The organism is Methylomonas sp. Uni0011, from assembly GCF_056850255.1.
This window is the reverse complement of the sequence record NZ_JBVVNO010000001.1, coordinates 516420-573832: the sequence shown is the minus strand read 5'-3', so window position 1 is coordinate 573832 and position 57413 is coordinate 516420. Positions and strand designations below refer to the sequence as shown.

Here is a 57413-nt window from a genome sequence, read left to right as displayed (position 1 = left end):
CGCATTTCTCTGATTATCCTAGTCTAATCGGAGAAACGAATTGCTTTCCAATGCTCGCCTATTATGATGCCCACCTATATTAACCGTTTTCTTCACGACCAGGGCCTGAAGACGATTTGCGAGCCGCGGTTTTTGAAACCGCTGCCGGATGCGGAAGAAGAGGCGTTACTGGCACGGCGCACTCAATTCGTAAAATTCCACCGGGAGATGTTTAGGCTAAGTTACGAGGAGATCGAAAAGATTGCACGCGGCTGTTCTCGTACTAGGGATCGAGAACGTTGGCGTGCCTATCAACCAGAACAGTCAATACAATGCGATTTACGGTTGTTAGAATATGCCATCGAGTTCCAATTGGCGATGCGCAACGATTCACCCGTTAATATTGAGCTTCTTCAGGTGTGCGCCTCTTGGTTCCGCAAATATGCGGATTTGGCAGAGGATGAGCCACATATCACCAGCGATTATTTGTTGGAGATGGTAAAGGAATGGCTACTTTGTGCGGAAGAGTAGCCATCGGTTGACATCTAGCATTTTCGATCACGTTAGGCGGCAGTATTGGGCTTATCAGGCTGGTGAAAAACTCCCAAAGCCAAGCAATCCGAGACCGATAACGGCTGGTACCGGTTAAAATAGGCTACCTAAATTTGGAGATGCCCCAATGCGCGGACACGATGCCATCCAACACAGCTGGTTCAGCTATGTCAGCCTGGAAGAGCGTATTCCCAAACAACATCCGCTACGCCGCTTACGGCTATTGGTCGATGGCGTCTTGGCCTCGATGGACTCGGTTTTCGCCGAACGTTACTCGCATACCGGTCGCCCGTCGATTGCCCCTGAGAAACTGTTGCGGGCCTTGCTGTTGCAAGTGCTCTATACCATTCGCAGTGAGCGACAGTTGATGGAACAACTGGACTACAACCTGCTGTTTCGCTGGTTTGTCGGCTTGGGCATCGACGATGCTGTCTGGGAACGCACGGTATTCAGCGCCAACCGCGAGCGCCTATTGTCCGAATCCCTCAGCCGCGAATTTTTCACCCGAGTGCTGGCCATAGCCGAATGGCAAAACCTGGTGTCCGACGAACACTTCAGTGTCGATGGCAGCCTGATCGAAGCCTGGGCCTCGCACAAAAGCTTCGTAAAAAAAGACGGTAGCGGTCCGGATAAGCCCGCCGGCCGCAATCCCGAGGTCGACTTCAGCGGCGAAAAGCGCAGCAACGCCACCCACCAAAGCACGACAGACCCGGAAGCGCGGCTCTACAAGAAAGGTGAATACACCGAAGCCAAACTGCGCTACATCACCCACGCCTTGTCCGAGAATCGCAACGGCCTGATTGTCGATGTCGAAACCACCCAAGCCACCGGCACCGCCGAAATCGAAGCCGCCCAAAAAATGATCAAACGCCGCGTGCCCAAAGGCGGCAGCGTCGGTGCCGACAAAGGCTACGACCAACCGGCGTTCGTCAACCAACTCAATGCGCAAGACATCAAAGCCCATGTGGCCCGTAAAAAGACCGGCAGTGCCATCGATGGCCGCACCGCTCGCGGCAAAGGCTATGCCCAAAGCCTCAAGCGTCGCAAAATCGTCGAAGAGGCCTTCGGCTGGATCAAGACGGTCGGCGGCCTGCGCAAAACCCGCCACATTGGTTTAGCCAAAGTGGCGGGCCAAGCCTTATTTTGCTTTGCCGCGTACAACCTGACACGGCTGCTGAACTTACTGGTATTCACGCCGAAACCGGCGTGGGCTACGCCCACCTAGGGCGAAGTGCGCCTGAAGACCGTCCAAAGACGGCTTCAGGTGGATAAAAAGGCCTCGAAACAGAGGCCTAACCGTTGAAACTCGATTTTATGACTGATTTCAACGCGAAAAAATCACGAGAACCGTGGGTAAGGGAAAATAGGCGCAAGTTTTTCACCAGCCTGTTATGAGCCGTTACAGCCAACCGCCGCCCAAGGCTTTGTACAAATCCACCATCGCACTGATTTGCTTTTGCTTGGTTTCGATCAATTCCTTCTTGGCTTCCAAAGCATCGCGCTGGGTCAGCAATACCTCCAGATAATCGGCTCGGGCCGATATGAACAACTGATTGGCGACTTCGATCGATTTCACCAAGGAATCCACTTGCTGGCGTTTTAACTGATAGTTTTTGTCCAGCTTGTCGATATTGGACATTTGATTGGCGACTTCGGCATAGGCGTTGATGATGCTTTGCTCGTATTCGTATGCCGCCTTGACTTGTTTGGCGTTGGCGTTTTTGTATTCCGCGGTAATCGCATTTTTGTTGACCAGCGGCGCCACCAGCTCGCCGGCGACCATAGCCGCCAGCGATTCGGGAGTATTGATCAGGTATTTCAATGCAAACGCTTGAAAACCGACACCGGCCTTGATGCCGAACGAGGGATAGAAATTGGCCCTGGCCACGTCGATGTTCAAATCCGCGGCCTTTAACTCCAATTCGGCCTTGCGGATGTCGGGCCGGTTTTGCAATAGCTCGGAAGGCACGCCGACACTCAAGGCTTTGGGTTTAATATCCATAAAGCCATTTGACGTGCGTTCTATCGGTTGCGGGGTTCTACCCAGCAGGGTATTGATCCGGTTCTCGACGACTGTGATTTGCTGTTCGATCTCGTATTGCCGAGCCTGGTTTTTTGCGACCTCGGCTTCGTAACGCTTAACGGCCAATGCGGTGGTTCTGGCGAAGTTTTGCAATTGTCTGACCACTAACAAGCCGTTTTTCTGAATCGCGATATTCTGCCGCAAGTTATCCAACTGGTTATCCAAGGCCAGCAATTCGTAATACGAATGCGCGACTTCGGCGACCAGGTTGGTCACCAAGAAATTCCGGCCTTCAGCGGATGCCATGTATTCGTACACCGACACCTGGGTGGCGTTTCTGAGTTTTTTCCAGATGTCGATTTCCCAGGTCGAGAATAAGCCGAACTGGTAGTCGCCGAGGAAGGCCGGGAATGACTGGCCTTTGCCGAGGGTCAGATTGTCCTCGACCGCACCGTTGCGGGTGTATTGCGCGGTCTTCTCGCCACCCGCCGAGGCGCCGAATGTCACGAAGGGCAAGTATTCCCCTTTGCGCGCCTGGATTTCGTTTTCGGCGATGCTGATTCGCTGCAGCGCGATGTTGATTTCCTTGTTATTCGCGACGGCGGTGTCAATCAAACTGCGCAAATTCGGATCGTCGAAAAACGCCTGCCATTTCACGCTGGCGGAACTGGTTTGTTCGTTGACACCGGTTTTGAATTGCTCGGGCAATTGGGTATCGGCGGTTTTTTTGGTCATGTCCGGAATACCGCAGGCTTGCAACATAGCCGTTGCCACGGCCGTTACTAGCAAAACATTGATTTTATTCGTCAGCATCTTGGGTACCGTCGTGATAGGTTTCGGTGAAGGGATTGACGTCTTCGTGTTTGATCATGCGTTTGCCTTCGATCAATTTCGCGAAGATGTAATAAAGCCCTGGAATCAGCACCACGCCGAACAGGGTGCCGAATAGCATCCCGCCCAAAGCGGACGTGCCGATGGTGCGGTTGCCGACCGCGCCGGCGCCGGTGGCGAAGGCTAGCGGCACCAGACCGGCGATGAAGGCAAACGAGGTCATCAGAATTGGCCGGAACCGCGCTTTGGCGGCTTCGATGGCCGCTTCCCGCACTGATAAACCGTGTTCCTGACGTTGCACCGCGTATTCGACGATCAACACCGCGTTTTTACCGAGCAAGCCGACCAGCATCACCAAGCCTACTTGGGAGTAAACGTCGTTGGCCAAGCCCATGGTTTTTAGTAATAGGAAGGAGCCGAAAATACCTGCCGGCAAGGAACAAATCACCACCAAAGGCAACACAAAACTTTCGTACTGGGCTGCCAATACCAGATAGACGAACACCAACACCACGACGAAGATCGCTAGCGCCTCGTTGCCGCGCGCCGCTTCGTCGAAGGACAAGCCTTCCCAGGCTACATCGAAGCCTTGCGGCAAAGTCGCTTTGGCAACATCCTTAATCGCATTGATCGCATCGCCGCTGGTGTAACCGGGTGCCGGTTCGGCGCGGATCGCCGCCGAGTTATAGAGGTTGTAGCGGGTCAGCTCATTCGGACCTTGTTGCGGAACGACGGTCATGAAGGCCGAGTACGGCACCATTTCGCCCGCGTCGTTTTTCACGTAGTAATTCAATACGTCGGTGGGAAAGCGGCGAAACTCCGGCAAGGCTTGCACGTAGACCTTGAAAAAGTTGTTGAAGCGAATAAAGCCTTGTTCGTAGGTACTGCCGATCATGATGTCCAGATTTTCCATGGCTTTGTCGATATTCACGCCTTTTTGCATCGCTAATTTGTTGTCGATTTTCAGCTCGTATTGCGGGTAGTTGGCGGCATAAAAGGTGAACAATCCAGTTAACTCGGGGCGTTTACGTAAGGCGGCCATGAACTCCTGGTTGAGTTTGTCGAACTGGAAGTAATCGGTGCCGGTAGTCTTGTCCAATAGGCGGAAGGCCAAGCCCGATGCAGCGCCGTAGCCGGGTACTGCCGGCGGTTGGAAGAATTCGATCACCGCGCCGAAGTCGTGGGTTTTTTCTTCCAATTGCCGAATCACGTCCTGCACCGAAACCTTGCGCTCGCTCCAGTCCTTCAGGTTAATGATGCAGGTACCGGCGTTGGAACCGCGGCCTTCGGTCAATACCTCGTAGCCGGCCAAGGACGATACCGACTGCACGCCGTCGATTTTTTCGGCAACTTCTTCCAGTTGCCGCGCCACTTTGTTGGTGACCTCGATGGTTGAACCGGGCGGTGTTTGGATGATGGCGTAGATCATGCCCTGGTCTTCGCCGGGGATGAAGCCGGCCGGCAAGGTCTTGTCGACGGTAAAAATCCCAAAACTGAATGCCGCCAACACCGCGACCGTGACGATGCGGCGGGTGACCACTACATCCAATAGTTTGACGTAACGTCCGGTGACTTTTTCGAACAGATAGTTGAATCCGTCAATTAACAACGTGATCGGGGTTTTGCGCTTCGGCTGGCCGTGGCTGTTTTTCAAGATCATTGCGCACAATACCGGCGCCAACGACAGCGCGACGACAGCGGAAATGACGATGGAGGAGGCCATCGCAATCGAGAACTGCCGGTAAAACACCCCGACCGGGCCTTTCATGAAGGCAATCGGTACGAATACCGACACCATCACTAAGGTGATCGCGACGATGGCGCCGCCGATTTCGCCCAAGACCTGCCGCGAGGCGGTATAGGGGTTGAGATGTTCGGCTTCCATTTTGGCATGCACCGCTTCGACCACGACGATGGCATCGTCGACCACCACGCCGATCGCCAATACCAACGCGAACAGTGTGATCAAGTTGATCGACAAACCGAAGGCCGACATCACCGCAAACGAGCCGATCAACGACACTGGCACCGCCAGAATCGGAATCAAGGTCGAGCGCCAGTCTCCAAGGAACAGGAATACCACCAAGGTCACCAAGACAAAGGCTTCGCCTAAGGTGTGCAACACTTTATGAATCGAGGCTTCGACGAAGCGCGACACGTCGTAGTTGATCTCGTAGTCCATGCCTTCCGGGAAGGATTTTTTCAATTCCTCCAATTTGGCTTTGACGTCTTCGATGACCTTGGTGGCGTTGGTGCCGTAGTTTTGTTTCAGAACGATGGACGCGGACGGGAAAGAGTCCTTGTCTGAATAAATGTTGTAAAACTCGCTGTCCAGGTCAACCTTGGCGATATCTTTTAAACGCAAGATTTCGCCGTCGGAGTTGGCGCGGATGATGATGTCGGCGTACTGTTCCGGCGTGTTGTACCAGCCCTGATAAATCAACACATATTCCTTGGATTGTGCCGCCATGCCGGTACTTTGGCCGATGCGGCCGGGCCGGCCAATGATGCTTTGCTTGGCGATCGCGTCCATGACTTCTTCGGTCGAAACACTATAGGCCCTCATCCGGTCCGGGTTCAACCAAATCCGCATCGCGTATTGGCGGGCGCCGAGGATTTGCGCTTGGGCGATGCCGTAGATGCGTTGGATTTCCGGGATGACGTTGACGTAGGCGTAGTTGAACAGGAATTTCTGGTCGGCGTTCTTATCCTTGCTGTAGAGATTGACGTACATCAGCATGCTGGGCTGGACGAAGTTGACCACCACGCCTTCCAAGCGCACTAGATTCGGCAAGCGGCTCATCACTTGATCCACGCGGGTCTTAACGTTGACCATGGCGATATTCGGATCGACGCCTAACTCGAACAAGACCTGTATCGTGGCCTCGCCGGCGCTGGTGGCGTCCGAGACGATGTACTTCATGCCGGGTACGCCATTGATGGCGCGCTCGATGGTAATCAGCGAGGATTTGACCAGTACGTCTGCGCTGGAACCGGGGAAGGACAAGGAAATCGTTACCCGCGGCGGAGCGATATCCGGAAATTGCGAAACGGGCAGGGTACGGATTGCCAAAAAGCCCATGAACAGAAAGCTGAGCGACAACACGATCGCCATGACCGGTCTTTTAATGAATATGCTAAACATAGTAATTCCCTGGCTAAGGCATTATTCGGTGTATAACTGCAATTCGGCGAACGCTTTTTCCGGCGGCAATAAGTTGAGTTCGACTTGATCGCCGACATGGACTTTTCTTAATCCTTCCAACAATATTTTTTCGCCGTCTTTCAAGCCGTTTTTGATAATGAATATATGCGGTAATTCGGCTTCGATATTAATTAATCTTTGCTCGAGTTTACCGTCGCCGTTGACGACGTAAACGTAGGTTTTATCCAGAATTTCGAAAGTGGCTTTTTGCGGGATTAATAGGGCGTTTTTATAGGGCTTTTTCATTAATATGGTGCCGGTTTCACCGTGGCGGAGTAGTTTGTCTGGGTTGGCAAAGGTGGCACGGAATTCGATATTGCCGGCGGTATTGTCGAAATCGGCTTCTATGGTTTCGATTACGCCGTCCTGGTTATAAATTTGGCCGTTAGCCATTCTTAATTTGACTTTGGCGATAGTCTCGTCGTTTTTATGGGTTTTGAAATCCAGATACTCGGCTTCCGGCACGTTGAAATAGACCCACAACTTACTAATGTCGGATAAGGTGGTGAGTAAAGCACCATCCTCGACCAAGCTGCCGTTTCGGACATTCAAATGATCCATGATGCCTTCGAATGGAGCGTTGATGTCGGTAAATCCTAAATGGGTCTCTGCCAGTTTCACTTCGGCGTTGGCCTTGTCCAATTTGGCTTTAGCGAGAGCCAATTCGTTGGGCGAAACGATTTTTTGGTCGGCTAACCCTTTAGTATTCAGATATTCGATATTCATGTTATTGGCTTCTGCCTGAGCCTTTAACAATTCGGCTTGGTAAATATTGGGCATAATCTTGAACATCGATTGGCCTTGGCGGACCAATTGGCCTTCGTCGACGAAGATACTTTGGACATAGCCTCTTTCCAGCGCGCGAACTTCGATATGGCGGTAGGCGTGAATCTGGCATACGTATTCCTTGGTAACAGACGTGCTTTCCCGGATTGGAGTAGTTGCCTCCAATTTCGGTTTTTCTGCGTGAGACTCGGTATCCTCCGGCTGGCAGGCGGTTAATAGAATTGCAAGTAGGCTCAGTAAGACATGAGTTTTATTTATCATGACAGTTATCTCACGGATAATTTTGTAAAACTTTTAGTAAAAAATTTGAATCAGCCATACTTTTAACGGCTATACCGATACGGAAATTCGAAATAATCAATTTTGACCATCGAATATTTCTGCAGCGGTGGTAAATCATTGAATACTTGCCTGGGTAAACTTGTTATCTGACGGCGGTAATATCCGTTCCCATTGGCTGTCAGCGCTTTTTGTTAACGTGTTGCAAGCTTGGTGCCATATTTTTATTGTTTTAAATCAGTGCTTTGGATTGGTGTATTTGCCAGATGGGTAAAATTACCCAATTGCAATCGTCAATCCGGGGAATATTGCCCACTTGCTTAGCAAACAAGGAGCAGGGAGGTGGAGATCGTACCGTAGCGACATGTTCGGGTTCTTTGAGAATCCTCCGAACGTTGATTTTTGCCAATCCGGGCTATACCAGCCCCGGCGCGTCGTTCAGGTATTTCAATTGGTGTCAGGAGATAGGAGCAATGGCTCACCGTTGCCGGCTTTTAGTAAGTGTTGGCATGGAAATCGCTGAAATGCGATCAGAGCCGAATTCGAAACTGAAATGAAAAGCTCGATTCCGTAAGCCAGTTAAAGGAGTAAGCAATGAAAAATCCAATCCACAATATTGCGAAATACACGGCCTTGATATTAATTTCGGCATTGCCGTTTTCGTTGGAAGCCGCCGCCGATCCTTTTCAAGGGTATAAGCCGACGATCATGGAAAACAATTTTGACGGCGAGTTAATCGAGCCGCCGACGGTGAAGGATGAAGAAGAATAGGCGGTCTCGATCAATAGAGATTGATCGAGTGTGTCCTTACACATGGACGGAAGAATAAAATGGCAAAGTTGCCGAAGAATGATACTATCGGCTAGTCGAATTTCTAATTCCGGAGATGTTGTTATGATACTGCTGACGATCAACGACATGAGCGAATGTCTGGATTTTATTATGTGGGGCAATATCGAGTTTGCGATGCAACTTGAGTTGTACAACGCCTACCAAGTCCGAAAAGCCATTGCGCCCGCCGCGACCGGCGCTCTCGCCCACTCATTCACCATTCTCGATATGTCAAACCTTAGTCAGTTGCAAAGTATGGCTTCTGGAGAAACGCTTTATATCGTCGGACACGGTATTTCTGACTTTAGCGGCATTGCCATCCAACGAGGAACCAAACCAAACTGGGATGTCTACACTTGGTCCGATCTCGGAAAAAAGATTGGCCGATACTTACCCGCCAAAATCGAAGCCATTCACCTACTCGCTTGCTATGGCGCCCACGGACTCAAAGAATTGGGTCGAGGCTTATCTTCCAGCGGAAAGGCTGGAGTAAAACTTCGCGGTTATTACGGCCCCGCGATCAACTCCAGTGCAACAGGGCCAACGTCTGTAATTATTGACAATAAGCCTGGTTGGAGCGGAGAGCAGGACCTGTTGATTGGCAAGTACATCCCTCAATCCAAGCTAGATTCTTGGCGTAGTTCCCATTCTTCGGCTAAAGCTGTGGATATCGCAATTGAGGCGGCGGACGTGGCGTGGGATTTTTATTACCAATATGGGGTTAAGTTTGAGTCGAAAGGGTTCTTTTACGCTCCGAGCAAACGTGAATCGAAAATATACGAGCAAACATCTTGATCTTGCGCTGAAGCCCCGTCAGGTGGAATAAGCGGAAGCATTCTGACAAGTTTTAAATCCCCAGAAACCCTGCCGCTTATTCTGGCTTACCGATTCGGCCTTGCTCATAACCAACTGAGATTAGCCGCCTTCGTCTTCTTTGCCGTGCCACGACATCGCTAACAGCATCAAACAGAACAGTAGCAAGATCGGCCAGGAATAGGGGGCGAGCAGCAAAATGCCAATTGCGGAAAACCCCAATACGCCGAAAAAAATCATCATACCCATACCGAACAGCGCCATTAGCGCTAACACGCCGATCAGGCCCGTAACCACGAGCAGGATCGGCATCGCCGCCAGTCGGAATAACGGGTCGGCGACCGGTTGGCCATCGACCAATAAACTGACGCGGCCGACTTCGGGATGAAGCAAATACACCAAGCCGGCAAACAAGCAGCCGAGCAGCAAGGTTTTAATCAGTAGGTGGCGGTTTTTCGGTTGCGGCATGGTCTGTTCCTCGGGATTAGGGTTGTTCTTCGATAAAACCGTCTTCGTAGAGTTTGAATTTGACCGGGCGGCCGTTGACGTCGCCGATGACATTGTAGAAATGCACATCCACCGATTCGGTCTCGGTGACTTTGATTCCCGGATAATTCGCTTCTATGGTCTGCATTTGCGGATAGCTAAGCGCGAAATAGGGCACTTCCTTACTTAATCTCATCAATTTGCCGCTGGCGGCAACAACGATATCCCAAGTCATCAATTCCTGATTGTTCTCGGTTTTATCGGCTTCGATCTCGAACCTGAGCAGATTGTTATCGGTGATGCGGCTGATTTTACTGATCTGGGTCCGGTCGAGTATCTCCAACACCGTTTTCTGTACCGGTTCGGGTAACTGATCGAATGGGATAGCGTTGGTATCGGCTGCTAAGCAATTCGCCGCCTGCAAAAGGGTCGCCAACATCGCGGCAACATAGTGTTTGTTCTTCATCTTCATTCTCCTGCTTCTAACCGGTCGTAGTGCGGACGGTTTGCAGTTTTATATGAAATCTCCGTGCCAAGTCCGAACTCGAAGCAGATTGGAGAGCACGGATAGCAGATACATGCCGGTTGCTGGCACGGATATCGCTGGTTGACGACACAACCAATTAGTCAACATCAGGAGCACATCATGAACCTACCATTCAACCTATCTCAAACGGCGGTGATTAAAAGCTTAAAAACGCTACGCCTGGATTTTTATATTTTTGCGGTGCTGATTTTTCTGTCGATACTGGGGGTTGGTATCGCCGATGCGTTCGAGACCCCGGCACACTGGTATTGGATGGGGATGGTTCCGGTGTATTTCGCCGCCTGTATTTTCCTGGAATGGCAAGCCATTCTCCATAGCGGCAAGTCGTTGCGGGATATTCTGCTTTGGCAAACCCAGCATTGGTTGGGCGTGTTGGCCGCGTTTTTTATGGCGTTCAAGTTGCGCGAAATCGGCAGTCTGGACAATCAGGCGACCGGTTTGATCTTGTTGTTGTTACTGGCTTTAGGGACATTTCTGGCCGGTATCACCACCGGTTGGTTGTTTCGGCTGCTGGGTATCTTTCTCGGCTTCAACCTGATCATGGTGGCGTACATGGAACACTACGTAGCGGTAACGATTGCCTCGGCCGCAGCGATGCTGTTGTTGTACCACTATCTGGCGAGAAGCCTGGATCAGGGGATTGCCGCGCGCGTGGCCGACGATGCCGCCGAGTAGCCTTGCCGCATTTCCAGCCAACGGTGCGTTGATCCGTAACCTAGTGGTGAATATCAACCACGCTAGCGGTAATTTTCCCCAATCGGCCAGTTCTATTTTTGATAGACACTGTGGCAATGGGGCTATGCCAGCTGCAATCCGGCAAATTTACAGTTATCGGGAGCGGCATTCATTTTGCGTAACTAAACCTAAATCTCGCCGCTGCCGCCGGTTCAACTTCGAGTCGAGTAATGGCGGCAGCACAAACGTTACTTTGCGGAGGGCAGTGCATGCGGGCAGACCGGCGCGAAGCCAATCTACCGATTTGGATCACCGTTGCGTTACTGAGCGGCTTATTGATGATTTCGCTGATGATTCAATTGGCGATGGCGTGGCAGTCTTACCAGCGAATTTTGCCGCTGCCCAAGCATATCGCCCATTTGGAGCGGTTGCAGAACGCATTGTTCGATACCGAGGAAAGTCTGGCCGGAATCGACAGGCAAAACGGCCCGGTCGGCCCAGCCATCCAACGTCGCTTGCAGCACTATTTGCAGGAGTTGTTGCAGCGCGGTAATCACTTGGTGGCGAACACGCCGGACGGTCTGCGCGCTGCGTGGCAAGCGCTGAACTCTTCAACACCGGAGCCACAGCAACGCTTGTTACAGACGCTGAAAATACTACGCGGCATTTTTCGTGACGAAGCGGCCGCCCACGGCGTGCTGACGGAATCGATCGCGGCGGCAGCCAGATTCGAGGTGGAATTGGGTATCGCAATCACGCTAACCTTGCCGCTGAGCGCAGTCTTGTTGTTTTATCTGATGCGGCGGCGGATATTTCAGCCCTTGCAACAAATGGGCTATATGATGGAATTGCTCGGCGAACGTCACTACCATCAAATTTCGCTGGACCGGATTGATCCGGCATTTGCGCCGATCTTTGCCAACTACAACAGCATGGTGGTGCGTCTCTCGGAATTAGAGGCGGAACATATCCAAAACCGGCAGAATTTGGAGACCTTGGTCGAGCAAGCAGCGGGCACCTTGATTGCCCAGCAACGCAATCTGGCCCAAACCGAGCGATTCGCCGCGTTGGGCGAGATCGGCGCCCGCCTGGTACACGAATTGCGCAACCCGTTGGCCGGAATCAAGATGGCTTGCATCAATCTGCAAAACCAATTACAAACCGGCGAGATGCAACCCGATGCCGCCCAACGCATCGGGCTGGTGATCAATGAAATCGAGCGCATCATCGGCACTCTTAACCACTGTTTGCAAGGCGCCAGCCACGAGCCGGAGCCGCTCAGGGCCATTTTGGTCGACCAAGCCGTCAGTGAGTTATTGATGTTGGCTCGCTACCAGCTACCAAAATCCATAAGTTTGGAATACCAGGGTTGCCCGGGTCTGGTATGCCGCTTACCCGATACCGAGTTCCGCCAAGCCTTACTGAATCTGATACTGAATGCGCAGCAGGCAATGGACGGCAATAGCGGTAAAATTGGCATTTCGGCTGTGACCGACGGCCGCCGCATGACGTTGTCGGTGTGCGACGACGGCCACGGTTTTCCCCAAGAGTTTCTGGACAACGGCATCCGCGATTTCGTCAGCCAGCGGGCGGACGGCACCGGCCTGGGGCTGTCCATGGTCAGGCGTTTCGTCCGTAACCTCGAAGGCGAAATCAAACTTTATAACCGGCAGCCACGCGGCGCCTGCGTCGAAATTATCCTCAACTGCATCACTCCACACCATGAATGACACCATTTTAATCATCGAAGACGAAGTCTTATTGGGTACGGAATTGCAGCGCTATTACGCGCGTCTGGGGTTCGAAGCGCTGTGGGCGGCCGATTGCCGGCAGGCGCGCGAGATCCTTTTCAACCCGGATCTGCGGCCGGCCTTGATCTTGTCCGACCTGAGCTTGCCGGATGGTAGCGGCCTGGACCTGTTAGAGGAGACTCGCGGCAACATTTCCGATTGCGAATGGGTGTTTCTGACCGGTTACGGTGACGTGCCGGACTCGGTGCGGGCATTGCGGCTGGGGGCATTCGATTTTTTGATTAAGCCTTGCGTCCAGGAACAGCTGGATATGGTGGTACGCAGCGCATTGCGGAGCGCCAAGGCGCAGCGGCGCATATCCACCGAATCGGTCAACGCCGGCAAGCGGTATGCGCCGGACACCTTTATCGGCAGCAGCACGGTCGCCCGGCAGACCGGCGACATGCTGCGCCAACTTAGTCAAGCGCCTTACAGCGCCTTGATTCTGACCGGCGAAACCGGCACCGGCAAAGGGCTGGCCGCCAGAATTCTGCACTACAACAGCGAGCGGGCCAAGGAACCGCTGATCGAGTTAAATTGCGCGGCGTTGCCCAAGGATTTGCTGGAGTCGGAATTGTTCGGCCACGAAGCTGGCGCATTCACCGGCGCCAAAGCCCGGCATCGCGGCTTGATCGAACAAGCGCATCGCGGCACGTTGTTTTTGGACGAAATCGGCGAAATGCCGCTGGATTTGCAGGCCAAATTGCTCAAGGTGTTGGAGGACCGTAAACTGCGCCGCTTGGGAGCCGAGAAGGAAATCAGCGTCGATATCCGCATCATTGCCGCCACCAACCGCAATTTGCAGGACGAAGTCAAAAACGGCAGTTTCCGCTCCGATCTGTACTACCGTTTAAGCGTGTTCGAATTGCGTCTGCCCAGCTTGCGCGAACGCATCGACGACCTGGACGACTTGGTGCCGGCGTTAATCGCCGAATTCAATTTGCAGGCCGGTAAAAAAGTCGGCCAGGTCTCGGCCAGGGCCTGGCAGTTGCTGAAGAGTTACAGTTGGCCCGGCAATGTCAGAGAATTGCGCAACGTCCTGGAACGGAGTGTGATTTTGTCGGCGTCCCAGAACTTGCCGGAACAGTGGCTACCCAACGAAGGCCTTTCCGGCGGCGCGGCCGCTGCCGATTTTCAGCCTAACGCTATCCCGGCCAAGCCTGTGGCCGACGGCGATACGCGCCTGGATTTGCAATTCCCCACTGACGGCAGCATGGGACTGGAAGACATGGAAAGCGAGATCGTGCGCAGGATGCTGGAGATATGCAAGGGCAACGTGATGGAGGCTGCCCGTATCCTGAAAACCACGCGGGAAAAAGTCCGCTACCGGATCGAAAAATACCAATTGCGCTAATCTTGCACCCTTTGGCTTTGGCCGGCGCGGCACTTATTTTTATCGGCATTGTCCTTGCAGTGGCGGCTAAAAAGATTAATCTGTAGCCCTGTTGTTTGGCCTAGGCTGGAAGTTGATTTATGTCTGTTGTATTACGCTCGTCCGCTTCGATTCGCCGCTGGTTGCCGGCGTTTTTTCTGGTGTTAGTCGCCAGCGGTTGTGCGCCGGCGCTGGTGGCGCCGGTCCCGCTGGCCGGCTCCGCCCGGTTGGAGGATAACCGTTTCGTCACCGCCGACGGCGAGGCGTTGGCGTTGAGCGTCTGGCCGGCCGAGCAGCCCAAGGCAATCGTCATCGCCTTGCACGGTTTCAACGATTACCGGCGCTTTTTCGCGACCCCCGCCGAATATCTGCAAACGCAGCGGATTGCCAGTTATGCCTACGACCAGCGCGGCTTCGGCGAAAGCCGGACACCGGGACGCTGGGCCGGCGACGATACCTATGCCGACGATCTCGGTCAATTCACCCGGCTGGTGCAGGCCCGGCATCCGGACGTGCCGGTTTATTTGTTGGGGGAGAGCATGGGCGGTGCGGTCGTGGTCAATGCGATGACCCGGCCAGGCAAACCGGCGGTGGCCGGCCTGATCCTGGCGGCGCCGGCCGTTTGGGGCCGCGACACCATGCCCTGGTATCAGACCTCGCTGCTGTGGACGCTGTACCACACCGTGCCGTGGATGACCTTGACCGGCAAGGGCCTGAAGATCATGCCGTCGGACAATATCGAGATGTTGCGGGCCTTGGGGCGCGATCCGTTGGTGATCAAGGAAACCCGGGTCGATGCGATTTACGGTCTGACTAATCTGATGGATAACGCCCTGGGCGCTGCGGAAAAACTCGACGACGAAACGCTGCTGTTGTACGGCCAAAAGGATCAGATCGTCCCGGCGGAGCCGACCAATTTGTTCGTCGAGGGCTTATTGTCCGGCCGGCCGGACAACAAAACCGTCGCTTATTACCAAAACGGTTACCACATGTTGCTGCGCGACCTGCAGGCGCCGGTGATCTGGCGCGACATCAACGCTTGGATCGACCACACCTTGCACCGCGCCGAAGTGCAAGCCGCCAACCGGCTGTGACTCGCCGGCCGCGGCTTATTTTTTGGCGTTCAATAGCTGAGCGAAAAAGATGATCAAGCCGATGACGAAAATGCCGGAATACACCGCCAAACCGGTCTCGTCGCGTGTGCTCGGAGTATGAGCGCGTTTCGCGGCCAGGACCGACGCCGAAGTCCGGCCATCGACCTCGTAGCCGGTTTTGGCCGGATCCGCTACAGCCGGCGCCCCCGAGGCGACGCCGAGCAGCAGCGATAGGCTGAGTAGGGCTTGGGTTAGTCTGGAGAGGCGGCGTTGTTGCGGCATGACGGTTACCTCACGGCGTAGTGTGCATGGACCGGACGATTGTGCCGAAAAACCGCGTAATTTAAAAGGCTTTAGCGGTTGCCGGCGAACTCGTAGGCGCCGGCATCGATCGAGCCTTGAATCGGCCGCGGCACCAATCCCAGCGGATGGCGATATTCGAATCGGGCCGTCAAATCCACGCCGGTTGCGGAAACCCCGGCAGCGCTACCTTGGTCGATCGCGCCGGCGCCGGTTCGCAAGCGATAGTCGAAGCGGTTGCCGTTGCCGAAACGCTCGCCGTCGGCCCACAGGTTATGTGCTTGCCGGTGCGGGCCGAGGATGGTCGAGGTCTGGCCGATCAACAGATTATTGACCAATACCGCTGCGGCGACGTTGTGATTGTGTAGAAAGTAGCTGCCGGGTTTGGCGTTGACCAGCGTGTTGTTCACCAGATACAGCGGGTGCGGCTCGGTCTGGTTATGTTCGGCGGCGAATGCTACCATCGCCGGATTCTCGCTGTCGGCGGCCTGATACAGCTGGTTGCCGATCAAATAACTCTCGCCGCCGTCCGGCAAATCCACCAAATAGCTCGACGCCCGTTTTTCGTCGCCGATACGGTTGTAAAACAGGAAATTCTGCCGGGCGCGGGATTTGACGTTGTGGCCGGTCGCGGCGTCGTGAATGTAACTGTTAAGCAACGTAAAGCGTTTGATATTGCCGATATAAACGTTGTGGCCCAATTTGCCGTACAGCCGGTAGTCGACGGTGTTGTCGCGAAATTCTGAGCCCACTATCGTCACTTCCCGCTCGGGGTTCGCGCCGGTTAACAAGCCCATCTGGTTGTCGTGGAACAGGCAGTTGCGGACGGTCAAGGAACGGCCTTCGTAGCGGATGCCGGCGCCGTTTAATGCCGGCGAGGCGGCACCGGCAAATTCGATTTGCGCCACTTCGATCCCATCGCCTTTCAACACCCAGATGGCCTTGGCTTCGGCGCTTTGCCCGTCGGCGTATAACCGGGCCAGGCTGCCGACACCGCGCAAGCTCAGCCGATGCTGCGGCCACACCGCCACGTCGGCCCGGTAAACGCCGGCATCGATATTGACGGTGTCGCCGTCCTGGGCCACTGCGGCCGCTTGACTGGGCCGTTGCAGCGGCCGGTTCGGCCCGACAAACCAATCTTTGGCTGCGGCATCGTGCAGGGCAATTAGGCATGCCAGCACCGCACCGCGTCGTAATCGGCCGGTTACGCCACGCCTTGCCGGCAGCGGCGGAGCGAAAGACGTGTGGCAAGGGCCGGGCGGCCGATATTCGGGCATAAGGGTCTGTCCGCTGCTGGTTATGGCCGGCGTGCAGCCGGATTATCGATGCCGCCGATGCTGGCGAGTCGATGCGAAAAGGGCCGGCCGATTTGGGCCGAGTAATAATGCTGGATACCCGGCCGAATATTGATAATAATCGCTCTCGGTACAGAAGCCGATTCGGGCTTACTCAGCCGGCGCCGGCATGCTGCCGACAACAATAATAAGCGCAGGAGGTTTACCATGTTAGCCAAAATTGCGGTGGTCGATTACATGTCGACCAAAATGATAACCGTCACTCCTGAAACCGAGATTACTCAGGCCGTCAAGAAATTGTTGGACCATAAAATCACCAGTTTGCCGGTGGTGGACGAGCGCGGCAAATTGGTCGGCGTGTTTTCCGAAAAAGACGGCATGAAAGTCTTCGTCGGCTCGGCCTACAACCAGACCCTGGAAGGTACGGTTGGTGAATACATGACCAAGGACCCGCAACTCGTCAACGGCGGCGATAGTTTGGTTGATGTCGCCGCCAAGTTTCAAGAAACGTCCACCCGCAGTTTCCCGGTGATGCAAAACGGCGAACTGGCGGGCATGATCAGCCGGATAGACGTGCTGCGCGCACTACTGGCTATCCGCTAGGCCGGAAAATCCAAGAGCCGGGGCCGTTGCGGTTGCAGCAGCGGCCTGGGCCGAAGGATCCGGTACCGGCGTGTTCGCCGAAACCGAGCAAATCCCAAGCAGGCCAGGTGCGGTCAGGCTCATAGAAGCCGGCTCGGCCCAGCGCGATAAATCCGATTAACCGATAATTTAGATACTGTTATGCATGTCACTTTAGTCAACGTTCACGTCAAACCCGAACATATCCACGACTTCATCGCCGCCACTCGTTTGAACCATTTAGCGTCAGTGCAGGAAGCCGGCAACCGCCGCTTCGATGTACTGCAAGTGCCGGACAACCCCAGCCAGTTTATCTTGTACGAAGTCTATGCCACGGCCGAAGACGCGGCGGCGCACAAACAGACTGCGCACTATCTGAGCTGGCGCGACACGGTCGCCGACTGGATGGCACAGCCGCGTCAGGGCGTGCCCTACAAAGCCTTGTTTCCGGAGGCTTAAGCATGCAGAGTTTCAAACCGTTTTACATCGCCCGCCTGCCGCGCATCTTGTTCGGCCGCGGCCGCCTAAACGAAGCCCCGGCTTTAATTGCCGGTTACGGCCGCAAGGCTTTGTTGGTGACCGGCAAACAGTCGTTTTTCGGTACGCCGCGTTGGCAAAGTTTTACCGAGGCGCTGGCCGGGCAAGGCGTCGAATGGCGGCACTGCACGGTGTCCGGCGAACCGTCGCCGCAATTGATCGACGACACGGTCGGCCGCTTTCGCGACGAGAATATCGAAGTCGTCGTCGCCATCGGCGGCGGCAGTGTGTTGGATGCGGCCAAAGCCATTGCCGGCCTGCTGCCCAGCGGCGATTCGGTGATGGATTATCTGGAAGGCGTTGGCCGCAACCAAACCTATCGCGGCCCCAGCACGCCGTTCATCGCGGTGCCGACCACCGCCGGCACCGGCAGCGAGGCGACCAAGAACTCAGTGCTCAGTGTGCAAGGCCCGGACGGCTTCAAAAAATCGTTCCGCGACGAATGCCTGGTGCCGGAATACGCCATCCTCGATCCGGACTTATTGGCCACCTGCGCGCCGGAACTGATCGCCGCCGACGGCATGGATGCGTTGACCCAATTGCTGGAATCCTACGTCTCGGCCAAGGCCAATCCGTTTACCGACGCGCTGGCCTGGAGCGGCATGCAGGCGGTCAAAGACGGCTTCTTCCCGGCCTGGCGCGGCGTCGAACCGGAAGCCGGCGAGGGCAGGGCGGCGATGGCTTACGCGGCGTTATTGTCCGGCATCACGCTGGCGCAAGTCGGTTTGGGTTCGGTACACGGTCTGGCTTCGCCGCTCGGCGCCTTCTTCCCGATCCCGCACGGCGTGGTCTGCGGCACGCTGGTCGCCGCCGCCACCGAGGTCAACATCCGCGCGCTGCAAACCCGCGAGCCCGTCAATCCGGCCCTGGCCAAATACGCCCAAGTCGGCCGCCTGCTGAGCGGCGAACCCGGCCTGGACGACCAACCAGCCCGCGACGCCTTGATCGCACTGTTGGCCGAATGGAGCGATACTCTGCAACTGGACCGCCTCGGCGCCTACGGCATCGCCGCAGCCGACTTCCCCCGCATCGTCGCCAACGCCCGCGGCAGCAGCATGCAGACCAATCCGATTGTGCTGACGGATGGGGAGATTGAGGAGATCTTGGCGAGAAGGGTTTGATTAAAATGCGGAGTGAATTTGGTCGGCTGGCTGCGATCCTTAAACGTCAGTCGCTCTGATTTTATTAATGTCCGCGATTTGATATTAGGCCGATGCTGGGTTTGCAGAAGTAGGCTGGGTTGAATGATAATGAAACCTAGCTTCGAAGCGGATAAGTTTCGTTATAATAAAAGAGTAGTTTGAATGCAAAGAAACCCGGTTGTTTCAAGATATCTGCTGGGTTTCGCGTTGCTCTACCCAGCCTACGGCCCTGGTCCGGTAATTGGGGCGTTAATTGTAAAAAGGAGTGACAAATGTCCACTTGGGACGAAACAAAATTACAGAACGAAACGTGTTCGAATTGTGGTAAAGAATATTCTGTGAAATACCAATCTTTACCATTGAGAGATGACGATAAATTTACCTGTTCCTGTGGGGAGGTATTACGGTCTTGGCGAGAAACTGGAATGTATATGTATACCGAAGTTGTGAATAAAAATTAAGTCTGAATATCCGGCCTATTAAATGTGCAACGAAATAGTAATTGAGCACCAAGGTAAATCATATACGGCGGAATACTTTATAGTAGATGATACGTTGACCGTAACTCTACCTGATGGTAGCCAGTGTACCTCTGAACTGAGAGGACTAAAACCTGAAACTGTAGCAAAAACGCATTTAAGAAGTTATGTGCAGAAAACACTTAACAATGCAAATTAACTCGGACCGCAAAAACCGCTACGCGCTTTTTGCGCCCGGTTATTTGCGGCGTTATGCATTTAAACGAGATCTGAAATGCCAAAAGGTACTTTGATATTTTTCTGCGGGAAGATGGGGGCTGGAAAATCAACTAAGTCCCAGGAGGTCGCTTTGGAAAGGAATGCTGTATTGCTATCCGAGGATGAATGGCTGACGTCTTTATACCCCAATATGATTGCTTCACTAGAGGACTATGTTAAATATTCTAGCCAGATCAAGCCTCCTATTAAAAGGCTAGTGCAATCAATATTAAATACTGCCACAGATGTTGTTATGGATTTCCCCGCAAATACTGTTTCACAAAGAAAATGGTTCAGGGAAATTTTCTCAGAGGCGGAAGCTTGTCATCAGTTGATATATATCGATATTTCTAATGAAATATGCCTCGAACAGATCGAGAAAAGACGTATAGAGCAACCTGAGAGGGCAGCCACTGATACAGCGGAGATGTTCGCTCGGGTGACGAAGTATTTTGTTGAGCCAGCAGCTGAAGAAGGCTTTAACACATTGAGAATTGGTAACAATGCATAACAATGCCATAAATTCGGACCGCAAACAGCGCCGCTGCGCTCAGCTTTTCAGGTCCGGTTATGGCGGGCGTTGGGCCTCCACATGAACACACCTCAGTCTTCCCTATTCGATGCGACCCTTGCAGTGGTTCAGGAGACTGAACGCCGAGTGCTGACTTTCCAGCCAGCTGGTGCGATTCCCGACGCAATCATGCGGAACATCATGCTCCCATTCCCGTTTCTTCAACTTGGTATCGGAGAGTTACTTCGCCCTGCGTCAAAGTGGGCGTTTCTAAGTTTTCTGCTGCTCGTTCTCGCCGCATTTCTTATCCCACAGGCTTGAGTGTCTGCCGAAGCCAAGAGCTACGTATTCATGGCCTGTACTTATGCGCCGCTATTCTTGGTGGTCTTCGCCGTCCCAAGTACATTTGCATTCGATTCAATCAAGGCTCCGCAGATCCAATCGCTAGCCGACTACATTTACGCAATTGGAATCGATAACGAAGAGAAGGTCGAGGCTATCGAAGAAAATCTGGCCAACATTGCAGAACGTACATACGCTCGAATGAAAACTCTGAAATGGTTGGTGGCTACAGTATGGGCGTTATTGTTATACGGCCTAAACCAGGTAAATAGCATCGCTTTGAAAATCGCCCCAGAGCAGATTACGAAGGTCATTTCTGACAACCTCAGCGCCTTCGTAATGTATAGCGTCGTGACGCTTCTCAGCGTATTGGTAATTGTTGGCTACAAGAAGGGAAATGACGCCGTGTTTCGTCGGCTTCAGTTTGCAGTTCAAGAACTGAAGTTTCGCCTTGCTAACTGTCCGGCGGTGATGGCTCAAGCCCAGTAGGCCGGAATAAGCGTTAGCGTTTCCGGCGGGCTTTAAATCGCCAGAAACGCCGTTCGGCTTATTCTGGCCTACAGATTATGGAATTCGTTATATCCATCGGATATTGTGACGAGCCTCGTGCCCCGTACCGGCCGGCTTCAAGGCCGTAGGCGTATTCGGAGCAGTAGCGACAGCCCCCCGGTTTTGCTATCGCGAAAACGTCCTGCGGTTCTGGACGACCAACAAGCCCGCGATACCCTGCTATTTGACCGCCGCGGCGCCTACGGCATCGCCGCAGCCGACTTCTCCCTCATCGTCGCCAACCGGCGGCGGCATGCAGACTAATCCGATCGTGTTGACCAAAGGGGAGATCGAGAAGATTTTGGCGCGGCGAGTTTGATTCGGCTGCCGCAAGCCATCGTCGGTAGTCGAGGTCTGCAAATCCAGGGCACATGGCCAACGGGTTCGGGGCCGAACCCGCCTCCGGCTTTGCGGCGCCAAGCTCTCAACCTGGTTTTTCCGATTGAATTGACTAAGCAAATCGCCGCGGTAGCCTTCCGAGCATGGGGACTAGCGATCCAAAAACTTAGTCTGTCACAGCGCATACAACAACAAATCGCTAGTACCCCACCTCCACGGAAATTAACGCTTCAATCGAGGGGTGGCGATGCGTAGAGTTTTGATTGTAGGAGCCAGCAGCGGAATCGGCGCCGCTATTGCACGGTTGGGGAAGGCGGATTTCGAGCTTCATTCCTTATCGCGCGCCGACACGGTTGCGGATGTTTTCGCCCATCACCGCTGCGACGTCTTGAACGATCCACTCCCCGATATCGATGGTCCACTGAACGGCCTGGTTTATTGTCCAGGCAGCATCAACCTGAAACCTTTTGCCCGCATCCACCCCGACGAGTTTGTCGCCGATATGCAGCTCAATCTGATCGGGGCGGTGCGGTGTCTGCAGCGGTATCAGGCAAGTCTGCAAGCGGCGGAAGCGGCGTCGGTGGTGTTGTTCAGTTCCGTGGCCGTACAAACCGGTTTTTCTTTCCATACTTCGGTGTCGGCGGCCAAAGGCGCCGTTGAAGGGCTGACTCGGGCGTTGGCGGCGGAATGGGCGCCGAAAATTCGAGTCAACGCCATAGCGCCCTCGCTGACCGACACGCCGTTGGCAGCCAATTTACTCAAAGAAGACGCCAAGAGGCAGGCCGCTGCCGGCCGCCATCCCCTGAAACGTCTGGGCGAGGCGGAGGACATTGCGCAAATGGCTTTGTTTTTGTTGTCGGATAAGGCGCGCTGGATCACCGGGCAAATCCAACATGTCGACGGCGGCATTTCCGCCATAAAAGCGTGATGATAACCGCAGGACTGTGTATGAATCTGCCGATCAAGCGGGAGGCATCATGAACAAGTCTTATCACCGCGTCGTCATCGGCGGCGAAAATTGGGCAGCGCTGGAACGGTTGCTGCAAGGGGGAAGTCGTAGACTTTGCGCTGATTTCTCACCGCGACGTGACGGCAATGAGTCGGCAAGCGCTAAAACCTCGCCGGACGAGATTTGCTACCACGAGCCAGACGTGTCGCATAATCTCGAATATCGGTCGATATTGAAGAGTTTTCGCTGGCTCGGTTTTCCGGCAATGATTTGGCTCGCTATTTTTGGAACGACGCGCTGAATCAAAATGGATTGTGATAATTAGCGTTTATCAGTCAAGCGGTTGAGCTTGGCTGTATGTTTGCGCCGATATTTTTGGATGTTTAAAAAACAGGTATTAATAAATTTTCAGATACTCGACAAATTTTGTTTTCATGGAATATTCAATTGCGTCAATCAGAACGAAATGGCCGGAGTATTTCGCGGCTTTTCATTGAAAATATGACGTTATTATTTGATGCGTTTCCATCATAATTAAGAATTGCCGGGAGTGATACATGAAAACATCAATTACCCAATGCCGATTAATAAAATTGGCGGTCGCTGTTAGTTTAATAACATTGTCTTTTAATCCAATATCCGCTCAGGCTAGCGATCACGAGACGGAATGCTTCAACTCGGTTCAAGGCAAAATACCTTGGAATGACGAGAAGAATATGAATTGGGACCCAAAAAACATCAAACAACTTTGTGCCGGGACTACCAAGCCGGCCGAGCCCGGTGCCTGCTATCTCAGTGTGCTGGACGGCAGAGTAAACTGGGGTAAAGGGATCAGTTGGGATTGGCAAAATATCATCAATCTCTGTGCCGGCACCAATAACGCAAAAAATACCGTAGATTGTTTTGAAAAAGCGGTCGGAAAGGGTTTGGATTGGCGAGATGCAATCTTATTTTGCCAGCGAGCTGAAAAGTAATTACCTGTGTGCCGGATGGTTAATTTGATGCGATTGGCATAATGTCTGTCGGAGGCGGTCTTTATCATTCCCAAGCTCCGGCGCGGAAATGGATTAAGCCTTCATAAAACGGTATGGATTCCCACCGAAGACGGTAAGGCGGATTGGTAGCGATGGCTACCATCCGCCAAAACAGCGAAACCATCCGGCGTTTTACTAGCGCGAAAACGCCACGCCCTGAAATACACGATGATAATAAGTATAAGTTGTTACGGTGAATAAGGTAAGGCCGATTTATGGACAATAATTCTCAGTTTACCGTCTTTACCTTTTTTAAAAACCCAGGTTTTATCTACCATTACTTCCTTTCCGGTCTTGTCGGTGACCCATACATTACCCATGGTTATGGCGACAGAGCCGTATATCTGTATACCTTCGTTATTATTGCCTGCGTTATCGTATCGAGCTTTGACCCATGGCTGAAGGGCGAAACCTTTGTCGTTAGGATAATCAGGATCGCCACCAACGAAATAGGCCAACGCGCCTTTTTTGTTATTTCTAAATGTTTGGTCACCGAACGCCAAAGTAGGCTTAAAAAACACTTTTCCGTAATCGTAGTTGTAGGCGTCTGACAGTACTTTTTCGGCATACGCCTTATAATCTCCTCCTTCTTCCTTTAATTTTCCTATTTTTACCAAGGCATCACACCAAGCTTGTTGTGCGGCATTCACTTCATCGTAGGTAATAATCGAGTTTGCACCTTCTTCGACATAGACTAAACCTAACTCGTCTATGACTTGTTGAACCGATTTGTTAGCTTTTGAATCGCTTATTTGAGGTTCTTCTTTTTTAATGCTGGCGCAGGAGGTTAATAATATTGATCCTCCCAATAATAAAATGGCGTTTATTGTTTTCATGTTTTCCTACCTTTTATATTTTTATTAAAATTGTAGTATTGCTTGATAATTTTTGATGTTGGTGTGCTTAATTTTAAAAATCTGATTCTACCAGCGAATGCTCCGTTAGCAAGGCCATAATCGTAATGGCCAACGGGCGCTGTATTGTTTTCGATTACTCAAACTCATAAAAATTCCCATCGATTTCTGCCCAATTTAACAAGTAGACGTTTCGCTCAATCGATTGGTAAAAGGGCGAATATGGCTAGTGTTTAACTTGATTTGCCCGGTTGTAAATTCCGGGCGGGGTGTGAGCCTTCACCGGTTATTCCGGTATGTCATTTGAAGTGATATTGCGCTAAACTTTAATTTAAATTGAAATGGCATTTTGAGATTAGTCGCTATGATCGAATTTACAGGTAATCTGCTCCACGCCGAGCGTAAAACGGCCGGCACCGGTGGCATTATCAGTGTCGCAAAATACGCCAGCGCTGCCGAAAGCGAAGGTAATGTTTTCGAAATTGTTGGTTGGCTTAAGTCGCCTATTAAGCGGAAGAATCTGCAGGGCCGTACCGATTATTTTCAACGTTATGAACTCGGTTTTAGCGATCAGTGGGAGTTGGCTCATCTATGGGCACCACGCTTTGGTGACGAATCCGGTGCCGGCATTTTGTGGGCTCCGGTCGAGATGAATCAAACTTATCAAAACCATTTACTCGAAAGCTGGCTGGATATTTTACGTAGCTCGGCAGCCGGGCAGGTCAAACTACGGGCAACCGCAACCAGTTGGAATAGCGCTTATCTGGCCCGATACTATGGTTGGAGCAGCGCTATTTTGACTCGCGCCGATTTTCTCAAACGTGTCAGTTACCAGATTATTCAATGTCCGTCAGGCATGGTTTGCCCCAAGTCGCGGGTAAAGCTTTTGGGCTGCAAAATCATTTTGGAATTAACGCCGCCGAGTCCCGGCAAGATGCCCAAGGTTAGGTTGCCTACCGTCGAATTGCCAAAATTTTGAATCGGCCCGGCAGGCTTTAAAGCGCCGGTCTGGCCTAAAGATTATGGGATTCGTTCTATCCGTTGGATATTGCGACGCGCCTCGAGCCCTGTTCAGCCGGCGTCAAACCAACGCCGCCGCATCCAATAATTTCACGCCCCGCCGCTGGCGGAAACAGACGACCGGCATCAGGCCGCGGTCCCAGAGGTGGTGGGCCTGTTTTTCGGTTAATACCGTTTCGGTCGCCGCTTGCAGCACGCTTTCGCCTTCCAGCGGGTAACTGAACGCCGGTACGTCGCCGAAAAACCCGGTGTGTTCGTCGGTGGCGTGTTCGGCTCTGATCAGGAAGCGGGCGGCGAGAAAGGCCGGGTTGCTCCACAGTAGTTCCGCCGGATCGGGCGGCAGCGCGCATTCTTCAAAATCCAGGCTTTGCAGCGGGTCGCGCTTGGCGCCGTAAGGCAGGCGTTGCAGTACGCCGGGATAGGCCAGGATCAAGCGTTCGCCGCCGACCGCCCGGCAGATCTCCGGCCATTGTTGGCTCGGCGCGGAATCCGGGTCGAGTAGGGCCGCCGCCAGTTCGTGTCCGGCACCGGCCAGAAAACTGCCGTTACAGCATGCGGCCAGCTCGCTGCAATAACGCAGCGCCGCGCGGTCCTGGCTGTCGGCGTTGAATTGGTAATTGCCCAGTAACAGTAGCGGTTGTTCGCCGTCGGCTGTCTGCAGATGCGCCGTCAGCTTTTGTTTCAGGATATCCGGTTCGGTTTGGGCAGCTTGCGCCAATTCGTCCTGGCCGATATCCAACAGAAACAGTTGCTGCCGTTCGGCATGGTCTTCGTTTAGTAGATCGCGCAACGCCAGCCACAGCGCTTCCAGGCCTTGAAAATCGGCACTGTGCAACAGCGTGGCGACGAACTGCGAGACGGTCGCGGTCACCACCGACGCCAATGCCTGGTGTTCGGCGCTAACCGACTTTGCCACGTGCGGGGCGACGATGCCGCGGATCATTTGCTCCACCGAGTCGTTGGCCGCCGCTGCTTCGGGTCGTTTGCCCAGCAGGCGTTCCAACAGGTCTGCCTGGCTTTCGTCGGCGGATTCGGTGGCGGCCGGGGCTGGGGCCGTCGCCGGGAAGAAGGCGCGGATTTTGGCGGCCGCTGCTTCGGCCGTATGCGGATTGTTCAATTCCCGCTGCAATTGTTGCAGGTCCGCCAACAGCTTGATTTTGCCGATCCAGGCGTCCGGGTGGAAATCTTCAACGGCGCTAAATTCCAAAATCGAATCGGGGCCGAGAGCGATGCTGGGCGCGATTTGGCGCATCACTGGTTCGAAGTTATCGACGTCGATTTTTCGAATCGGCCGTTGCGGCCAGGGTGGCGCGTTACGGCCGGAGAAATTGCCCAGGATATAGATCCGGTAGCCGTCGTCGCCGGAGCTTTTGCGCGGCGCGCCTCGTGTTTGAAACCCCATCGTGAAATCGATTCCGCCGGCCATAACGTCTCCTGGTTAAATTGGCTGTGTCGGGCAAAAGTAGCAGACCCGGTTCGATCCAACAAGCGACTCCGAGTCGGCCTTATCAGCCGATTGACAATCGGGCCCGGCGGGGAGTGTCATAGTACGGCGACATCGATTTGACCAAAGCAATCCGGGGGGTGGGCGATGCAGGCGGAACAGGAGCTGGAAGAACTGAGGGCGCGGATGCGCCGATCTTACACGCTTGAGGAGGCCGAACTGGTCGCCGAGCTGCGAGCTGCGCTGGCCGATTACAGCCGGCAGGCGGTCAGCGCCGATGCCGAATGCTTGATTACCGAGGTGCGTAACCGGCAAAGCGGCGCTGATCTGTTCCAGAATTTTTTGCAGGAATACGGTTTGCAGAGCAATGAAGGTTTGCAATTGATGGCCTTGGCCGAGGCATTGCTGCGCATCCCGGACCCGGCCACCCAAAACCGGTTTCTGCAGGACAAGCTGGCCGGCGGCGATTGGCGCCGGCATTGGGGACACAGCGATTCCTGGCTGATTAACCTCGCCAGCGGCGGTCTGGCACTTGGCGGCAGCATGGAGCGCTTGATTCAGCGTGCCGATTCCGGGTTAAACCTGGCCGCGGCGCTGCTGGAGCGGCTGGGGGAGCCCTTGCTGCGCGCTGCTGTCGCTCAGGCCATGCGTATTTTGGCGGAATATTTCGTCATCGCCGAGGATATCGGTTCGGCCTTGGACCGGGCTCGCCAGCGTCCGCAATACCTGTATTCGTTCGATATGCTCGGCGAGGCGGCGCTGACGGATGCCGACGCCGAGCGCTATTACGCCGGCTACGCCGAGGCCATAGCCGTGCTGGCAACTGTTGCGGGCGGCAGTTTGTTGCGCAATCCGGGCATCTCGGTCAAATTGTCCGCCTTGTATCCGCGCTACGACGTGTTGCAGCAAGGCCATGCGGTCGCGGCGATCAGCGTAAAGCTGTTGAATCTGGCCAAGCAGGCCAGGGCGGCGAATATCGGTCTGACGGTCGATGCCGAAGAGGCGGAGCGTCTGGAAATGTCGTTGGACATTTTCGCTGCGGTATTTAACGACCCGGCATTGGCCGGCTGGTCGGGTTTCGGGCTGGCGGTACAGGCCTACCAAAAGCGGGCATTGGCATTGGTCGACTGGCTGGCGGCGTTGGCCATTTGCGGCAAGCGCCGGATTCCGATCCGGTTGGTGAAAGGCGCGTATTGGGACAGCGAAATCAAACGCGCCCAAGAGGCCGGCTGGGACGATTACCCGGTGTTCACCCGTAAAGCGGCGACCGATTTGTCCTATCTGGCTTGCGCCCAGGCGATTTTGGCGCGGCCGGATTGTTTTTTCGGCCAGTTTGCCACCCATAACGCTCACAGCGTGGCGGCGATTCGGGCCTTGGCCGGCGCCGCGCATCCCGGCTATGAATTTCAACGCCTGCACGGCATGGGCGAAGCGCTGTACGACACGCTGCTTGCACAATCCGGGCCGGAATTGGCCTGCCGGGTTTACGCCCCGGTCGGGGCCCATTGCGACTTGCTACCTTATCTGGTCCGGCGTTTGTTGGAGAACGGCGCCAACAGTTCGTTCGTCAATCAGATCGAGAATCCGCAGATTCCGGCCGCACAATTGGCCATCGATCCGGCCGAGCTTTTGCAGGTCGCGGCCGGTCCGAATTTGGTAGCGCCGCCGGACCTGTTTGCCCGGCAGCGGCGCAACTCCGCCGGTACCAATTTGAGCGATCCATCCGTACTTCAGCATCTGCGCAGCGAACTGGACCGATACGCCGCAACTGTCTGGCAGGCCTGTCCGCTGGTCGACGGCAAGCGGATAAGCGGTAGCGGCCAGCCGGTTTACAGCCCGTTCGATCGGGGCGCAGTGGTCGGCCAAGTATTGGCCAGTAGCGCGGCCGAGATCGACGCGGCATTGGCCAGCGCCGAGCCGGCATTCAAGCGTTGGTGCTTACAACCCGTGGTCGAACGCGCCGCTTGCCTGCAAACGGTGGCCGATTTATTCGAGCGCCACCGCAGCGAATTGCTGGCATTATGCATCCGCGAGGGTGGTCGCACCTTGAGCGATGCCTTGGCCGAATTGCGCGAGGCGGTCGATTTGTGCCGTTACTATGCAGCCAATGCCTTAGCCTTGTTCGGCCAGGCGCAGCCGCTGCCGGGCCCGACCGGCGAGGACAATAGGTTCAGTTATCGCGGCCGCGGCGTATTCGTTTGTATCAGCCCGTGGAATTTTCCGCTGGCGATTTTCGTCGGCCAAATTGCCGCGGCCTTGCTGGCCGGCAATAGCGTGATCGCCAAACCGGCCGAACAAACTGCGTTGACGGCCATGGCTGCGGTCAGGCTATTGCACCGAGCCGGCGTGCCGAAGCCGGTGTTGCAGTTGCTGCCGGGCGACGGCGAGGGCATCGGCCGGCAGCTACTAAGTGACCCGCGCGTGGTCGGCGTTGCCTTTACCGGGTCGGTAGAAACCGCCAATCTGATTAACCGCCAATTGAGCCTGCGGCCGGGGCCGATTGCGACGCTGATCGCCGAAACCGGCGGACTCAACGCGATGCTGGCGGACAGTTCCGCGCACACGGAGCAGCTGGTGCGGGACGCGGTGCAATCGGCCTTCAATAGTGCCGGCCAGCGCTGTTCGGCGTTGCGGGTGTTGTTTCTGCCCGAGGAAACCTGCGAAGCGGTGAGCGAGCGTCTGATCGGCGCGATGCGCTTGTTACGTGTGGGTTCGCCGTGGGAGTTCGAGACCGACGTCGGCCCGATCATCGACGCTGCCGCCCTGGCTGCATTGCATCGACATAGGCAATACCTGGCGGAGGTCGGCAGAGTGCTGTTCCAGGTGCCGCTGCCTGAACAGTGTGCGGCCGGCTATTTTTTTCCGCCGACTTTGGTGCGGATTCCAAGCCTCTCCGTGCTGGAGCGGGAAGTGTTCGGGCCGATTCTGCACATTGTCAGTTACCGCAGCGGCGAGCTGGAGCAGGTGGTCGACGCCATCAACGCCAGCGGTTACGGCCTGACCTTGGGTCTGCATACCCGGCTGGAATCGACGATGCAATACGTGGCGCGGCACGCCAGAGTCGGCAATTTGTACATCAACCGCAATATGATCGGGGCGGTCGTCGGGGTGCAGCCGTTCGGCGGGATGGGTTTGTCCGGCACCGGGCCGAAGGCTGGCGGACCGAATTACCTATTGCGGTTTGCGGTCGAGCAAAGCGTCAGTATCAATACCGCCGCGATCGGCGGCAATCCCGGCTTGTTGCAGAACCGCGGCTGACGGCGCCGCTTCGGTCTGGCGCTATACGGTAGCGTTTAATGTCTGGGGATCACCCTGGAAGGGTTGGAAATGAATGGTATATTTGTAGGATAACTCTTACGCACTTAGCACTAGGCATGCTCGGAAATGAACGTAACCAATCCGCAATCAGGTTCCAACGACCAGGGTGGCGTACGTGCTTTGCTGCGCGATGCGACCGGGATGCAACACGACCAGCTAAACCGGCATGCTTTATTGGCGGGATTGGTTAGACCGGACTATGCTTTAGCCACATACCAATTGTTACTGCAGGCATTATTTCGGACTTACGCCGGTTTGGAGCCTGGCCTCGCCGCATTTTCCAAGCGTCAAGTTGCCGGTTTGGATTATGTGGCCAGGGCCAAACTGTCGTGGTTGCAAGCCGATTTAGATCACTTCGGGATTGACTCGGCCTTGCTGAAACCCGCCGATTTGCCGCTTCCGCAAATTGACAGCATTGGCGACTACGTCGGAGCGCTTTACGTGGTCGAAGGGTCCACGTTGGGCGGCCAAATGATTGCCAAGTGTCTCGGTCAAAATTTGGGGCTATCGGCCGATGCCGGCGCCCGTTTTTATGCCGGTTACGGCGCCGCCACCACGAGCATGTGGCGCGGCTTTATCGATTTTGCCGAATCGATTGCCGCCGACACCGCACAAGTCACAGCGGCGCAGCTTGCCGCCAAACGGATATTCGCTTTTTTTCAACAACAGTTCGATCTCGCGGTAGTGGCGGAGTTCGGGAGCGGGAGTGGCAACCATGACTAACATTACCCGCGAGCAACTGGAGCAGGCATTGCAGAAATGTGCTTCCGAGCCGATCCACCAGATCGGCCAGATTCAGCCGCACGGTGTGCTGTTGGTGCTCGATCCGGCATCGGCGCTGCAAATCGTCCAAGCCAGCGTGAATCTGGACCAGATTTTCGAGGTGTCCGCCGAACAGGCATTGGGTCTGACATTTGCCGATTTAGGCGGCGCCAGGGCGGCGGAGCAATTGCAGGCATTGACCGAGGTCGCACTTGGCCGCGACACCGCGGCCGGCAAACTCAGCGTGGTCGTGGCCGGGGCCTCGCGGGAGCTACAGGCGCATGTCTATCTGAGCAACGGTGGTTTTGCCGTCGAATTGATGGCGGATCAGACCGATCACAAAGAAACCCGCTTGGCGGAATTGTTGTTGCAGATGCAGGACGTCCTGTTGCATATCGATACCGACCGCGAATACTTACGCTATTTCGATCAGGTGGCGATCCTGGTGCGGACGCTGTGCGGCTACGATAGTGTGATGGTTTACCGCTTCGATTCCGAATGGAACGGCGAAGTGATCAGCCAAAGCCGGATCGACACCGCACCTTCCTATTTGGGTTTGCATTTTCCGGCCAGTGATATACCCGCTCAGGCGCGGCGTTTGTACACGCTGAATCTGGTGCGCGTCGTTGCGGATATCGAGGCGGACCCGGTGCCGTTGCTACCGGCGCTGAATCCCTTGGCGGCCGAACCGCTGGATATGACTTATTCGGCTCTGCGTTGCTTGTCGCCGATCCATATCCAATACCTGCGCAATATCGGCGTAAGCGCCTCCATGGTGGTATCGATCATGCAAAATGGCCGGCTGTGGGGACTGATTGCCTGTCATCACCACGCGCCTAAGCAGGTGTCGCTGGCCGAACGCGAGGCCGTGACCTTTATCAGCCGGATGACCTCGGCCAAGCTTTCGGGCATAGAAGCGGTAGAACAGCACCGTCACGTCACGAGCGCTAACCACTTGATCGGCGAACTGCTGAACTACATCTTTACCAGTCAGGAAGAGACCATTTTGCAGCGCTTGCTGCCGGAACTGATGCAGTTGTTGCATGCCGACGGCGTCGTTGCCTTGGTCGAAGGCAAGCGCCATTGCCACGGCCTGGCGCCCGATTCCGAACAACTGGACGGCCTGTTGCAATGGTTGAGCGGCAAGTGCGGCACCAGCTCGTTCAGTTGCGACCATCTGGAGCAACATTTTCCGCCGGCGATGAACTACCGGGATATCGCCTCCGGTGTACTGTGTACCCCGTTGTCCGCAGGTGTCCGAAACGGGATTGTCTGGTTTCGGGTGGAAAAGCCGCGCACGGTGAACTGGGCCGGTCATGCCGAGAAAGGTCTGGTAGCGGACGAGGCCGGCGGTTATCGGCTGACGCCGCGCAAGTCTTTCGAAGTTTGGAGCGAGTTATGGCGCGGCCGCAGCGCACCCTGGACCCACGTCGAGTTGGGTGTGGCGAATATGCTGGCGATAACGCTGCCCGAGGGTCTGGCCCAAAAAAGCCGTCTGGACCAGGCCTTGAAGGCGCAGCGTTTGCTGGATGCGGAGCTGCGAATCGCGGCGACGGCGTTCGAGTCGCAGGAAGGCATTTTGGTGCTGGACTCCGCTCACAATATCTTGCGGGTGAACCGGGCTTTTTCCCGGATTACCGGCTACCCGGCGGAATTCGTGGTCGGTAAGAATCCGCGCGATTTGCAACTGGATATACAGCGAATTAGCGATTACGCCGCGATGTGGGATGCGGTCGAGGCCGATGGGGCCTGGGAAGGGGAAACGATTCTCCGGTCCATCGACGGACGTTTGTTCCCGATCCATTTGGCCATCTCCGCGGTCACGGACCAGGAGGGCAATCTAAAAAACTATGTCGCCAGCTTCATCGACATCAGCCAGTTGAAAGCCGCCTCCGAAGAAATCGAACGTTTGGCGTTCTACGACGCTTTAACCGGCTTACCGAATCGGCGGCTATTGCAAGACCGCTTGAAGCACTGTTTGGCGATCAGTTCTCGCAGCGGCCGGCCGGGGGCGTTGTTGTTTATCGATCTGGATAATTTCAAGATGTTGAACGACACCCTGGGCCACGATATGGGCGATCTGCTCCTGCAACAAGTCGGCCGGCGCTTGTCGGGTTGCGTGCGCGAGGGCGATACGGTGGCCCGTCTCGGCGGCGACGAGTTTGTGGTGATGTTGAGCGAATTGGGTGACGACAAACTCGATGCTTCGGCGCAAACCGAGATCGTTGCCAACAAGATTCTGGCAAGGCTGACCAAGCCTTATTTGTTGAAAGAACACGAATACAGAAACTCGCCCAGCATCGGCGCCGTATTATTCCGCGACCACGAATTCGATATCGAGGCCTTGTTGAAGCAGGCCGATATTGCGATGTACCAAGCCAAGAAGGCCGGCAAAAACACCGTGCGCTTTTTCGATCCGCAAATGCAGGCCAATATTAACTCCAGAATGCGATTGGAAGCCGAGTTACACCGGGCCTTGGCCGAAAACCGGTTTCTGCTGCATTACCAACCCCAGGTCAGTAAAAACCATGAGGTATCCGGCGCCGAAGTGCTGATTCGTTGTCTGCATCCGGAATCCGGCTTGATTCCGCCGAAGGATTTCATCCCGTTGGCGGAGGAAATCGGTTTGATTACCCCGATCGGCCAATGGGTGTTGGAAACGGCATGCCGGCAGTTAAAACGCTGGGAAGCCAATCCCAATACCCGGCATTTGCAATTGGCGGTGAATGTCAGCCCCAGACAATTTCGCCAGGCCGATTTTGTCGGCAAGGTGGTGCGTATCGTTAGGGATGCGGCAATCAAACCCGGTCATTTGAAATTGGAATTGACCGAAAGTTTGGTACTCGACGACATCGACGACACCATCGTCAAAATGCATGCGCTACGCGATTTTGGCGTCTGCTTTGCGATGGACGATTTCGGTACCGGCAATTCGTCCCTGTCCAATCTGCGCAAGCTGCCGATTGCGCAATTGAAAATCGACCAGAGTTTTATCCGGGACATTTTAGAAAACCCCGACGATACCGTGATCGTGCAAACCATCATCGCGATGGCGAAAAATCTGGGGATGGATGTGATTGCCGAGGGGGTCGAAACCGGTGCGCAGCGTTCCTTTCTGGAGCTGCACGGTTGCGATGCGTTTCAAGGTTATTTGTTCGGCAAGCCGATGCCGATCGCCGATTTCGAGGCCCTGTTGCGCGGCGGTTTGCCGCAGGCCTGAGCAGACGGAGCGCCTGCCTGTGTCGGGTTGCGGATAGCGGACAAATTGCGATCTCGCAACTATGCTTACCCGACTTTATTAACCCTCGCCAGCCATGCCGCCGTCTTTGAATAAAAAACTGACCGTCACCTATCGCTTTTGGAAAAAGCTGTTGGTTTTGTGTTTGGGCTTGCCCCTGGCGTTAGTGCTGGTTTGGGTGGGTTTGAGCAGTAACTTTTATTTGTTGGAAGTGAGTTTTGTACTGTTTAGTGTGTATGTGTTCAGATGGTGCGGCCAGATTCTGAATACGCGTTGGTTCACGTTCTACCCCGATAAAATTGTCAAGCGCGGTTGGTTTGGAGAAACCGCAATTCCGACCCACTCTCTGGCCTTAAAACAAAACAAACAAGACGGCATCGAATCGCTGTATTTTTTTCACGGCACCGACAAAAATAGCCGCGAATCGGTCACTGTAAACGGTAGTTATCTGTCGGAAGAGCACCGACTGTGGCTGGATTCCTACCGCCGCAATATTTACCGGATCGGCGATTTTATGCGGGCGCCGAGCAGCAATAGCGCGGCTTGCGTCGAGTTCGAAAAGGCGGTGGCCAGCTTTCGTTTCATTACCATCCTCACGATCTTGTACTTGTTGGTGTACGTCGTCTACGCCACTTACCTGTCCTGGCATTACCCGATCTTCAACGGTTATGCGCCGTCGGCGTTGATCTGGCCGATTCGAGTAATGTTCATCGCGCTAGCGTTGGCCGCGTACCCGCTGTTGCGTCTGCAAGCCCGCCTGCCGTTGGCCGAGCGCAATTACAACCAGCGGGTACAGCGCGGCCAAAGCCAGGCCTTACGCTCGGCCTTGCTGGCGAACGGCGTAGCCTGGCTGGGTTTGCCGCTGTGCCTGTTAACCGGCAACAAACTGGATTTTTACATGCTGTTGTTGGTCGGCGGCGTTTACCATCGCGATTTCTATCCGCGGCTGTCGGATTGGGAGCAGTTGTTGCAAGTGGCCCCGGAAGGTCAAAGCGTGCCGCCGATTCCGCGCCGCTCGCTGCAGGTCTCGCTGGCTTTGCTCGGCAGCCTGTCCTTGGCCGGTTACGCCGGCCAGCCCGGCGATTTTAAAATTCGGCAGGATTGCACCGACGCCAACGGCAATCCGGTCGAATGCGACAACAGCCATAGCGGCAGCCACGGCGGCGGTTCCGGTTCCAGTTACCGCGGCGGCAGCGACGACGGCCACAGCGGCACCCGCCGCGGCGGTTTCGGCTCGTTCGGCGGTTCGCACGGCTTTTTCGGCGGCTGAGATGCAGCGCCTGGAGCGGCAAGCGCGCGCCGACTGGCGGCAACGGCTGGAAGCGGTCGGCATGAATTTCCATACCATAGACGGCGCCGTCTATTGGGACGAGTCGGCCTGCTACCGCTTCAGCCGCAGCCAGATCGATGTGCTGGACGACGCCACCGCCGAACTGCATCGGCTGTGTTTGCATGCCGTCGAACAAGTGATCCGTCGCGACTGGTTCGAGCGGCTGCGGATTCCGCGTTGGGCCGCGCCCTATCTGACCGCATCCTGGGAACGCGGCGACCCCAGTTTGTTCGGCCGCTTCGATCTGGCCTGGGACGGCAGCGGGCCACCGAAACTGCTGGAATACAACGCCGACACGCCGACCGCGTTGCCGGAGGCGGCCGTCGCGCAATGGTTCTGGCTGAGCGATTGTTACCCGCAGGCCGACCAGTTCAACTCCATCCACGAAAAACTGATCGCCTTCTGGCAAGGCTATCGGCACAGCCACGCCGAGGTCTATTTTGCCGGCGTCGCCCACAGCGACGAGGATGCCGGCAATGTTGCCTATTTGATGGACACCGCGTTGCAGGCCGGCATTCGTCCGCATTGGCTGGCGATCGAAGACATCGGCTGGCAGGCGGCCGCGCAACAATTCGTTGATTTGCAGGATCGGCCGATTCGGAGTCTATTCAAACTGTACCCGTGGGAATGGCTGCTGCGCGAGGAATTCGGCCCCTATCTGCCCAAAGCCAATCCGAGCCTGCTGGAGCCGGCCTGGAAGCAAATCCTCAGCAACAAAGGCATTCTGCCGATCTTGTGGGAATTGTTCGAAGGCCATCCCAACTTGCTGCCGGCCAGCTTCGCCGATAAGCCCCTGCTCGGCGACTTTGTACGCAAGCCGCTGTATTCGCGCGAAGGCGCCAACATCGAAATCCGCCGCGGCAGCAGCGTCGTCGAGTCCGCCGGCCTGTACGGCGACGACGGCTATATCTACCAGCGTTATACGCCGCTGCCCGAGTTTGCCGGCAACTATCCGGTGATCGGTTCCTGGGTCGTCGCCGGCCAGCCGGCCGGTATCGGCATTCGCGAGGACAAAACCGAAATCACCGGCAACAATAGCCGGTTCGTACCGCATTTTTTCGTCGAGGACTGATTATGCCCACCATCGATTTAGCCGAGTTAGCGGCCGCAGCCAACGGCTTTGTTTTGCATTTTCTGGCGGCCGTCGCGCTCAGCGCGCTGTTCGGTTTTTGCTATTTGCAGATCACGCCGTATGCCGAGTTCAAATTGATCCGCGCCGGCAAAACCGCGCCGGCACTGGCCTTCACCGGCGCCGTGCTCGGGTTTGCGCTGGCCTTGGCCGGAGCGATCGCCAACAGTGTTTCCTTTACCGACATGCTGATCTGGGCCGGCGTCGCCTTTTTCGTCCAAACCTTGGTGTTCGTCGGCGTGCGTCTGGCTTTTGCCGATTTATGCGAACGCATCGCCGGCGACGAAATCGGTCCGGCGGTGGTATTGGCCGGGTTTTCGCTGGCGGCCGGGGTACTGAATGCCGCCTGCATGAGTTACTGATGGCCGAGTCGATTGGGCCGCAGCGGATTTTGATCGTCGAGGACGAACCGGCAATCGCCGACACCTTGATTTACGCGCTGCGCCAAAACGGTTATCAGCCCGAGCATGCCGATTTGCTGCAAACCGGCTTGGCCCGCTTGCAAACCGAGTCGTTTGCGCTGGCGATCCTGGATGTCGGTTTGCCGGACGGCTCCGGCTTCGAGTTGTGCCGGCAATTGCGCCGGTTTTCGCAAATTCCGGTGATGTTTTTGACTGCGCATGGCGACGAGATCGACCGCATCGTCGGCCTGGAAATCGGCGCCGACGACTACGTGACCAAGCCGTTCAGCCCGCGCGAGGTGGCCGCGCGGGTCGGCGCCATCCTGCGCCGGATGCAGCCGACGCCGATCCAGCCGGGCAACGCCGATTTCGAGTTGGACCGCCAGGCCGGGCGCATCCGTTATTGCGGCCGCTTGCTGGAACTGACTCGTTACGAATATTTGTTATTGAAGCTGCTGATCGAGCACCCGACGCGGATTTTTTCGCGCGAGCAACTGCTGGAACGGGTCTGGCGCGATCCGGGTGACGTGTTCGACCGCACCGTCGATACTCATATCAAAACCTTGCGCGCCAAACTGCGCGCCATTGCCGATGCCGATCCGATCCGTACCCATCGCGGCCTGGGCTACAGCCTGGAAAGCCGATGAAATTGTCGGTACGGCTGTTTTTGGGCTATTTCCTGCTGGTCGCGGTCACCGGGCAATTGGTGTTGCTGCTGGTGGTCAAGCAAATCAGCCCCGGCGTGCGCATGGCCCTGGAAGCCAGCCTGGTCGACACCGCCAACCTGCTGGCCGAACTCGCGGCACCCGAGCTGGCACGGGGGGCGATTGCCGACGGCCAATTCGCCGACGCGGTGCGGCGCTACAGCAAGCGGCCGGTGTCGGCGACCATATTCGGCTTTCCGAAACAAAGTCTGGATTACCGGGTGTACGTCACCGACGCCGCCGGCATCGTCCGCTTCGATTCGGCCGGCAGCGCGCTCGGCGAAAATTACGCGCGCTGGAATGACGTCTATCTAACCTTGCAAGGCCGCTACGGCGCCCGTTCCAGTCAATCGGACCCGGACGATAAGCGCAGTTCGACCATGCATGTGGCGGCGCCGGTGCGCGACGGCGAAAAATTGATCGGCGTCGTCACGGTGGCTTATCCGACCGCGTTGCTGCAACCCATCGTCGAGGCCGGCAAGGCCGCGGTACAGCGCGGTGCGCTGTGGTTGTTCGGCGGCGCGTTGTTGTTCGGCGCGGTGTTCAACTGGCGTTTGACCCGGGCAATCGATTTGTTGGTGGCTTACGCCCGTGCCGTGACTTCCGGCGGCAAGGCCACGCCGCCGCAATTGCACAGCGTGGAATTGGCGACCTTGGCCCAAACCCTGGAAACCATGCGCCGAGAGTTGGAAGGCAAGCAATACGTCGAACGCTACGTGCAAACTCTGACCCACGAAATGAAGAGCCCGCTGGCGGCAATCCGCGGTGCGGCGGAATTGCTGGAAGACCCGTTGCCCGACGCCGAGCGCCGCCGCTTTGCCGGCAACGCCCGCGAGCAGGCGGAACGGCTGGACCAATTGATCGAACGCCTGTTGGGCTTGGCGGCGTTGGAGCAACGCCAGCAGTTGGCCGAGCCCAAGCGGCTGGATTTGGCCGTGTTGGCGCAGGCCGTCGCCGCCGAAAAAGCCGCGCCGCTGGTGCAACGGCAGCTCGGCGTCGCCTTCGAGTTTGCCGGCGAGTTGCCGGTGGTGGGTGAGGAATTCCTGTTGCGCCAAGCCTTGTCCAATCTGCTGGATAACGCCATCGCTTTCGCCCCGGCCGGCTCGCTGATCGAAATCGATGGCCGCAGCGAAAACCAGCGCGCGCACTTGTGTATCCGCGACCACGGTCCGGGCATCCCCGATTATGCCTTGCCGCGCCTGTTCGAACGTTTTTACTCACTGCCTCGGCCGGATACCGGCCGCAAAAGCACCGGTCTGGGCCTGGCCTTCGTCCGCGAAGTGGCCGTGTTGCACGGCGGCGAAATCAAGGTCGGCAACGCCGAGGGCGGCGGTGTGAAGGCCGTTTTGAGTTTTCCTGCGGCCTAGTGCTGCCGGGCCGGCGAATCCTTGAAAAATATGTTATCCGTATCACATAATTCGCTATTATTCTCGGCCATTGCCACAGCGTATTCGGCTGGGCCTAACCCTTGCAACCCGGAAAGTCAGACCAGATGAAGCATTCCAAACTGATGTCGCAACCGACTGTACGCGTCGATATGCGGTCGATTGCCTTCAACGGTTCGGCGGCTGTTTGCCGCGCCGATGAATCTCCACTATTGAAAAATCCGTATCGGTTGGCCGCCGTTGGGCTGTTGGCGGTCGCCACCATCCCGGCTGACGCCGCGTCGTTGGATCAACAGATTCGCGCGCTGCTGGCCAAGGACGGCAACCAACTCGGTTGCGCGCAATTGGTGGGCAGTTCGCCGCGCCAGACCGGCGGCGGTCAGCAGCCGTTGAATTTCGGTCCGCAATTGGCCAGTTTATGCGGCACCATCCCGGCCGGGAATCCGCCGCCGCCAGGCGGTGCGCCCGGTGGCGGCGCGGCGGGAAGTTCGGCTGCCGGCGCGGCGTTTTCCGCCCTCGGCCAAGCCGATCTCGTCCTGAAAAAACGCCGCGGCCAAGCGGACGCCGGCCAGGATGTCGCCAAGGGCGGTGCCGCCGGGGACGGCGAGATGGCCTTGTTACCGGGCGTGAATCTGTTTTTCAACGCCGATTACCGAGCATTGGATCGGCGCCAAACCGAATTGGAGCGGGGATATGTCTCCAACGAGGCCGGCTTCAGCCTGGGTCTCGACACCATGCCGACCGACTGGGCCGTGGCCGGGTTGGCGGTCAATTACTCGCGCTGGCACGGCGACCAGCTTAACGGTGGCGGCTTCGACACCGACTCCTACGGGCCGACCTTGTTCGCCTCCTTGTTTCCCTGGCAAGGCTTTTTCGCCGACCTGTCATTTCAATACCTGCGCAAAGACGGCAGCAACGCCAATCGCCGCGATTACTTGCGCGAAGACAACACCAATTTCGGCGGTGCGATCAGCGGCACGCCCGGTGCCGACCAATTCGAGGGCAATCTGTCTACCGGCTACGACTTGACGCTAGGCGGTTTGACTCTCGGTCCCCGCGCCACGGTCCGCTACCGCCACGCGGCGATGGACGCGTATAGCGAGCAGGGTAGCTCCGGCCTGGAACTGCGCTATCTGGCGGACCGGCTGACCTCGGTGCAATCCAGCGTCGGCGCCCAGGCATCGTATGCAATCAGTACCTCGTGGGGTGTATTGGTGCCGCAGGTCAACGCCGATTGGACCCACGAATACGACAACGGCCAGCGCACGATTTACGTGCAATTCGCTCAAGATTTCCGCGCGCTGCCGACCACGTTCGGCTTCCAAACCGACCGGCCCGACCGGGACTTTTTCCATGTCGGCGGCGGCCTGGTCGCGGTAATGCCCAACGGCTGGCAGGCTTACGCCAATTTCGACGCTTTGCTCGGCCACGCCTATTTCGACAATTACATCGGGACCATCGGCATTCGCCTGGGCTTGTAGCCAAACGGGACACAGGCCTGGTGCTTTGCTGAAATTCAGTTCCGCTTCGAGCACTATTTCCTTGCCTTATGTGCGGTTAAATCGGTAATCTGCGGCTGGTTTTTCCGTTGGCGCCCGCAACCGGGCGTTCGGAGAGTGGCGGATTTTTCTTGGTAGGGGTGAGCGCACGATGACACAGAAAATTATTGCGGTGGCAGTGAATCAAGACGGTACGATTGCGGCACACGCCGGCCGCGCGGCGAATTGGCGGGTCTACGTCGCTTCCGAGTCCGGGGTGGAACTGGCCTGGACGCTGGATTTGACCGAATTCGGCGGCCTGCACGAATGGCACGTGCGCGGCGACGGCAACCGGCATCCGCTGCATGATGTGGATGTGGCGATCGCGGCGTCGGCCGGCGACGGCGTGATTCGCCGCTTGGCGGAACGCAATACCGAACTGCTCACCACCCGCGAAACCTCGCCGCTGCAAGAGATCGCGGCCTATCTGGCCGGAACGCTCGCCGCCGGTCTGCCGCACGACGAACAGCAATGCCTGAACGGCCATCCCTGATCACCGATAGTTAGCATTGCCGGCCTGACGCCGTTCGCGTTGGCTTGGGTAATACACTTACCTTTTGCACTGTTTTATTAATCAAAACAATCAATTGAACGTAGCGTGTATTGTCGATTTGTAATGCACCGGTATAGTGAAAGCGTATTTTCATTACGACCGAATCACGGTCTGGGAGGCAACATGAAAATCGCTAATACCGGAAGTTTCGGTTTGACGATCGCGGCACTGGCTACGGCCGGTTTGGCGGGCATTTTACCGATAGATTTTGTTGTGCCGGCAGTCTTGTTCGCGTTGTTGGTACGCGGTAGCGTTGCGTTAATTGAAAAGGCGCTCGACGGTGCCGACCAGCCTAAAGAACTGGATCGGCATTGATCGTCAAGCTTTTGTTAGCCTGGCCCTAATTCTTACTGGTATTCCGTTGCTACCCTCCGGGGGACAAAGGCGGACGGTATTTAAGGGCCGGGTTAATCAGAATGGTGCGGGGGACTGAAGCAGTCCTTGTCCGGCGTGGGTAAAATCCGGTTAAGCCGATTGGTCTTCCATCGCAGTACCGTTCTGGTCGAAGCGCAATACCGCGATCTCGCCGTCCGCATCGGTAATTTCGGCGTCGGCCAAAACGCCGTTGGGGTGGTAGCGGTAACGATGGCGCAGTTCGATATCGCCATAGACCAGTTTTTCCAATAATAGCAGGCGTTGGTCGGTGTCGAAAAAGCCGCGGAAGTAAGTGTTGCGGTTTTCCAGATGGCTTTCATCGGGCAGTTCGTTGACCGGTTTCAGCGGTAATTTGACCCCGCTATAGCTGATGAAATAGCGGCAAACACAGTTATCCAATTCCACGTTTCGTTCCTCACAAACCAAAAGCCACATTTCCGCAATTATTGTGCCGGAATATCCGCCGCCGAATTCTCCGGGTTGCTGCCGATTAATCGCGTATTTGCTGTGGTAAATGCTGCGGCGACGGTAGGCTTTGTCGGATTTGCGACATTCGGGCTTCGCTACCGAAAACCGGGCGCTCGCCGACACGCGCGGCGGTAGCATCGGCGTCAGTGCCGATTTCCGCTGCCACGCCGGATTCAACCGGTGCTGGCGCCGATTTTGCTTGAGCGAAGTTTTAACTTGCTCAGCCTTCATGAAACTGTTTCTCGACTGGTCGTCTTACCGCAACGCCGGCATGGGCGACGCCTACGCCGACATTCCCAAGCACGGCGCCGATTTCGCCAAGGCGGTGGCGGTGTGCATCGGCAGCAAGCAATGCCAGCAGCAGGCCGACAAGGGCGTGATGTGTCCGAGTTTTCGGGTCAGCGCCAATCCGGATTTGTCGCCGGGCGGCCGCGTCAAGTTATTGAAAGCCGCGCTGAACGCCGATAATCCTGAGGCCTTGTTCGATCCGGCCTTGGTTGCCGCAATGGACTTGTGCGTGGCTTGCAAGGGTTGCAAGCGCGAATGCGAAAACGAAGTGGATATGGCGGCGATCAAGGCCGAATTCCTGGCCCAACAAGCCGCCCGGCGCGGGTTGCCGTTGCGCCGCAAATTGTGGGGTCATTTGCCGCGCTTGCTCGAATTCCCGCTGCTGCGGCGTTTGATTGGTTGGCGCAACCGCTCGCCGCTGCTGGCCAAACTGGCCCAAATCGGCTTGGGCATCAGCGCCAAGGCCGAACTGCCGCTGCCGGCCGAGCAGCCATTCCATGTGCCACTACAAACCAGCCTGGCTCTGCACCCGGAATTGAGCGACCGGCAAGTGGTATTGCTGGTCGACACTTTCAATTACTACTTCAATCCGGCCTCGGCCGAGGCAGCGAAAAAGCTGTTAAGCGCGGCCGGTTACCACGTCCACGTCGCGACGCCGTCAGCCGACGATAAAGACCAGCGGCCGCTGTGTTGCGGCCGCACTTATTTCTCCAACGGTATGCTCGAACAAGCCCGCTTTGAGGCGCGCCGGATGATGGCCGCGTTAGGCGAGCACATCGATGCCGGCCGCAGCATCGTCGGCCTGGAACCGTCCTGCATCCTCAGTCTGCGCGACGAGTACCTGAAACTGGATCTGGGCGAATCGGCGCGGAAATTAGCCGAAAAAGTCGTGCTGCTGGAAGAATTCATCGTCCGCGAACAAAGCACCAAGCGCTGGACTTTGGCCTTTCAAGCCATTCCGGACCCATCCCGCGTGCTGCTGCACGGCCATTGCCACCAAAAAGCGGTCGGCTCGATCAAATCGGTCCGCAAAATTCTGAAGCAAATCCCCGAGTTGTCGTTCGAATTGATCGAAGCGTCCTGCTGCGGCATGGCCGGCAACTTCGGCGTCGAAGCCGAGCATTACGCCGACGCCCAGGCGATGGCCGAACTGGCCTTGTTCCCGGCACTACGCGCCGAGCCGGACGCGCTGCTGGTCGGCAGCGGTTTTTCCTGCCGCGAACAAATCGTCGGCGGCGGTTTCAGCAAGCCGCTGCATTTATCCGAATTACTTTGTCTTGCCTTACCGTCACAGGAGTGATGCATGAAATTATCTATCGAAAAACCGCACTTGCAGCAACTGTTGGCCGCTCACCCGCGCTTGAACGGACTGAGCGAGCAATTGCGCTTCGGCAGCAAGGCACAGGTGTTTTACGACCAACTCAGCAGCGCCGAGATGGCAACCTTGGCCGGCATTTACGCCCAGCAAGGCGAGAGCCTGCAACAACAAGCCGCACTGCTGACCGCCTTACAGCAGGCCTTGAGCGACGACCAGCGCCGCTACGGCCCGGACGATCTGGAAAAACTGCTGCCCGACATCGCCAGCTACTTGCTGGACGGCGCGATTCGCGGCTGGTTGTTTCATGTCGAGCATGGCGGTAGAACGCTGGCCTATTTGATCACCCGGGTCGATTACACGCCGCCCGGCGAGGAAGAAGCCGGCCGCATCCTGATCGAGTTAAAAGCCAACAGCAAGGGCAAGATCGCGATCGAAACCCTGATCATCCGCGGTAAGGACCTGGACCATAAAACCATCCCGGAAATCTTCGCCGGCAAGGGCTATTTAAAGGAAACCGCCGATTTGATTGCCAGCTACGACGAAGCCGCCGGCCGTTATTTCGACTGGCGCGGCCGTTACGGCGAGCAATTCTCCGGCTGGGGCACCGGCATCTACGCCGAAGATCCGACTGCCAGCCACCGCAGCAACGACTGGACCCGCAAGAATACCGTGGTGCTGTCGTCCGGCGGCGGCGCCTGTCGCTTGGTTAACGACGAAAACATTCTCAGCGACCGGGCGCTGACTTTGGAGGCCTCCGGCGACATTTTCGGCACCTATCTGCGCAAGGCCGGCAAAAGCATGCGCTACGACAGCAAAACCGAGAGCCAGATGGAAAAAGCCAAGGCCGAGGTCGGCAAGGGCTTGTTCACCGAATTGCCGGTACACGGCTACATCCTGCTGTTTCATCTGGAATTGCACCACCACGTTTGGGTCCACGTCGACGACATACAGCCCTACGTCTACCAGCCGGAACTGAAGCAAAAGCTGATTCTGCCGCCCGAGCAGACCGATTTGATCGACATCCTCACCGCCGAAATGGACATGCTGATGGACGACATCGTCGAAGGCAAATCCGGCGGCACCACGGTGCTATGCGCCGGACCGGCCGGCGTCGGCAAGACGCTGACTGCCGAGGTCTATTCGGAGATCATCAAGCGGCCGCTGTACCGGGTACATTCCGGCCAGCTCGGTTTGAACGTCGCCGAAATGGAGAAAACCCTGAAGGAAACCCTGATTCGCGCCCAGCGCTGGGGCGCGGTGATGCTGATCGACGAGGCCGACGTTTACATCAAGAAGCGCGCCGACAATCTGGCCTCCAACGCCGTGGTTGGCGTGTTCCTGCGGGTGCTGGAATACTTCAACGGCCTGCTGTTCCTGACCACCAATCGAGTCGACGACATCGACGAAGCCATCATCTCCCGCTGCATCGCGATGATCCGCTACCACTCGCCGAACAGCGCCGACCGCCGCAAAATCTGGAAAGTGATGACCGAACAGTTCGCGTTGCCGGTCGCGGACGAATTGATCGAACAACTGGTGGACCTGTTCCCCGGCGCCTCCGGCCGCGACATCAAGGGCCTGACCAAACTGGTCGCCAAGTTCTGCCTGCAAAAACAACTGGCACCGACACTGGACGTGTTTATCCGTTGTTCGGTGTTTAGGGGTTTGGAGTTGGTGGATCAGGCGGCTTAATTACGGTTTAGCTTACTCGCCAGCGTTGATAGAGCGTCGTGCCTTTTCGCAGCGGCGCGTCGCTTGACTACCTGCTGGCCGCCGGCCCGCTGCTTAAAGCCTTATTGAGTGCGCCCTTAGGCAGGTTCAGAGTCCAAGGGCATAAAAGCGAAAGGCTATTCAATAGAAGAATTACTAATTCAGCTTCTCCAGCAGCGCCGGTTTGATTTGATCCAGCCAATCCAGAATCCGCGATTTCGTCATCTCGGGTTGATTGTGGTGGTCCAGAACCAAGCCGACAAATTTGCCGTCCACCACCGAGTTGGAATGGGTAAAGTGATAGCCGGCCGTGCTCCAGGCGCCGACCACCTCGGCGCCGTAGCCGGCCACGTAGTGGTACAAATGAATCAAGGAACCGGCGAAGCGATCAAAGTATTTTTCCTGATTGCCCAAGCCGAACAAGGCGATACGCTTGCCGGACAGATCGGCTTCGTCCAGCCGGAACAAAAATTCTTCCCAGTTGCCTTCTTCGCTACCGGTGGTGCGGCCGGGAATTTCGCCGACCCCGTAGCTGGGCATCCCCAGAATTAAGGCTTTATAGCTTAACAGCTGGGCGACCGACGCCCGATTCACGTTGATCGGTTCGCTGGCGATATCGTCGCCCAGCACGCGATAAATGACTTGAGCCATCATTTCGGTCATACCTTCTTCGGTTCCGTAGAAAATGCCAATTTTGTTCATGGTTCAACCTCGGATTACGGTGTCCATTTAACGAAGCAAAATGTAAACCACTCGCTGTTTTGGAACGGCGGCGATGCTCGCCGGCCGCGGGAAAGCTTTCCGGATACCGGCAAGCGTTGAAATTCGGCCGGTTCTGTTAATGCCGATTCGCTGCCGGCCTTCAAAAAGCAGCCGAGTGATCTGGGCCTTGCGGGCTTGCGCTTGGTGATTTTGCCGACAATCCGGCCGACAGGGGGATGAGTTTGCGACAAACAGCTCGGAGAAGCGTTAACCTCTGGTTCCCAAGCTCCAGCTCTCATCCTTATACACAAGTGCCGTCATGCCCGCAGGACGCGGGCATCCAGTGGCATGGACGGCAGCTTCAAGCGATCCTTGCAGCCTGGATTCCGGCAATCCCTGCCGGAATGACGTTTACCAAACAAAGATGTGTATAACGATGAGAGCTCCAGCTTGGGAAGCCACCGCCAGGATGCTCCAGCTTCCCGAGCAAATCACCAGTCCCGAACCACTTCGATCAAACCTTCCAGCCCAGCATAATTTCGCGCGCTGGAATAACGCCAATGCTCCGGCAAATCCACATAACCCCGCTCCACCGGATTGCGGTGGATGTAATCCAGCTTCTGCCGCATCACCTCCTCGCCTGCGATCAACTGCGGATGACTGCCTTCCTTCCAGACCTGATACTCGCTTTCGATCTTATGCGGCCGCTTCAGCAACGCCAATAGCTCCAACACCCGCCCCGAGCTGCTTTGCTGCAGATAGGCAATGATTTGCTTTGCGGTATAAGCCTTGAAACGTTGAATGTCCCGGCTCAAATCCGGCGACGCGGCAATCAGGTGCAAGTGGTTTTCCAGGATCACATAACCGTGCAGCTTAAACCCGCTGTCGCGCTGCAAAAACCGCCAGGAATCCAGCACGATATTGACGGTTGCCGGCCGGGTAAACAGCGGCAGCCAATGGTTGATCGTCGCGGTCAGAAAATGCGGGCTGGGATTTTGGAGGACTCGGTAGCGGCTGCGGGTCATGGGCTAGGGTGTGGTAGGTGGAACGGAAGCTGGAGCTTTCGAGGGTTGAGGTTCCCAAGCTGGAGCTTGGGAACTAGCAGAAACTAGTAACGCTAAATAGGTTCATTTATTTCTTCAACTTGTTCTTGGGTCCATTCTTTAGAAAAACTGTTATTAACTATTGAACGGAGAGTTGATACTGCATAATTGTCAGTTTTTGTATTGTTGGTAATTGCAAATTTATATGCAGATAGTGGCTTACCTAGATCACTATCGTAAACGTATCCACTTTGAGATTCAAAGTCATATACTGATACAATTCTTTTTGCATCATTTCCTAGTGATTTTGCACTTTCTATTTCGTTCCAGATGTTTTCATTGATAGCCCATGCCGAGTTTTTTGCTTGCTCGCCATTGGTGTTGTTTTTTGGGATTGTACGCTCTTTATCCGTGTAAATATATCGAGTGTCGCTATCATGAACTACTACATAAGGTATTCTAAAGTGATTTAGTATGCGCTGAAAAAATGGAATATTATTTTTTGACCCTGAATTCAATACAAAGCAATCTGATTCCGGGTGATTTAATTTTATTAGCTCTCTAAAAATAACCGCTTCAGTATCGCCCTCCACAATAATGACATTATTTGTATAGAACGTTTCGCATACATTTGGATTAAATCTGTTTATCATCTGGACAAACTCTTTATTGATTTTATCCATAAATATATTATGTCCTACTTGATGCGTTTCTGTTGATTCGTCGCTATTTTTTGTAATTCGCACTAGAGAGCTATGTGGCTTTGATATGTCTATCATTTGTGGGCTATGTGTTGCACACAAAATTTGGAATTGGCTGTTTTCAGACAGTCTATACAACTCTTCCCTTAACAAAGATGTTGATTTTGGATGCAAAAATAATTCAGGTTCTTCAAATAGTAATAAATATTCTTTTCGGTTAGTTTCGGCTTGGCTTTTTAGAAAAGCAAAAAAATTGAATAACGCTTGCCTAATGACGCCATGGCCATGTTGATCGAATGTTTCTTTTCTATCAATGCCATCCTTTTTAACATCGATTGAATGATTTGTTTTGAAAGCTTTTACAACATCAGCTGCTGATGTTTCTTCTTTTATGGAAATTTTAAGAGAAAGCTCTGGGAATATTTTTCGAAATGATGAGTTAATATTTTTATTGTATGCCTCTATTGAGTCCGAAGAGGTTATTTTTTCTTGAATATTTGTTATGGCATTTATTGCATTATCATAGTCATCTTTATGTTCTTGTTGAATTTTTTTTAGATGTTCTTTGTCAATGATTTCGTTAACTTTCTTTTCTAATGACTCTGCTGTTTCAACTGCATTTATGAAAATAGGAGTTGGGGAGTATTTTGTAAATAACGTACTGAGTCCTCCAAAGCCATCCTTTATAAAGTCTCCATTTTTATCTTTGGTAAACTTTTCAAAATCCTTTCCTATTTCATTCCAGACCTTTTTTATGGTAATAATTTCAGCCCCATCTTGAACCCATTTGCTTACCCAGTCTGGCTCTCTGTTGAAATCCCCATTATCTTGATCGCTGTCCTCTAATACAAAATCCCCTTCAATTTCTATTCTATTTGATGTGTCATAATTAAAGAAATCTTCTTTATTAGCAGTTTTTTTGGGAGCGACAAAAAACTCATAAGCATTTAGGAAGGATGATTTTCCAACATTATTTTGACCTATTAGAAATATAATATTGCCATTATCAAAATTGATTACATTCTTTTCTCCGCCTAAGCCACGAAAATTTTTAATCCTAAGTTCTTTTAATTTCATGCGTCATTACTTCCTTTAACAATAAAAGCTAATATCACTAGTTCCCAAACTCCAGTTTGGGAACACCATCTCGGAAGCTCTAGCTTCCTATCCCTTTCCAGACTGGAAGCTGGAGTTTCCAAGACCGGGGTTCCCAAGCCGGAGCTTGGGAACCAGAGCAGAGCAACCCAGCGCCATCAGCCTGGAGCAGACCGAACAGCCAGTTAATCCTCATCCACCCCCAACGCCCGCATTTCCAAGCCCTCGATCTCCTGTAACGACTTGCCGGCAATCCCTTGCAAATCGCCGTACATGCCGACCGTGGCGTGCATGACCCGCTCGATTTGGGCTTCGCGTTTGGCCCATTGTTTCAGGATGGCTTTGCGTTCCTTGTCCAGGTCTTCCTGCATGGTCGAGAAGGCTTCGACGATGGCTTCGACCCGTTGCCGAAAACGCGGGCCGGTCAGGTATTGGTAGACCATTTCGGTCTTGCCGTGCTGACCTTCGGCGGCTAGGCGGGCCAAGCCGATTTCCAGCAGGGTGTGGCGTAAGATGGTCGCGACCGGCAGTGCGGCGCGCGGGCCGGTGACCCAGACGCCGTCGATGACGTCGAAGGTTTCCACGTCTTTGGGCAAGGCCTGGCTGACGATGACGGCCAGTTCGGCCTTGGCGGCGCGCTGGTCTTCGCGCAGTTTCACCAGCCAGCCGTCGCTCCAGTTTTTGGTGCGTTTGGATTCCCACAAGATGCTGCCGGCTGGGGTGCCCGAAGGGCCGGCGACGCGCTGTAACACGTCGCCGCCGAATTCGCCTTTGGCGACCGGTTCGATGCTGTCGAACGGGAACTTGGCACGCAACAGGTTTTCCAGCTCCAACTCCTGGACTTCGCCTTGCAGTTGCTGCGAGCCTTGCTCGGCTTTTTGTTTGAGTTCCTCGATTTTTTGCTGCATCGCGGCGATGGTCTGGTCTTTTTCCAGTACCCGCAGTTTCAATCCTTCCTCGGCTTCGCGTTTGGCCTGATCGCGGACTTGCGCCAGGTTGTCCTGCACCCGTTTTTCCACGGTCAGTTCCAGTTCGCGCTTGGCGTCGTCGAGTTCGCGTTGTTTTTTGATCAGTTCGGCCTGGGCTTGCTGGGCTTCGGCGAGTTTGGCGTCGCGGACTTTCAATACTTCGGTCAAGTCGGCCAGTTCGCGGTTTTTATGCTCCAACTCGGCGGCGGCGGCCAGTTTGGCCTTGCGGCTTTCTTCTTCGATGACGCGCTGGCGTTCGGTCTGCAGTTGTTTTTCGACCTGCTGTTTGACCTGGTTTTCCAGTTCGCGCTGGGCGTCCTGCAACTGCTGTTGTTGCTGTTTCAGGCCTTGCTCGCGCTGGGCGATGTCGGCGTCTTTTTGTTTGAGCTGTGCTTCGAATTGCTTGCGGGTGGCGGCGATCAGCGGCGCGGCCAGTGATTCGGTCAGCGGCACGGCGGTGCTGCAATTGGGGCAGGTGATGGTAGCTTCGGTCATGGGCGATTTTGCGGATTGGCGGAGGGGGCATGATAAAGCCGAATCGGCGCTGCGTCTAACGCCGAAGCTTGCGATGCGGCTGGACAAGGCACCGGGTGCCTCTCCAGCCGAGGTGCTTATTTGCGCGGCTTTTTCTTTGTAACCGGTGCGATGGCGCTATCCGGCGCCGGCTGGCTGGTGCCGACGTTACCGGCCGGCAGGCGGGCGCTGACTTCGGTCAGAAAATCGTTTTCCAGTTTGTTGGAGGATTGGCAGGTGACCTGGGTGGGTTTGTAACTGACATCGGCGGTTTGGGTGTCCGGTTCGCGCGAAGAGAAATGCCATTCGCCCAGTTTGTGGGTCTTATCGCCGATGCGTTTGGTAACGGTCAGAAAATATTCGCTGTTTACTTGCACCATGGTTTTACTGTCCGATACCGGCCGCGCCATCACGTTGGCCCGGCCGCTGAGGTGCATCTCGATGTCGTTGATCGACATATAGTTGATGACCGATTTGGGATTGGGGTGCGAGGTTTTACTTGGCGCTTGGCTGCTGGCAAACTCGCCGCAGTTGACGTAGGCGCCGATGTTGCCGCGAATATTGTCGTATTCCAATGTCATCAAGCCGCTGCCTTTATCGAAGTTCTTGATGCTGAAAAAAGTAGCGCCGGCGACGTTGGTTATTGTGGTCCACGCGGTGTCGAAATTGGCATTGACTTCGCGGGAATATTCCAGGGTTTGTGGGGCTTGCGGAGGTTGATAAATTCCGCTGGCAACACATCCGCCAAGTAAGCTGCTGGTGGCGAGTAGGGTTGCGGCAAGGGTTTTACTCATGGTGACTGTCCTTATTTGGTTTTTGTTTTTGACCCGCTGCGCGAGTTTGTCCGGGCCGACTATCAGTCGGCGCGTTAGGATTATACGTCGGATGAGAAGGCAATGGCCGTTAGAGGTCGAGCCTTCCGCCGATGTAGTGCCAAATTCCTTTCTATATCAAAGCCTTTGTTGACGTGGCGCAAAGCAAATCGATTTGACTCTCTTAGAATTGGCAACCAAGTTCCGCAGTAGCTTTAGATCGGTTATTGCACGAATCTTTTTGTAAAACATCTTTCGTATAGCGAGCCGGATTAGGCCGGCTGATTCAAACGGATAGCGCGGCTGCGGAATGGCTAAGTCCGAGCAAGGAGAATCACTATGGGCGTCAATGACGATTTATCAATCTACGATTTCAAAGTAGGCAAGTCGGAGTGGTACGGTTGGACGATACCGCAGGGGCATTACGATGCATTTGTCGAGAATACGGTCCGGGTAGAGGAATTACCGGTCGGATTCAGATTGTTCAAATTAACCAAAGGCGAAGCGCAAGCCGATCCCAAATACGGTATTACGCCGTGGTGGTCGTCGGTGATGCCGTTCAAAGAAGACCGTGAAGGCGCGCTCGGCCGTTTCGAACAAGCCAAGCTCAATAAAATCGATATGAGTGCGATGGTGCGTTACATGTCGGCGGTACCGATAGACTGGAATGCGTTGGATAACTACATCGAGATTTCCCTAAAAGTTGAAGCATCCGGCTTTTGGGGCAAATTCTCTCCCCAGAAAAAATGGGACGACCGGCATAAGCAAAACCTCGGTATCGAAATGAGCCGCGGCCGGCCGGCGCCGAGCGCGCGTAGCATGGGTATCAAAGATGCGATACTTCCCAGCGAGCTGGGCGCATTGGAAGCTTGGCAGTTTTATATTCCGGGCTTGAAGGAGGAGCATATCAGTCGGCAGCAGCGGATCATCTCTGCCCACGACATGGTAGCGTTACAGGCGTATTTTTTCAGTTAGTGTCCACGAATTGGCGGCGTCTGATTAAGCTGGCGTAATCAGACGCCGAATATGCCGCAAATGGGGATGTTGCCAACAACATTAGACTCTGGGCTTTGCGATTGCTGCTGGTAAGGGCCAGTTGAAGGAACAGTCTGCACCGCAATTTTGCCCGGCCTTTTGCTCTTTTCGATCTCCCAATATCGCTCTCGCGTCGAACGCGACTCGTTTGGCCATCGTGTTACGGCGGCTAACGAACGGCGTCAATGTCGTGTGGCAAAGCTGACAATTGTCGATCCATGCCATGTTTGTCTCTGATTTTAATATGGTTTTTATTGGCACAAGCCTTGCTGACCGGTTTGTGGCGTCAGTCAAGTCCGCTTTGGTTTCCCGACAACAGGCTCTGTAGCGTCGGTATGCAGGCCAAAGGCGGCAATTCGACCGGCGACCGGTTTAATCCCAGCCTTAACTTTTGGAGCAGCCCATGCCAGCGACTTTCGAACTGAAAACCAACGACGAAAACCAGTATTTCTTTCATTTCCTGAACGGTAAAGGCGAGCTGATTCTGATGAGCGCCGATTACGGCAACAAGGACGAAGCGCTGGAGGCGATTAAGGAAGTCCGGACCGGCTCGCTGATGAGCCAGCAGATCGCCGCCGGCAAGGTGCCCGAGGGCGATACATTCTTCGTCATCAAAGATACCAAGGGCGACATCATCGTCAAAAGTGTTTTATACAGTTCGGCCATGGTGTTCGATAACGCGCTGCACACCGTCAAAGACAACGCCTGCGTTGCCGAAATCGTCGATTTGACCGCCTGACGCGCCAGGGCGCGGCATGCATCGGTTTTATTCAGATAGCGGAATCGGGTAACGGCACAATGGCACTAGAACTTAAATTAACCAAGGAACTGGCCACGGTTTGCGTCACGGCAAGCGAGTTGGCTGCAATTGAAACGCTGATCAAGGGCGAATTGGCCAAACCCGCCTTCGTGGAGCAACTCGACAAAATAGGCAATGCGATACGCGATTGCTTCGCCGAAACGGCTGCCGTGCTGGCACCTTGGCTGGAGATAGACAACGAGACCGAGTTTTGCAATCGATACGATGCTGCCTATGCCGATTACAAAGCCAGCTACCTCGGCATCACCAATCGGCCGCGGCTGACGTCCGAGCGGGCGTACGTGGACTATATGCTGCTGCGGGAATTCAAGGAAACTCAAACCGCATACCCGTTGTTGAAGACGACTTTCGCCCGGTTGGACGAGTTTATCGACAAATGGATCACCAACGACGCCTGGCTGGCGATGACGATCGAGAATTTCGTCAAAATGCTGTACCGGTTTCTGACTGAAATCGCCGAGCTGAAACAGAAAGACCCGACCGATGCTTTTACGCTTTACCGAGCGTTGATGATCGCTTTACACCCGTATTACGCCATGCTGCAAAATTACCGGAAAGTGGTCGAAGAACCGGTTTGAGCAGGATCAAAGCGGAGGGTCATCGACGGGCGTCAGGCTGACCTTGGACTCAATGAATAGGGTTTCTCGACGTAAACGAACAATAAAGCCGATGGCACTAATGTCAGGCAAAACGCTGCCGGCAGAAATACCCAAAATAAACAGGCGTGATCGTTGATCGGCGGATAGGTACGCGTGGCAATCAGGAATATGAATTTTAGCGCCAGCCCGTGCATGAGATAGTATGAATAACTCATATTGCCCAGCCAGCGAATAGGGTCCAAAGAAAACAACCTTGCGCTGAAATTAGGCGGGCTGAAACATTCCAAGCAAAAAATATAAAAAAGAACGAATAGAATCGGGTAGCGCCAATAGTCGTCGATATTTAGTTTTTGCAAGATCGCAACGGAACCGAGCGCCATAATCAGAGCCGGTAGGCCCAGGTATAGCGACTTTCGCAGCGGATAGTGGCTCACCGTTTCGTAAAGCAGTATCCCGGAAATAAACATTAGCAGACGTATATGCCTGGGATAATGGCTGAAGTAAACGAACATTAAAACGCTGACGAACAAAAATAACAGGACCCGAAATTTGTGGGGCCAAGATCTGAGATTGAAGCAAAAAATAACTAAAGGCGTGATTAAATAATAGAAAAATTCGTAACTTAAGGACCAGGCAACGGTTATTATGGGTTGGATGTTGAACAGGCCGGGCAACAATAAGTAGTTTTTAATAACGTAAATCGTACCGTGGACCGGACTGGACGGTATTTTGGATTCGTTTGGAAAAACTATCGACAGCACTAGATAAATAATAAATACGGCGGTAAACGTTGGGTAAATTCTCTGAATTCTCCGCCTGACATAGTTTAATAAAGGCTTTCTTTTTTTAATCAGCATTCCGTAAATCAGGAAGCCGCTCAACACGAAAAATAAGTCGACGCCGATATTGCCTACGCTTTGTAAATAGGCTGCAACCGCGTAAGTGAAACTGCCGGGATTGATCCAGGGTTTTGCCAGCGTCGTGTAATGCACGAGAAAAACCAAAAATACCGCAAAGCCACGAATGCCTTCCATTGACACGATCGTATTATGGTCGGCGTGGGTAATCTGGAACGGGTTATTGGGCCACTTCATCAGTTCTGTATTAATTGCGACTAGGTTTTCTAAAGATCAGGTCCGCCTATTGTTTGGCTTTATGGGCCAAATCCAATTCAACGGATGCTTCTGACTATAGCAGAAGGGCAGGGGGACGAGAATGCTGTAGCCAAAGGCAGTGCGTCGGCTAGTATTCGGCAAACCCTGGCAAGCTTGCCGGGAGTGATCGATTCGTCAGGCCGAACCGCTGCTATCGGGAATACGCACGGAGAGTATCCGGTTTCGGCAGGAAAGCTGTGGCTGCGGGGAGGCTCGGGCCGGCAGTCTGCCGGCCTGCTGTTGCGGGTTTTCGAGCCTGCTTAGATTTGTTTGACGTTGATATTCAAGGTTTGGATCCGGTAAGCGATTTGCCGCGGCGTCATGTCCAGCAAGCGGGCCGCCTTGGCTTGTACCCAGCCGCTTTGCTCCAGCGCGGCAATCACCCGTTCCCGCTCGTCCATACTCTCGTCGTGCAGATCGATATGCTTGATCGATTGCGGGGTGCGGCTGATGCCGATTTCGTTTTCCAGGCCGGTGCTGGCAATCACGTCGCGGTCGATAGTGCCGTCGGCGCTCATGATTGCGGCGCGCTCCAGCCGGTTTTCCAGTTCGCGGACGTTGCCGGGCCAGTCGTGTTTCATCAGGATGCGGATTGCACTTTCCTTGATTTCCAGCGGCCGGCCGCCTTGTTGTTTGGAGATCCGGTTCAATAAAAAGGCCGACAGTTCCGGGATGTCCTCGATCCGCTCGCGCAACGGCGGCATGTTGATCGGCATGACGTTGAGCCGGTAATACAAGTCCTCGCGGAAATTACCGTCGGCCACTTCCTGCTCCAGGTTGCGGTTGGTCGCGGCGATGATGCGGACGTTGACTTTCAGCGTGCGCACGCCGCCGACCCGTTCGAACTCGCCTTCCTGCAGTACTCGCAACAGCTTGGCCTGGAACGACGCCGAGATTTCGCCGATTTCGTCCAGAAACAGCGTGCCGCCGTCGGCCAATTCGAACCGGCCCTTGCGTTGGCCGATCGCGCCACTGAAGGCGCCTTTTTCATGGCCGAACAATTCCGATTCCAGCAAGGTGTCGGGCAGCGCGGCGCAGTTCAGCTTCAGAAACGGGCCGTTGGCGCAGGCGGAATTGAAATGGATCGAGCTGGCGACCACTTCCTTACCGGTGCCGGATTCGCCGCGGATCAGCACCGTGGTATGCCATTTCGCCACCTGACGAATGATGTCGAACACCTTCAACATCGGTTCGGAGTGGCCGATGATGTTTTCGAAGCGATAGTTTTTGACCAGGGTCTGCTTCAGATAATCGCGTTCATTCAACAGCTCGTTTTGTTTGCGTTCCATCACCCGCAGCATGTTGACGCTATGCGCGATCAGGTTGGCGACCATTTCCATGAAGCGGGCGCGTTCGCCCAGAAACGTGGCGTCGCAGGGTTGGGCGGCCAGAATCCCGACCACTTCGCCTTGTTCCACCGCCAGCGGCGAGCCGATGAAGGGCAGGTCCGGATCGTAAAGCCCCAAGCGGCTCAGGAACCGCGGTTCGTCGGCGATGCGTTCGACTACAATCGTGCTGCCTTCATCCAAAATCGCCCCGACCAGGCCTTCGCCGGGCTGGTAACGTACCGAGCGGTCGATGCCTTCGCCGTATATCTCGCAGATGCCCATGCTGTCGTCTTCGATGTCGCGCAGGGTGATCATGCCGAAGCGCAAGCCGCTACGTTTGTGCAAAATCTCCAGGATGCCTTTGAGTTTGCTGCGTAACTCGTGGGTGCTGTTCAGCAACTGGCTGACCATGTAGAGCGTATCCAGCTCCGATTCGACCAGTAATAATCGTTCAGTCATGGATGCTCACCATGGCGGAATTTTTTTGACAGGGAAAGCCGAGTTTGAAACTGCAGCCGTTTTGGTAATCGGGATCGATTTCGATCATACCGCTGTGCTGATTGACGATTTCCTTGACCATCACCAGACCCATGCCGGCCTGTGCGCTCTTCAGGTTTTGCGAGGTGGTGAAAAACGGCTCGAACACCTTGCTGCGCTGGTTGGCCGGAATCCCCGGCCCGCTGTCGGAAATAGTGACGTTGACCCAGTCGCGGTCGGTCGCCGTCGTGATTTTGATCAGCCGTTCGCGGCTGCCGGCGCGGTTCATCGCATCCACTGCGTTATCGATCAGTTGTTTGAACAGCATGCGCAATTTGTTTTCGGAGCCGAGAACATTGGGCAATACCGGATTCGGCAGCCAGTCGACCACGACGCCGTTGGCCAGGAATTTATTGCTGTGTAACAGCATGACTTCGTGCAGCAGTTGGTTCAGATTGACCGGTACCACCGCCGCTTCCGGGATTTCCGGCACGCAACGTTGCAGCGTTTCCAGGGTTTCTTCGCCCATTTTTTGCACTTGGCCGAGTAATTCGCGTAACGGGCCGTTGCTGGCGTCGTTACGTTGGCCCATGATTTGAATCGCTGCATTGATTTGATTCAAGGGCTGGCGAATTTGGTGCATCGCGCCCAGCAAGGTCTCGCGTATGCTGCGGATATGTTCCTCTTCGGCAAGCAAAGTCCGTAACGACTG

The 57413-nt window shown here is 55.0% G+C and carries 52 protein-coding genes (1 of these 52 only partly in view); 33 read left to right on the top strand and 19 right to left on the bottom strand.

What is annotated here, in order from left to right; all coding sequences use genetic code 11:
• Positions 1 to 63 precede the first annotated feature (63 nt).
• Complete coding sequence (locus AC0IM9_RS02620) at positions 64 to 510, top strand: hypothetical protein (protein WP_482802944.1); 447 nt, start codon at positions 64 to 66, stop codon at positions 508 to 510.
• A 148-nt stretch (positions 511 to 658) separates the two neighbouring features.
• Positions 659 to 1756 (top strand): IS5 family transposase, encoded by a 1098-nt coding sequence (locus AC0IM9_RS02615; protein WP_482802943.1) that lies wholly within the window; start codon positions 659 to 661, stop codon positions 1754 to 1756.
• A gap of 174 nt (positions 1757 to 1930) precedes the next feature.
• Here AC0IM9_RS02615 and AC0IM9_RS02610 read toward each other — a convergent pair whose 3' ends face one another.
• The 3 genes from AC0IM9_RS02610 to AC0IM9_RS02600 are packed head-to-tail and all read right to left on the bottom strand — an operon-like array spanning position 1931 to position 7637.
• A complete protein-coding gene (locus AC0IM9_RS02610; protein ID WP_482802942.1) occupies positions 1931 to 3367 on the bottom strand; it encodes a TolC family protein in 1437 nt (478 codons plus the stop codon).
• On the bottom strand, positions 3354 to 6530 hold the full coding sequence (locus AC0IM9_RS02605; protein WP_482802941.1) for an efflux RND transporter permease subunit: 3177 nt from the start codon (positions 6528 to 6530) through the stop codon (positions 3354 to 3356). The genes AC0IM9_RS02610 and AC0IM9_RS02605 overlap by 14 nt, the downstream gene beginning before the upstream one ends.
• A gap of 21 nt (positions 6531 to 6551) precedes the next feature.
• Entirely contained in the window at positions 6552 to 7637 is a 1086-nt protein-coding gene (locus tag AC0IM9_RS02600) for an efflux RND transporter periplasmic adaptor subunit (RefSeq protein ID WP_482802940.1), read from the bottom strand.
• A gap of 612 nt (positions 7638 to 8249) precedes the next feature.
• Here AC0IM9_RS02600 and AC0IM9_RS02595 point away from each other — a divergent pair.
• Entirely contained in the window at positions 8250 to 8426 is a 177-nt protein-coding gene (locus AC0IM9_RS02595; protein ID WP_186289558.1) for a hypothetical protein, read from the top strand.
• Positions 8427 to 8549: 123 nt separating this feature from the next.
• A complete protein-coding gene (locus AC0IM9_RS02590; RefSeq protein ID WP_482802939.1) occupies positions 8550 to 9281 on the top strand; it encodes a hypothetical protein in 732 nt (243 codons plus the stop codon).
• Positions 9282 to 9401: 120 nt separating this feature from the next.
• On the opposite strand, the gene AC0IM9_RS02585 is transcribed toward AC0IM9_RS02590, so the two are convergent.
• A complete protein-coding gene (locus AC0IM9_RS02585) occupies positions 9402 to 9767 on the bottom strand; it encodes a hypothetical protein (RefSeq protein WP_482802938.1) in 366 nt (121 codons plus the stop codon).
• Positions 9768 to 9783: 16 nt separating this feature from the next.
• Positions 9784 to 10251 (bottom strand): hypothetical protein, encoded by a 468-nt coding sequence (locus AC0IM9_RS02580; protein ID WP_482802937.1) that lies wholly within the window; start codon positions 10249 to 10251, stop codon positions 9784 to 9786.
• 180 nt (positions 10252 to 10431) lie between these two features.
• Between AC0IM9_RS02580 and AC0IM9_RS02575 the strand changes: the two genes are divergently transcribed.
• The 4 genes from AC0IM9_RS02575 (at position 10432) to AC0IM9_RS02560 (ending at position 15263) form a co-directional block, all read left to right on the top strand.
• Positions 10432 to 11007 carry a hypothetical protein gene (locus tag AC0IM9_RS02575; protein ID WP_482802936.1) on the top strand — a complete coding sequence of 192 codons (576 nt, stop codon included), beginning with the start codon at positions 10432 to 10434 and terminating at the stop codon, positions 11005 to 11007.
• 269 nt (positions 11008 to 11276) lie between these two features.
• The gene (locus AC0IM9_RS02570; protein ID WP_482802935.1) at positions 11277 to 12737 is read left to right on the top strand and encodes a sensor histidine kinase; all 1461 of its coding nucleotides are present in this window, start codon (positions 11277 to 11279) and stop codon (positions 12735 to 12737) included.
• A complete protein-coding gene (locus tag AC0IM9_RS02565; RefSeq protein WP_482802934.1) occupies positions 12730 to 14151 on the top strand; it encodes a sigma-54-dependent transcriptional regulator in 1422 nt (473 codons plus the stop codon). Before AC0IM9_RS02570 ends, AC0IM9_RS02565 begins: the two co-directional genes overlap by 8 nt.
• Before the next feature lie 119 nt (positions 14152 to 14270).
• Positions 14271 to 15263: an alpha/beta hydrolase gene (locus AC0IM9_RS02560; protein ID WP_482802933.1), complete on the top strand. Its 993-nt coding sequence runs from the start codon at positions 14271 to 14273 to the stop codon at positions 15261 to 15263.
• A gap of 15 nt (positions 15264 to 15278) precedes the next feature.
• Here AC0IM9_RS02560 and AC0IM9_RS02555 read toward each other — a convergent pair whose 3' ends face one another.
• Positions 15279 to 15545: a hypothetical protein gene (locus AC0IM9_RS02555; protein ID WP_140912254.1), complete on the bottom strand. Its 267-nt coding sequence runs from the start codon at positions 15543 to 15545 to the stop codon at positions 15279 to 15281.
• A gap of 71 nt (positions 15546 to 15616) precedes the next feature.
• Complete coding sequence (locus AC0IM9_RS02550) at positions 15617 to 16840, bottom strand: right-handed parallel beta-helix repeat-containing protein (RefSeq protein WP_140912253.1); 1224 nt, start codon at positions 16838 to 16840, stop codon at positions 15617 to 15619.
• A gap of 225 nt (positions 16841 to 17065) precedes the next feature.
• Between AC0IM9_RS02550 and AC0IM9_RS02545 the strand changes: the two genes are divergently transcribed.
• The 5 genes from AC0IM9_RS02545 to AC0IM9_RS02525 all read left to right on the top strand — a co-directional run bounded on the left by AC0IM9_RS02545 (position 17066) and on the right by AC0IM9_RS02525 (position 21237).
• Entirely contained in the window at positions 17066 to 17461 is a 396-nt protein-coding gene (locus AC0IM9_RS02545; protein WP_278212398.1) for a CBS domain-containing protein, read from the top strand.
• Positions 17462 to 17641: 180 nt separating this feature from the next.
• Entirely contained in the window at positions 17642 to 17938 is a 297-nt protein-coding gene (locus tag AC0IM9_RS02540) for an antibiotic biosynthesis monooxygenase (protein WP_482802932.1), read from the top strand.
• Between the two features lie 2 nt (positions 17939 to 17940).
• Complete coding sequence (locus AC0IM9_RS02535; RefSeq protein WP_482802931.1) at positions 17941 to 19137, top strand: iron-containing alcohol dehydrogenase; 1197 nt, start codon at positions 17941 to 17943, stop codon at positions 19135 to 19137.
• A 774-nt stretch (positions 19138 to 19911) separates the two neighbouring features.
• The gene (locus AC0IM9_RS02530; RefSeq protein WP_482802930.1) at positions 19912 to 20406 is read left to right on the top strand and encodes a P-loop nucleotide/nucleoside kinase family protein; all 495 of its coding nucleotides are present in this window, start codon (positions 19912 to 19914) and stop codon (positions 20404 to 20406) included.
• Positions 20407 to 20727: 321 nt separating this feature from the next.
• The gene (locus AC0IM9_RS02525; protein ID WP_482802929.1) at positions 20728 to 21237 is read left to right on the top strand and encodes a hypothetical protein; all 510 of its coding nucleotides are present in this window, start codon (positions 20728 to 20730) and stop codon (positions 21235 to 21237) included.
• Between the two features lie 240 nt (positions 21238 to 21477).
• Here AC0IM9_RS02525 and AC0IM9_RS02520 read toward each other — a convergent pair whose 3' ends face one another.
• Entirely contained in the window at positions 21478 to 21657 is a 180-nt protein-coding gene (locus tag AC0IM9_RS02520) for a hypothetical protein (RefSeq protein ID WP_482802928.1), read from the bottom strand.
• 226 nt (positions 21658 to 21883) lie between these two features.
• On the opposite strand from AC0IM9_RS02520, the gene AC0IM9_RS02515 reads away from it, so the two are divergent.
• From AC0IM9_RS02515 to AC0IM9_RS02505, 3 genes are all read left to right on the top strand, one after another.
• Positions 21884 to 22564, top strand: coding sequence for an SDR family NAD(P)-dependent oxidoreductase (locus tag AC0IM9_RS02515; RefSeq protein ID WP_482802927.1), 681 nt, complete (start codon positions 21884 to 21886; stop codon positions 22562 to 22564).
• Positions 22565 to 22613: 49 nt separating this feature from the next.
• Complete coding sequence (locus AC0IM9_RS02510) at positions 22614 to 22886, top strand: hypothetical protein (protein ID WP_482802926.1); 273 nt, start codon at positions 22614 to 22616, stop codon at positions 22884 to 22886.
• A gap of 256 nt (positions 22887 to 23142) precedes the next feature.
• Positions 23143 to 23559: a hypothetical protein gene (locus AC0IM9_RS02505; protein ID WP_482802925.1), complete on the top strand. Its 417-nt coding sequence runs from the start codon at positions 23143 to 23145 to the stop codon at positions 23557 to 23559.
• 248 nt (positions 23560 to 23807) lie between these two features.
• Here the strand turns inward: AC0IM9_RS02505 and AC0IM9_RS02500 are convergent, their stop codons facing one another.
• Positions 23808 to 24455 (bottom strand): metal-independent carbonic anhydrase family protein, encoded by a 648-nt coding sequence (locus AC0IM9_RS02500; RefSeq protein ID WP_482802924.1) that lies wholly within the window; start codon positions 24453 to 24455, stop codon positions 23808 to 23810.
• 382 nt (positions 24456 to 24837) lie between these two features.
• Between AC0IM9_RS02500 and AC0IM9_RS02495 the strand changes: the two genes are divergently transcribed.
• Complete coding sequence (locus AC0IM9_RS02495) at positions 24838 to 25452, top strand: polymorphic toxin type 4 domain-containing protein (RefSeq protein WP_482802923.1); 615 nt, start codon at positions 24838 to 24840, stop codon at positions 25450 to 25452.
• Positions 25453 to 25554: 102 nt separating this feature from the next.
• On the opposite strand, the gene AC0IM9_RS02490 is transcribed toward AC0IM9_RS02495, so the two are convergent.
• The gene (locus AC0IM9_RS02490) at positions 25555 to 26919 is read right to left on the bottom strand and encodes a type VI secretion system contractile sheath domain-containing protein (protein WP_482802922.1); all 1365 of its coding nucleotides are present in this window, start codon (positions 26917 to 26919) and stop codon (positions 25555 to 25557) included.
• A gap of 165 nt (positions 26920 to 27084) precedes the next feature.
• Here AC0IM9_RS02490 and putA point away from each other — a divergent pair, with 165 nt between their 5' ends.
• From putA to AC0IM9_RS02435, 11 genes are all read left to right on the top strand, one after another.
• Positions 27085 to 30195 (top strand): bifunctional proline dehydrogenase/L-glutamate gamma-semialdehyde dehydrogenase PutA, encoded by a 3111-nt coding sequence (putA, locus tag AC0IM9_RS02485; RefSeq protein ID WP_482802921.1) that lies wholly within the window; start codon positions 27085 to 27087, stop codon positions 30193 to 30195.
• A gap of 126 nt (positions 30196 to 30321) precedes the next feature.
• On the top strand, positions 30322 to 30978 hold the full coding sequence (locus tag AC0IM9_RS02480) for a biliverdin-producing heme oxygenase (protein ID WP_482802920.1): 657 nt from the start codon (positions 30322 to 30324) through the stop codon (positions 30976 to 30978).
• Positions 30971 to 34237 carry a bifunctional diguanylate cyclase/phosphodiesterase gene (locus tag AC0IM9_RS02475; RefSeq protein WP_482802919.1) on the top strand — a complete coding sequence of 1089 codons (3267 nt, stop codon included), beginning with the start codon at positions 30971 to 30973 and terminating at the stop codon, positions 34235 to 34237. Before AC0IM9_RS02480 ends, AC0IM9_RS02475 begins: the two co-directional genes overlap by 8 nt.
• 106 nt (positions 34238 to 34343) lie before the next feature.
• A complete protein-coding gene (locus AC0IM9_RS02470) occupies positions 34344 to 35525 on the top strand; it encodes a hypothetical protein (protein ID WP_482802918.1) in 1182 nt (393 codons plus the stop codon).
• 1 nt (position 35526) lies between these two features.
• The gene (locus tag AC0IM9_RS02465) at positions 35527 to 36657 is read left to right on the top strand and encodes a glutathionylspermidine synthase family protein (RefSeq protein ID WP_482802917.1); all 1131 of its coding nucleotides are present in this window, start codon (positions 35527 to 35529) and stop codon (positions 36655 to 36657) included.
• A 2-nt stretch (positions 36658 to 36659) separates the two neighbouring features.
• Complete coding sequence (locus AC0IM9_RS02460) at positions 36660 to 37076, top strand: DUF350 domain-containing protein (protein WP_278212385.1); 417 nt, start codon at positions 36660 to 36662, stop codon at positions 37074 to 37076.
• The gene (creB, locus tag AC0IM9_RS02455) at positions 37076 to 37762 is read left to right on the top strand and encodes a two-component system response regulator CreB (protein ID WP_482802916.1); all 687 of its coding nucleotides are present in this window, start codon (positions 37076 to 37078) and stop codon (positions 37760 to 37762) included. The genes AC0IM9_RS02460 and creB overlap by 1 nt, the downstream gene beginning before the upstream one ends.
• Positions 37759 to 39186 (top strand): two-component system sensor histidine kinase CreC, encoded by a 1428-nt coding sequence (gene creC / locus AC0IM9_RS02450; protein ID WP_445370250.1) that lies wholly within the window; start codon positions 37759 to 37761, stop codon positions 39184 to 39186. The genes creB and creC overlap by 4 nt, the downstream gene beginning before the upstream one ends.
• A 125-nt stretch (positions 39187 to 39311) precedes the next feature.
• Positions 39312 to 40685, top strand: a complete 1374-nt coding sequence (locus AC0IM9_RS02445) for an autotransporter outer membrane beta-barrel domain-containing protein (protein ID WP_482802915.1) — start codon at positions 39312 to 39314, stop codon at positions 40683 to 40685.
• A 169-nt stretch (positions 40686 to 40854) separates the two neighbouring features.
• Positions 40855 to 41235 (top strand): NifB/NifX family molybdenum-iron cluster-binding protein, encoded by a 381-nt coding sequence (locus AC0IM9_RS02440; protein WP_482802914.1) that lies wholly within the window; start codon positions 40855 to 40857, stop codon positions 41233 to 41235.
• Between the two features lie 183 nt (positions 41236 to 41418).
• Entirely contained in the window at positions 41419 to 41610 is a 192-nt protein-coding gene (locus AC0IM9_RS02435) for a hypothetical protein (protein ID WP_482802913.1), read from the top strand.
• Positions 41611 to 41760: 150 nt separating this feature from the next.
• On the opposite strand, the gene AC0IM9_RS02430 is transcribed toward AC0IM9_RS02435, so the two are convergent.
• The gene (locus AC0IM9_RS02430; protein ID WP_482802912.1) at positions 41761 to 42369 is read right to left on the bottom strand and encodes a DUF6156 family protein; all 609 of its coding nucleotides are present in this window, start codon (positions 42367 to 42369) and stop codon (positions 41761 to 41763) included.
• Here AC0IM9_RS02430 and AC0IM9_RS02425 point away from each other — a divergent pair.
• Complete coding sequence (locus AC0IM9_RS02425) at positions 42368 to 43726, top strand: (Fe-S)-binding protein (protein WP_482802911.1); 1359 nt, start codon at positions 42368 to 42370, stop codon at positions 43724 to 43726. The genes AC0IM9_RS02430 and AC0IM9_RS02425 overlap by 2 nt on opposite strands.
• 3 nt (positions 43727 to 43729) lie before the next feature.
• On the top strand, positions 43730 to 45436 hold the full coding sequence (locus tag AC0IM9_RS02420; RefSeq protein ID WP_256610498.1) for an AAA family ATPase: 1707 nt from the start codon (positions 43730 to 43732) through the stop codon (positions 45434 to 45436).
• A 174-nt stretch (positions 45437 to 45610) separates the two neighbouring features.
• Here AC0IM9_RS02420 and AC0IM9_RS02415 read toward each other — a convergent pair whose 3' ends face one another.
• The 5 genes from AC0IM9_RS02415 to AC0IM9_RS02395 form a co-directional block, all read right to left on the bottom strand.
• Positions 45611 to 46156 carry a flavodoxin gene (locus AC0IM9_RS02415; RefSeq protein WP_482802910.1) on the bottom strand — a complete coding sequence of 182 codons (546 nt, stop codon included), beginning with the start codon at positions 46154 to 46156 and terminating at the stop codon, positions 45611 to 45613.
• Positions 46157 to 46647: 491 nt separating this feature from the next.
• Positions 46648 to 47181, bottom strand: a complete 534-nt coding sequence (locus tag AC0IM9_RS02410) for an REP-associated tyrosine transposase (protein ID WP_482802909.1) — start codon at positions 47179 to 47181, stop codon at positions 46648 to 46650.
• Positions 47182 to 47273: 92 nt separating this feature from the next.
• Positions 47274 to 48977, bottom strand: a complete 1704-nt coding sequence (locus AC0IM9_RS02405) for an ATP-dependent nuclease (RefSeq protein WP_482802908.1) — start codon at positions 48975 to 48977, stop codon at positions 47274 to 47276.
• Positions 48978 to 49180: 203 nt separating this feature from the next.
• On the bottom strand, positions 49181 to 50458 hold the full coding sequence (locus AC0IM9_RS02400) for a DUF2130 domain-containing protein (RefSeq protein ID WP_482802907.1): 1278 nt from the start codon (positions 50456 to 50458) through the stop codon (positions 49181 to 49183).
• Between the two features lie 116 nt (positions 50459 to 50574).
• Positions 50575 to 51270 carry a hypothetical protein gene (locus AC0IM9_RS02395; protein ID WP_482802906.1) on the bottom strand — a complete coding sequence of 232 codons (696 nt, stop codon included), beginning with the start codon at positions 51268 to 51270 and terminating at the stop codon, positions 50575 to 50577.
• Positions 51271 to 51627: 357 nt separating this feature from the next.
• Between AC0IM9_RS02395 and AC0IM9_RS02390 the strand changes: the two genes are divergently transcribed.
• From AC0IM9_RS02390 to AC0IM9_RS02380, 3 genes are all read left to right on the top strand, one after another.
• Positions 51628 to 52263 carry a hypothetical protein gene (locus AC0IM9_RS02390; RefSeq protein ID WP_482802905.1) on the top strand — a complete coding sequence of 212 codons (636 nt, stop codon included), beginning with the start codon at positions 51628 to 51630 and terminating at the stop codon, positions 52261 to 52263.
• A gap of 463 nt (positions 52264 to 52726) precedes the next feature.
• Positions 52727 to 53062 (top strand): DUF1508 domain-containing protein, encoded by a 336-nt coding sequence (locus tag AC0IM9_RS02385; protein WP_482802904.1) that lies wholly within the window; start codon positions 52727 to 52729, stop codon positions 53060 to 53062.
• A 59-nt stretch (positions 53063 to 53121) separates the two neighbouring features.
• The gene (locus AC0IM9_RS02380) at positions 53122 to 53721 is read left to right on the top strand and encodes a hypothetical protein (protein ID WP_482802903.1); all 600 of its coding nucleotides are present in this window, start codon (positions 53122 to 53124) and stop codon (positions 53719 to 53721) included.
• A 32-nt stretch (positions 53722 to 53753) separates the two neighbouring features.
• On the opposite strand, the gene AC0IM9_RS02375 is transcribed toward AC0IM9_RS02380, so the two are convergent.
• The 3 genes from AC0IM9_RS02375 to nifL form a co-directional block, all read right to left on the bottom strand.
• Entirely contained in the window at positions 53754 to 54836 is a 1083-nt protein-coding gene (locus tag AC0IM9_RS02375) for an acyltransferase family protein (protein ID WP_140912221.1), read from the bottom strand.
• Between the two features lie 320 nt (positions 54837 to 55156).
• Positions 55157 to 56683: a nif-specific transcriptional activator NifA gene (gene nifA / locus AC0IM9_RS02370; RefSeq protein WP_140912220.1), complete on the bottom strand. Its 1527-nt coding sequence runs from the start codon at positions 56681 to 56683 to the stop codon at positions 55157 to 55159.
• Positions 56676 to 57413 carry the 3' portion of a nitrogen fixation negative regulator NifL gene (gene nifL / locus AC0IM9_RS02365; protein WP_482802902.1) on the bottom strand. It continues 900 nt past the right edge of the window, so the window shows 738 of its 1638 coding nt (coding positions 901-1638); its start codon lies off the right edge, out of view; its stop codon occupies positions 56676 to 56678. The genes nifA and nifL overlap by 8 nt, the downstream gene beginning before the upstream one ends.

Bases quoted from the DNA above. Each gene is read 5' to 3' on its own strand.
- AC0IM9_RS02620 (WP_482802944.1), top strand. From the start codon at position 64: ATGATGCCCACCTATATTAACCGTTTTCTTCACGACCAGGGCCTGAAG.
- AC0IM9_RS02615 (WP_482802943.1), top strand. From the start codon at position 659: ATGCGCGGACACGATGCCATCCAACACAGCTGGTTCAGCTATGTCAGC.
- AC0IM9_RS02610 (WP_482802942.1), bottom strand. From the start codon at position 3,367: ATGCTGACGAATAAAATCAATGTTTTGCTAGTAACGGCCGTGGCAACG.
- AC0IM9_RS02605 (WP_482802941.1), bottom strand. From the start codon at position 6,530: ATGTTTAGCATATTCATTAAAAGACCGGTCATGGCGATCGTGTTGTCG.
- AC0IM9_RS02600 (WP_482802940.1), bottom strand. From the start codon at position 7,637: ATGATAAATAAAACTCATGTCTTACTGAGCCTACTTGCAATTCTATTA.
- AC0IM9_RS02595 (WP_186289558.1), top strand. From the start codon at position 8,250: ATGAAAAATCCAATCCACAATATTGCGAAATACACGGCCTTGATATTA.
- AC0IM9_RS02590 (WP_482802939.1), top strand. From the start codon at position 8,550: ATGATACTGCTGACGATCAACGACATGAGCGAATGTCTGGATTTTATT.
- AC0IM9_RS02585 (WP_482802938.1), bottom strand. From the start codon at position 9,767: ATGCCGCAACCGAAAAACCGCCACCTACTGATTAAAACCTTGCTGCTC.
- AC0IM9_RS02580 (WP_482802937.1), bottom strand. From the start codon at position 10,251: ATGAAGAACAAACACTATGTTGCCGCGATGTTGGCGACCCTTTTGCAG.
- AC0IM9_RS02575 (WP_482802936.1), top strand. From the start codon at position 10,432: ATGAACCTACCATTCAACCTATCTCAAACGGCGGTGATTAAAAGCTTA.
- AC0IM9_RS02570 (WP_482802935.1), top strand. From the start codon at position 11,277: ATGCGGGCAGACCGGCGCGAAGCCAATCTACCGATTTGGATCACCGTT.
- AC0IM9_RS02565 (WP_482802934.1), top strand. From the start codon at position 12,730: ATGAATGACACCATTTTAATCATCGAAGACGAAGTCTTATTGGGTACG.
- AC0IM9_RS02560 (WP_482802933.1), top strand. From the start codon at position 14,271: ATGTCTGTTGTATTACGCTCGTCCGCTTCGATTCGCCGCTGGTTGCCG.
- AC0IM9_RS02555 (WP_140912254.1), bottom strand. From the start codon at position 15,545: ATGCCGCAACAACGCCGCCTCTCCAGACTAACCCAAGCCCTACTCAGC.
- AC0IM9_RS02550 (WP_140912253.1), bottom strand. From the start codon at position 16,840: ATGCCCGAATATCGGCCGCCCGGCCCTTGCCACACGTCTTTCGCTCCG.
- AC0IM9_RS02545 (WP_278212398.1), top strand. From the start codon at position 17,066: ATGTTAGCCAAAATTGCGGTGGTCGATTACATGTCGACCAAAATGATA.
- AC0IM9_RS02540 (WP_482802932.1), top strand. From the start codon at position 17,642: ATGCATGTCACTTTAGTCAACGTTCACGTCAAACCCGAACATATCCAC.
- AC0IM9_RS02535 (WP_482802931.1), top strand. From the start codon at position 17,941: ATGCAGAGTTTCAAACCGTTTTACATCGCCCGCCTGCCGCGCATCTTG.
- AC0IM9_RS02530 (WP_482802930.1), top strand. From the start codon at position 19,912: ATGCCAAAAGGTACTTTGATATTTTTCTGCGGGAAGATGGGGGCTGGA.
- AC0IM9_RS02515 (WP_482802927.1), top strand. From the start codon at position 21,884: ATGCGTAGAGTTTTGATTGTAGGAGCCAGCAGCGGAATCGGCGCCGCT.
- AC0IM9_RS02510 (WP_482802926.1), top strand. From the start codon at position 22,614: ATGAACAAGTCTTATCACCGCGTCGTCATCGGCGGCGAAAATTGGGCA.
- AC0IM9_RS02505 (WP_482802925.1), top strand. From the start codon at position 23,143: ATGAAAACATCAATTACCCAATGCCGATTAATAAAATTGGCGGTCGCT.
- AC0IM9_RS02500 (WP_482802924.1), bottom strand. From the start codon at position 24,455: ATGAAAACAATAAACGCCATTTTATTATTGGGAGGATCAATATTATTA.
- AC0IM9_RS02495 (WP_482802923.1), top strand. From the start codon at position 24,838: ATGATCGAATTTACAGGTAATCTGCTCCACGCCGAGCGTAAAACGGCC.
- AC0IM9_RS02490 (WP_482802922.1), bottom strand. From the start codon at position 26,919: ATGGCCGGCGGAATCGATTTCACGATGGGGTTTCAAACACGAGGCGCG.
- putA (WP_482802921.1), top strand. From the start codon at position 27,085: ATGCAGGCGGAACAGGAGCTGGAAGAACTGAGGGCGCGGATGCGCCGA.
- AC0IM9_RS02480 (WP_482802920.1), top strand. From the start codon at position 30,322: ATGAACGTAACCAATCCGCAATCAGGTTCCAACGACCAGGGTGGCGTA.
- AC0IM9_RS02475 (WP_482802919.1), top strand. From the start codon at position 30,971: ATGACTAACATTACCCGCGAGCAACTGGAGCAGGCATTGCAGAAATGT.
- AC0IM9_RS02465 (WP_482802917.1), top strand. From the start codon at position 35,527: ATGCAGCGCCTGGAGCGGCAAGCGCGCGCCGACTGGCGGCAACGGCTG.
- AC0IM9_RS02460 (WP_278212385.1), top strand. From the start codon at position 36,660: ATGCCCACCATCGATTTAGCCGAGTTAGCGGCCGCAGCCAACGGCTTT.
- creB (WP_482802916.1), top strand. From the start codon at position 37,076: ATGGCCGAGTCGATTGGGCCGCAGCGGATTTTGATCGTCGAGGACGAA.
- creC (WP_445370250.1), top strand. From the start codon at position 37,759: ATGAAATTGTCGGTACGGCTGTTTTTGGGCTATTTCCTGCTGGTCGCG.
- AC0IM9_RS02445 (WP_482802915.1), top strand. From the start codon at position 39,312: ATGAAGCATTCCAAACTGATGTCGCAACCGACTGTACGCGTCGATATG.
- AC0IM9_RS02440 (WP_482802914.1), top strand. From the start codon at position 40,855: ATGACACAGAAAATTATTGCGGTGGCAGTGAATCAAGACGGTACGATT.
- AC0IM9_RS02435 (WP_482802913.1), top strand. From the start codon at position 41,419: ATGAAAATCGCTAATACCGGAAGTTTCGGTTTGACGATCGCGGCACTG.
- AC0IM9_RS02425 (WP_482802911.1), top strand. From the start codon at position 42,368: ATGAAACTGTTTCTCGACTGGTCGTCTTACCGCAACGCCGGCATGGGC.
- AC0IM9_RS02430 (WP_482802912.1), bottom strand. From the start codon at position 42,369: ATGAAGGCTGAGCAAGTTAAAACTTCGCTCAAGCAAAATCGGCGCCAG.
- AC0IM9_RS02420 (WP_256610498.1), top strand. From the start codon at position 43,730: ATGAAATTATCTATCGAAAAACCGCACTTGCAGCAACTGTTGGCCGCT.
- AC0IM9_RS02415 (WP_482802910.1), bottom strand. From the start codon at position 46,156: ATGAACAAAATTGGCATTTTCTACGGAACCGAAGAAGGTATGACCGAA.
- AC0IM9_RS02410 (WP_482802909.1), bottom strand. From the start codon at position 47,181: ATGACCCGCAGCCGCTACCGAGTCCTCCAAAATCCCAGCCCGCATTTT.
- AC0IM9_RS02405 (WP_482802908.1), bottom strand. From the start codon at position 48,977: ATGAAATTAAAAGAACTTAGGATTAAAAATTTTCGTGGCTTAGGCGGA.
- AC0IM9_RS02400 (WP_482802907.1), bottom strand. From the start codon at position 50,458: ATGACCGAAGCTACCATCACCTGCCCCAATTGCAGCACCGCCGTGCCG.
- AC0IM9_RS02395 (WP_482802906.1), bottom strand. From the start codon at position 51,270: ATGAGTAAAACCCTTGCCGCAACCCTACTCGCCACCAGCAGCTTACTT.
- AC0IM9_RS02390 (WP_482802905.1), top strand. From the start codon at position 51,628: ATGGGCGTCAATGACGATTTATCAATCTACGATTTCAAAGTAGGCAAG.
- AC0IM9_RS02385 (WP_482802904.1), top strand. From the start codon at position 52,727: ATGCCAGCGACTTTCGAACTGAAAACCAACGACGAAAACCAGTATTTC.
- AC0IM9_RS02380 (WP_482802903.1), top strand. From the start codon at position 53,122: ATGGCACTAGAACTTAAATTAACCAAGGAACTGGCCACGGTTTGCGTC.
- AC0IM9_RS02375 (WP_140912221.1), bottom strand. From the start codon at position 54,836: ATGAAGTGGCCCAATAACCCGTTCCAGATTACCCACGCCGACCATAAT.
- nifA (WP_140912220.1), bottom strand. From the start codon at position 56,683: ATGACTGAACGATTATTACTGGTCGAATCGGAGCTGGATACGCTCTAC.